This window comes from Marinobacter bryozoorum, assembly GCF_023156245.1.
Taxonomy (GTDB): domain Bacteria; phylum Pseudomonadota; class Gammaproteobacteria; order Pseudomonadales; family Oleiphilaceae; genus Marinobacter; species Marinobacter bryozoorum.
The window spans coordinates 56,005-99,934 of sequence record NZ_JAKZAH010000011.1 but is presented as its reverse complement, the minus strand read 5'-3'; the positions used below and the strand labels follow the sequence as shown (position 1 = coordinate 99,934).

Below are 43,930 nucleotides of genomic sequence, written 5' to 3'. Positions count from 1 at the left end.
AGAGTAGGTCATCGTCAGGCTCTTAATCCCAAAACCCCGACAGCGAAAGCTGCCGGGGTTTTTTTATGGGATTAAGAGCCTGACGATGACCTACGGGAGTGTGAGGCCCGGTGCCCGCAGGGCAGGCGACGCGCAGCGTTGCCAGGGACGAACGCCCGGAGCGTCTCGCGTAGGGCCGGGAATCGTCGCAGCCCAGAGGGCTGCCTGTACCAGGCACCTCCGATGTCCCATACAGCCCCATGCAACACGCCTAAGCAATGCAGGTCATCCCAGTGCGAAGCACTGGCCGGGACTGCACCGTCAGTCAAAACACCACAAAAAAGCCCCGACACTTCACAGCACCAGGGCTCCTCCTACCATCAAAGCGGTTTCAAACCAGGGCCATCCACGGCAACGTCCATAACCCGAAGCCAATCATTGAAGCGCCCGCAATCTGACGGAACCAACGGTTACTGCGCAGTCCCTGAATCCAGGTGGCCGCGAGCCCTGTTCCCAACATGGAAGGCAGCGTGCCCAGCCCGAAGAACAGCATGGTACCGGCGGCGGCCGTCGTCGTTGGCTGCAAGGCTGCCCAGCCCAGCGTGCTGTACACGAGCCCGCAGGGTAACCAGCCCCAGAGCCCTCCTAGCAAGAGCGCCTGGCCAGGGTTATGGACGGGCAGAAGCTTGCTGGTCAGTGGCTGAAGCCGGCGCCAAACAGGCCCTCCCACGCGTTCTACGTGGCGGATACCGTTCCACCACTGCCCCATGGATAGCCCCATCAGGATCAACAGTAGACCAGCCAGGGTGCGCAGTACCGGACCCAGGGCACTCCAGGCGCTGGTGGCGCTTACACTCAGCCAGGCGATCAGTGTGGCGATCAGAACATAGGAGGCAATTCGAGCACCGTTGAAGGCCAATAGCATGAGCGCCTGGCGTAACCGAAAGCCCTTTCCCACAGGCAGCGCCATGGACAGTGATGCACTGATGCCGCCGCACATGCCAAGGCAGTGGGTACTGCCCAACAACCCGATGACAAATGCTGCGGGGTAACTCAGGGCCAGGTCTTGCAAGTCAGGCTCCGCGGTTCCGCTTGTCGTTTCCGGGTTGTGCCTTGTCAGTGCTGGCACCGGAAGGCGAATCGTCTCTCTGGTGGGGCTGTTTGGCATCATCGGGAATCATATCCCGGTCATCGTCGTAAAGGATGCGGTGAGCAGGCCCTTCCAGGTCGTCATATTGACCGCTTTTCACGGCCCAGTTGAATACCAGTACCCCGATTGTCACCAGTATCAGTGTGATGGGGATCAGTATCAGCAGAATGTTCACAGCAGTCTCACCTTGTTTCTCAGCTTGTGGGAGCTTCTTTCTGCCCCCGGGACGTCATTTTTGGCTTCTCAGGCGGCTGCACCGGGCGCGTTTGGGTTTCGCGGCCGAGCCTGAGGGCGTTGAGAACAACCACCAGTGAGCTCAGGGACATGCCGATGGCAGCCAGCCAGGGCGGCACAAGGCCGGCTGCGGCCAGGGGTAATGCCAGCAAATTGTAGCCCAGGGCCCACATCATGTTCTGTCGGATAATACGCCGGGTCTCCCGGCTGGCGTCAATGGCTCTGACCAGCAGGTTCAGCTGTCCACCGAGCAGGATACCGTCGGCCTTCAGCTGAGTCAGGTCAGTGGCTGACCCCATGGCAACCGAGACTGAGGCGCCCGCCATGGAAGGAAGGTCATTAAGGCCATCCCCCACCATCATGATCTTGCGGCCCTGTTCAGAAAGTGCCTGCAGGTGTTTCAGTTTATCTTCAGGAGCGGCCCCACCAACGGCCTCATCAATACCCAGCTCCCTGGCCACGCGGGTGACGTGGTTTGAGCGATCGCCGCTGAGCATGATCGTCCGGATATCCCTGGCCTGCAGTGTCCGTATCGTATCCGCGGCGTCATCACGAACACGATCATCGATCATCAGCCTTGCCTGCACGATTCCATCAACGGCCAGCCAAAGGTCAATGCCCTGGCTATCATCTGGCGGAATCACCCTGGTGTCCGTGGAGGACTCAATGAACGCGCGGTGGCCGATCACCACGGGCTTGCCGCTCCAGGTGCCGGTCAGGCCCTGGCCCAGGTGATTCTTTACGTCCGCTACCGGGGCTGGGCGTGTAGTACGGAATACTTCCGCAATGGGGTGCTCAGAGTGCTGCTCAAGGCCTGCAGCGATAGCGAGGAGCTGTCCGCTGGACAGGTCCCCCAGTTGTAAAACGTCCAGCAGGTGCAGCCGTCCTTCGGTCAATGTGCCGGTCTTGTCAAAGACTACCGTGTCGATGTCACCGAGGGTTTCAAGGGTGTGGCCCCTTGTGGGCAGAAACCCCATTCTTCGAAGCGCGAGGGTAGCGCTTGTAAGGGCAGTGGGTGTGGCCAGGGACAATGCGCATGGGCAGGTTACCACCAACACGGACAGTGTTATGTCGAAGGCGTTATCGGCACCGGCGAGCCACCATCCGAACCAGACCAGGGGAGCGATGATGAGGACACGGCTGACGAACACACCGGCAATCCTGTCAGCCATGCGGGCAATGCGAGGCTTTTCAGACTGGACCCGGTCGAGTATACGGAGGATCCCTGAAAGCCGGGTGCGGCTGCCGGTTCGCAGGACTTCGACCTCCAGCGGACCTTCGCCGTTGATACTTCCGGCAAACACTTCATCTCCTGCACTATGGGACTCGGGCAGGTATTCACCCGTCAGGGCTGCTTCATTGAGCGTTGAATGGCCTGCGAGGATAACGCCATCCACTGCCAGCGTTTCACCAGGCTTGACGCGAATACGATCCCCGGCCCGGAGTTGGTGGGCCGCGACAACCTCTGATTCTTCTCCTCGCAACACGGTGGCAACCCGGGGCTGGTAGCTGCCCAGGGCTGCCCCGGTGAGACCCGCCCGATATCGGGCCCTGGCCTCGATGAATCGTCCGAGGGACAGGAAAAACGTGAACATGCAGACGGACTCGAAGTACACCTCGTCGCCCCCGAAAAAAGTCACCCAGGCGCTGGCTGTGTAAGCCAGGCCGATAGCTATGGCGACGGGCACGTCCATGGTCAGGTGCCTGGTTCGAACATCCCGAATGGCATTGCTGAAAAAAGGCCGCGCGCTGTAGAGCACGACCGGTGTCGCAACCAGCAGGCTGAACCAGCGAAACATCTGGGTGAATTCAGGGGTAACGTCACCGATCATTTCGAAGTACAGGGGGACCGCAAGCATCATGCTCTGCATGGTGCCGATGCCGGCGACGAGCAGGCGTATGATTGCCGTACGATTCTCCGCCTTCAGCGTCAGTTCCGCTTCGTCCGCATGGTATGGCGATGCCGTGTATCCGAGCTCATGGATAGCGATCAGCAGGTCGCTGAGCCGGGTCTCTTCCGACGACCAGACCAGCCTGGCGCGCTGGGTCGAATGATTGACCGTAAAGGACAGTACCCCGGGGAGGGCGGTGAGGTGTCGCTCAAGCAGCCAGATACAGGCGGCACATGTGATGCCACCGATCAGCAGCTGCGCTTCCTGGCCACCCTTGACTGGCGCAACAAAGGCCTCCTGGGCAACCGGGTGATCCAGCTCCCGGATCCGTTCGATGTCGGCCTGTGAGAGGGTGCGAGGCGTTACCGCAGGGGCGGTGCGGAACTGGTAGAAGCTGTCGAGCCCTTCGTTATGAATCGTCTCGAATACGGCACGGCAGCCATGACAGCAAAAGGCCCGCTCCGGTTGGTCCGGGTCGGGCACGATCGCCTGGTCGGGCCTTACTGGCTCACTGCAATGGAAACAGGGAAGTGTCTCAGCCACGTTCTGGATCGTTGGGCCGCATCACGATGCCGGAATCGGCCGGGAAGTGGCCTTCACCCTTGATGCGCCAGTCAGCCGAGGGTCCGCTGATATCCAGGTACCACCGGCCATCGATCTTGCCAGCTACCTGGCCGCGGTAATGCCCGTTGCCGGTGGCATTGAGCTGAATCACCCGGTCATGGTCTCCCATGGTGGGGTGGAACAACTGGAGTACCAGGTAGTCTGGCGCGACCTCTGAGCCGGTTTTGTCACTGAGAAGTGTGACGTCCAGGCTACGGCCGGTCTGCTGGATACGGGCCTCCAGGCCAAGCTCGGCGGCGAGGGCATCACGCGCCATGGACTGGTTAATACCAAGGCCTTCCTTGGAATAGTCGTCGACAACCATGGAGGTATAGGTGGTCATGGAAAGGGTGATGGCCACGATACAGTAGGTAATGGATGCCGCCGGGAACAACACCAGGAACCAGAACCAGGGTTGCCGGAACCAGGGGCGTGATGCTTCGTACTCTTCGAAATTAGCGGTCTCAGACATGTCAGGCTCTTTGAAAGGGTCAGTGCAGCCCACCGCAGTGGGCTGGCAGTAAGGGTTTAGCGGGGCCTTGGACCAACAAAACGGCTGTCAGTTTCATCCGTGATATCGCCGGCGTCGGTGGCCTGTATGCGGAACGTAATCGATGTATTGATATCGTCCAGTTCCTCCGGGTCAGCCTCTACGACGACCGGCACAGAACGAAGGTCCCCGGCTTCCACCAGGACCGGCTGGTCACCACGCAACAGGCGGGCAGACTGAATGCCCTCAACATTGATGCGGAACTCCCTGGGCACTTCCGCCATATTGTTGATCTTGAGCGTATAGGTGTTCTCGATCCAGCCGTTGCCGTTAAAGCTGAACAAGGCGCCTCGGTCACGGATGACATCCAGTTCCACTGGCACACGGGTTGCTATTGTAACAATGACTGCCCCGATCATGAGCATCAGCAATGCCCCGTATCCGAACGTGCGGGGGCGTAGCAGCTTGGATGGTCGACCTTCCAGCTCATTCTCGGTGGTGTAACGGATCAACCCCCTGGGGTATTCCATCTTGTCCATGACACTGTCACAGGCATCGATACACAGCGCACAGCCGATACATTCATACTGGAGACCATCACGGATATCGATGCCGGTAGGGCAGACTTGCACGCAAAGCCCGCAGTCAATGCAGTCACCAAGTCCCAGCTCCTCGGGGTTTGCTGTTTTCTTGCGGCTACCCCGGGGTTCACCCCGGTTGGGGTCGTAGGAAACCACACGGGTATTGCGATCGAACATGACCGACTGGAAACGGGCGTAGGGGCACATATAGAGGCAAACCTGCTCACGCATCCAGCCTGCGTTCAGGTAGGTGGCCACGGTGAAGAAGCCCACCCAGAAATAGGCCCAGCCATTCGCGCCAAGTGTGAACAAGTCCGCCAGCAGTTCCCGGATCGGATAGAAATAACCCACAAAGGTAATGCCCGTGGCCAGTGCGATCAGCAGCCAGGCCACATGCTTTGCAGATTTCCGGATCATTTTTTCGGGCGAGTTGGGCGCCTTGTCCAGTCTCATCCGCTTGGTGTGGCTGCCCTCGATGCGTTCCTCAACCCACATGAAGATGAAGGTCCATACCGTTTGCGGGCAGGTATAGCCGCACCACACCCGGCCAAACAGGGTGGTTATGAAGAACAGGCCGAAGGCACAGATAATCAGCATGGCCGCCAGCAGGAAGAAGTCCTGCGGGAAGAAAGTGAGGCCGTAAAGGTGGAATTCCCGGGCCGGCAAGTCGAAATGAATCAGTGGTTCGCCGTCCACTGTTATCCATACGAACAGGAAGTACATGCCCATCAGGGCCATGAGACTGAAGAAGCGGATACGCTGGAACAGGCCCTTGATTTCCCGCACATAGATTTTCTTGCGGCTGGCGTAGAGTTCGACGGTTTCCGGCTTTTTCTTGTTGTTTTTGTCGGAGGGGCCGTCAGTGTTCGGGTCAATCTGCTGGACCGGAATCTGACTGCTCATCATTACCTCCTGATGGTGACAGGCCAGCGTAATGCCAGAATGGTAAGACACTTCGGCCTGGCGATCTTTTCAAGCCTGGGTCCGCTGGGCAGGCCCAGGGTTGAAAAGACCGGGCGCCGCAATCAGCAGCGCCTGGTTATTACTTGTCAGTCGTTGGACAGGCTGTACACGTAACCTGCCAGAATGTGGATCTGGTCTTCGCTCAGACGGCCGCCCTGGGCCGGCATGACGTTCTGACGACCATAGAGAACGGTCTCTTCGATCCAGTCATAGGTGCTGCCGTAGAGCCACACGTTGTCCGTCAGGTCGGGCGCACCCAGTGCCTGGTTACCGGTACCGTCAGCGCCGTGACAGGCCACGCAGGCCTGGGCGTACACTTCGGCGCCGGCTTCTGCGGCTGCTTCATCCTGCGCGCGTCCGCTGAAATCCAGTACATAGTTTACCACCTGGTCTACCTGCTCAGCGGTCATGTTGGGCATGGTGCCCTTGGCAGGCATGTTGCCCTGACGACCGTTGTGCAGTGTTTGCAGGATCGTGTCCGGGTCGCCACCGTATAGCCAGGCGTCGTCGGTCAGGTTGGGGAAGCCGACTGAGCCACGACCAGCTGAGCCATGACATACGGCACAGTTGTTGGCAAACAATCGCTGGCCCATTTCCATGGCATCCTCGTTACCCGCCAGTTCGGGAATCGGCGTGCTGCCATACTGGGCGTAGATTTCGCCGTAGCGGGCCTCGGCCTGCTGCACTTCCTCTTCCCACTGCTTTTCCTGGGTCCAGCCCAGCAGGCCTTCCCAGTTACCCAGACCCGGGTAGAGTGCCAGGTAGATCAGGGAAAAGACGCAGGTACCCGCGAACAGGTAGAACCACCACTTGGGCAGCGGGTTGTCATACTCCTCGATACCGTCGAAGGAGTGGCCCATGGTCTTTTCGGTTTCAGTGTCGGTGGTCTGGCTCTTGCGGGTGGCAAACAGCAGCCACCAGCAGCCAAAAATGGTACCGAGCACGATCACACTGATCCAGATGCTCCAGAAGGTACTCATTGCTTTTTCTCCGTTTTGTCCTGTTTCAAAGTGCGCTCGGCAATCTCGTCGTCATCAAAGGGCAGGTGGGCCGCTTCATCGTTCTTCTTCTTCCGGTGCGAGCTGTATGCCCACCAGACGATGCCGAAGAAGGCAACCATGACCAGAATGGTCTGTATGCCCCTGAAGTCATTGATGTCCATAGAACTTACCGTTTCTCAGAGATCACGGTGCCCAGCTGCTGCAGGTAGGCCACCAGCGCGTCAATTTCGAACTGACCGCGGACGTCTTCCGCTGCGCCATCGATCTGCTCATCGCTATAAGGTACGCCCAGGGTCTGCAGTGTCTTCATCTTCTGGGCGGTCTTGGTGTGGTCAACCTTGTCCTCGAACAACCATGGGAATGCCGGCATGTTGGACTCGGGTACAACGCTACGCGGGTCGAACAGGTGCATACGCTGCCAGGCGTCGGAGTAACGACCACCCACACGGGCCAGGTCCGGGCCGGTGCGCTTGGAGCCCCACAGGAACGGGCGCTCGTAAACGAACTCGCCCGCAACGGAGTAATGGCCGTAACGCTCGGTTTCGGCGCGGAAAGGCCGGATCATCTGGGTATGGCAAACGTGGCAGCCCTCCCGGATATAGATATCGCGACCTTCCAGCTCCAACGGATCCAGTGGTTCAAGACCGGCCACTGGCTCGTTGGTTTCTTCGATAAAGAACAACGGGAGCACTTCAACCAGGAACCCGGTACTGATCACCAACAGGATCAGTACCGACATCAGGCCGAGGTTTTTCTCTACAATTTCGTGTTTCATTTTGGTAAAGGCTCCTGATCAGGCTGGCTGTGCCGCAACGTTGTCGGCGGCAACTGCGTCTTTCTGGCGAATGGTCATCCACACGTTCCAGGCCATGACAAGCATGCCCGCAAGGAAGATCACACCGCCGAGGAAGCGCACCAGGTAACCCGGCCAGGAAGCTTCCAGCGCCTGAACGAAGCTGTAGGTGAGCGTGCCGTCATCGTTAACTGCACGCCACATCAGGCCCTGCATGATGCCGTTGACCCACATGGCGACGATGTACAGTACTGTACCGACAGTCGCCAGCCAGAAGTGAACGTTGATCAGGCCAATGCTGTACATGGCCTTGATGCCCCACAGCTTGGGAATCAGGTGATAGATCGCACCGATACTGATCATGGCAACCCAGCCCAGAGCACCGGCATGCACGTGACCGATGGTCCAGTCGGTGTTGTGGGAGAGTGCGTTCACCGTCTTGATGGACATCATCGGCCCTTCAAAGGTGGACATGCCGTAGAACGACAGGGACACCACAAGGAACCGCAGGATCGGGTCGGTACGCAGTTTGTGCCAGGCACCAGACAGAGTCATCATGCCGTTGATCATGCCGCCCCAGGACGGTGCCAGCAGAATCAGGGACATCACCATACCGGCGGTCTGGGCCCAGTCTGGCAGTGCGGAGTAGTGCAGGTGGTGACCACCTGCCCATACGTAGGTGGCAATCAGTGCCCAGAAGTGAACGATGGACAGGCGGTAGGAGTAGACCGGGCGATCGGCCTGCTTGGGTACGAAGTAGTACATCATGCCGAGGAAGCCGGCAGTCAGGAAGAAGCCTACCGCATTGTGGCCCCACCACCACTGCATCATGGCATCGGTGACACCGGCATAGGCCGAGTAGGACTTGAACAGTGAGGCCGGCAGAGCGATGTTGTTGCCAATATGAAGGACGGCAATCGTAATAATGAAGGCACCGTAGAACCAGTTGGCCACATAGATGTGGGGCGCACTCCGCTTGACGACGGTGCCGAAGAAGACGATGGCGTAGCTCACCCAGACCACGGCGATCAGGATATCAATGGGCCATTCGAGTTCAGCGTATTCCTTGGTCGAGGTAAGGCCAAGCGGAAGGGTAATGACAGCGGAGATCAGTACTGCCTGCCATCCCCAGAAGGTAAAGGCTGCCATGCCGTCCGAGAACAGCCGCGCCTGACAGGTTCGCTGGACAACGTAATAGGACGTTGCGAACAGGGCACTACCACCAAAACCGAAGATAACGGCGTTGGTATGTAACGGCCGTAAACGACCGAAGTGGGTCCAGGGCAGGTCGAGGTTCAATTGCGGCCACACCAGCTGCGCTGCGATCAGCACACCCAGCGCCATGCCCACAATACCCCATACGACCGTCATGATGGCGAACTGCCTCACCACCTTGTAGTTGTATGTCAGGTTTGCATTCACTGTGCTCATAGCCTTACCAATGGATTCAAGGGTGGGAAAGAAAATCGGCGCAAGTATGGAGAATCGATGACCTGTTTGCAATGACTCAGGTCAACTCCATCCGTGACCGTAATGCCGCTGAAATCAGTGTGATGGCGAATCTGTTTGATCGTTTCATGGTGTACAATGGCCGGGGTTTTCCGATATTCGTCAATAAATACCGCAAGCTGGCGGCCATGGGGTGATTCGCGACCTTTTGACGCACCTTATAGGTGCCTCGATCCAAGTCTGGTTGACCCCCGTAGGCCTTGCAAGGTGGAGGACATGATCTACAGCACAACCCGGCCTGTTGCGGCCAACGCCCCATGCCTGGTGCTCGCCCACGGCGCGGGTGCGGGCAGCGACAGTGCGTTTATGGAACGGCTTGCCGATGGCCTGGGCCAGGAAGGGGTCAACGTATGGCGATTCGAATTTCCTTATATGCAGAGGCGCCGGCTTGATGGCCGCAAACGTCCACCGGACAGGCAGCCAGTGTTGCTATCCCACTTTGCGGCCGTCATCGATGAATGCCGTGCCGGTATGGGCCCGGAGCAGACCCTGGTCATTGGCGGGAAGTCCATGGGTGGTCGTATGGCCTCCTTGCTGGCCGCTTCTTCAGACCGCCCCCGAATACAGGGGGTCGCCTGTTTTGGTTACCCGTTCCACCCGCCGGGCAAACCTGATCGATGGCGGACCGATCACTTCGCAGAGATGTGCTGCCCAATGGCTGTGTTCCAGGGTACCCGTGACCCCTTCGGGAAGCCGGACGAACTGGCTGCGCGGGAGCCGTTACCGGACCATGTCCGGGTCAACTGGCTTGAAGGCGGAAACCATGATCTCCGGCCTTTAAAGAAGCAGGGCCTGAGCGAGGATGCATTGATCGACCAGGCGGCATTGATGGCAGCTGATTTTATCAGGTCACTTGGGTAGGCTGTGCGCTCAGCGCTGAACCGGGGCGTCGTTAAACAAAAGGCCATATCCGAGGTAGCCTTATGGAACTGCAACTGAACCAACTGCTCGCTTTTTGTCGTCCCGGCTTTGAGTCAGAGGCGGGGCGTGAGCTGACCGATGCCGCGGCGGCCCTTGGTGCCTGGGGCTATTTTACGCCCCGGCCCGGTGCCGGGTGGTTGAGCTTTACCCTGGCCGGCGGACTGGATGCCCCGGGATTGCTGGCGCAACTTCCCCTTGAAGCCATGGTTTTTGTCAGGGACTGGCAGCTGCTGCTTACCGAAGTGCCGTTACCGGACAAGGATCGGGTGGGCGCTGTGGTCGAAGCGCTGCGGGCCCTGGGTGGTCAAGTCACAGGGGAATGTTCCCGGGTCGATGTGAGAGTTGGTGAAAACAGTACTGATCCGGACCTGGGTCGCTTTGCCCGCAAATGGGTGGCGCCGCTGTCCCGGGCTTTGCGGGGTGCGGGGCTGCTTGGCGACGAAGAGGAAAGCCGGGCCAGTGACCGGCTGGAACTGTTCCTTCTGGACTTTACCTCGGCCTTTGTCGGTATCAGTCCGGGGAACAACCGGGCACGCTGGCCCATGGGCATTCCGCGCCTGAAATTGCCGGCTTCCGCGCCGAGCCGGTCTGCGCTCAAGCTGGAAGAGGCCTGGAAAGTCTTGTTACCGGCGGACCGCATACTGGATTACCTGGGTGGAGGAAAGTCCGCCGTGGACCTTGGTGCTGCCCCGGGAGGCTGGACCTGGCAGCTGGTACAGCAGGGTATGCGGGTGACCGCCGTGGACAACGGTCCTATGGACGATGACCTGATGGCCACCGGCATGGTGACCCACGTGCGGGCCGACGGTTATCTGTGGCGCCCGAAGCGATCAGTAGACTGGATGGTGTGTGACATTGTCGACAAGCCCCGGCGTACGGCCGCTATGGTCAGCGACTGGTTTAACGACCAGCTTTGTCGGTACAGCGTCTTCAACCTCAAGCTGCCCATGAAGAAGCGCTACGATGAGTGGTTGCTGTGCCGGGAATTGCTGGAAGCACGGCTGGCTGACGCGCCGTTCGGATTCCGCCTCAGGGCGCGGCAGCTTTACCATGACCGGGAAGAAATTACCTGCTTCCTTGAGCGGACCGACTGATCTGCCAGGGCGAATGTCAGCACTGGTGAAGAATGGTGATCTTCTCGTCCTGGTCCATCATGGGCTTCACGTCATTAAGCAGTTCCTGGCGATCCCGGGAGTGATACCAACGGTCCCAGTCGGCCTCGGAACGCCAGTTTGCCAGGGTAATCCGGTGATTGGGGTCGCGGGCGTTCACCAGGGTTTCGCCGGATACGAAGCCGGGCGCCGAGACTGCGCCCTGTAGTATCCTGCGGGAGCGTTCTTCATACGCGGACTCGAGGGACTCAGCGATATGACGTTCAATCAGGACTCGGATCATAGGCACCTCTCTGCGCCAGTCACTATACCGTCAGGTCGGCTTTCTAGTCTAAAATAGACCTGTATGACAGTAATTTAGCATCTGAACCGGGAAATTCCATCAGGTTTGTCCGGAAACCTGTCCGACGGCCGGAAACTCTGTCGGTGTGTACTGTGGGAGGTGATTATGGCGGAAACCCCAAACCAGGATGCCGAGCTTGATGCCCGCGGGCTGATGTGCCCGGAGCCGGTCATGATGCTGCATAACCGGATAGCCGACGTGCCGGTAGGTGGTGTGCTGCGGATGTTGGCTACAGACCCGTCGACAACCCGGGACATCCCCCGTTTCTGTCAGTTTTTGAGCCATGAGCTGCTCAGGCAGGAGCAGACCGGGGACGAGTACCATTTCTGGATTCGCCGGGGCGCCTGAGCAGCGCCCCGGGCTACGACGAGCCGGTCAGAGTAACGACTCGGCCTTGCCAAGGTGGTCCAGGAAGGCCGTCCTGTCCATTTCCCCCAGTACCCGAAGGTGCTGGGCTTCAGTGCCGGAAGGGTCATAGAACAGTATGGCCGGGGGGCCGAACAGGCCTAGTTCGTCCAGCAGGGCCTGTTGCTCCGGGGTGTTATCCGTCATGTCGATCTGCAGGAGGGTGTAAGGCTCCATGGCGGTGATGACCTCGGCCTGGCTGAATACCTCGCGCTCCATCACTTTGCAGGAAATGCACCAGTCCGCGTAGAAGTCCAGGATGACCGGTTGGCCCCGGTCCCCAGCCTGGGCGAGCCTGTCCCGGATACTCTCGGGCTCTTCCATCCGCTCGAAGGGAGCGTGGGCTGCTGAAGCTGTGTCAGCCCCGGTGCCGTTAGCGGCTATAAAGGGGGCCAGTGGGCGCAATGGATCCGAGGCGCCGGACAGCGCCCCTGCCAACAATGCAATCCCCCACGCAAACAGCACAAGCCCGGCACCTTTCCAGGTGCGCTGCCAGCCTGCCCGGGCCTGGTCAAAGGCACCCAGCTGCACGCCAGTGATCGCCGCCAGCACGCCCCACAGGGTCAATGCCAGCCAGGCCGGTACCATTCGCTCGAGCAGCCAGATGGCCACGGCGAGTAGCATGATCCCGTAGAACGCCTTGACCACGTTCATCCAGGCGCCGGTCCTGGGCAGCAGCTTGCGCCCGCCCACGGCTACGAGGATCAGCGGAACGCCCATGCCCAGCCCCAGTGCAAACAGGGCGACACCGCCCACGACCGCATCCTGGGTGGTGCTGATATACAGCAGGCTTCCGGCCAGTGGCGCTGACACACAGGGCGAAACCACCAGTGCAGACAAGGCTCCGATACCGAATACACTGGCTACCCGGCCACCACTGAGATTCTGGCTGGCCTGGTTTAGTCGGTTCTGGATGCCCTGGGGAAGTTGCAGGTCGAAGACATTGAACATGGCCAGGGCAAATACGGCGAAGAGCGCCGCAAAGGTCCCGAGGATCCAGGGGGACTGCAGGTGCGCCTGCAGGTTGAAACTGGCACCGAGCATGCCGGTGATGACACCGGCGGCAGCGTAGGTCAGTGCCATCCCGAGTACATAGCTGAAGGCCAGCACCAGCGCCTGGCCTGAGCTGCGGGTGTTGTGGCTGGATACCAGGGTTGAAATGATCGGAACCATGGGCAGCACGCAGGGCGTGAAGGTCAGCCCCAGCCCCAGGGCTAGGAAGACCAGCGCAATGATGGCCAGGGATTGTTCTGACAGGAAGCCCGCAAGGCCGCTGGCAGACTGCAGGTCTGCCGTGCTCTCTGCCCCCGGGGCGGTGGTCGGGCTGCCGGAATTGCCTGCCCGGATTGGTGCCGTGCCTGCGGCTTCGTTTGTACCGCTGGCGTAGTAAAGGACCTCTCGGGTCTGCGGTGGATAGCACAGGCCGGCCTCGGCACAGCCCTGATAGGTCACCTGAAGGGTGGCTTCCCGGGTTCCTTCCGGCAAGGCAAGGTCTATCTTTGCCTCGACCGGTTCATAGAAAACATTAACGGTGCCGAAGTAGGGGTCTTCGGTTTCCACGCCGGCCAGGGAAAACTCAGGGTCGGAGACGGTCACGCCTTCTGTTACGGCGGTAACCTCGATTCGCTCCTTGTAGAGATAGTGCTCCGGCGCGGTGTCCCACTTCAGTAAAACCCCACGGTCGGTGGTTGTCGAGCTGAAGGGCAGGGCTTCGTCTACCGGCAGGAAATCCTGGCCACCAAGGCTGTTACTGCCGAATGCTGCAAAGCTTTGGGTTCCGGGCAGCAGGAACAACAGGAGCAGGGCGAAACGGAATGCGGCGTGAACAGTGACGGGTCTCGGGGGCATGAACAAAGGCATCTTTCAGGTGAATTCAGGGGTTCCGGAAACGGATGAAGTGACTGGGGTCGTAGCGGAAAGTTCCCCTGATGATATGCTGCTGGAATTCCTTTTGGTAAAGCCGCACAATAACGGACCCATGAATAACCGTCCAGAAGACCTTGTCACACTGTTTAACGCCCTGTTCAGGGATGCCCTGGAAACCGAACTGGTTCGCGGTGGCGATGAGCCGGAGTACCTGCCGGCCGGCGTAGCTGGCCCCTGCGCACAGGTGATCTTCGCCCATGGTTACTTCGCCAGCGCACTTCATGAAATCAGTCACTGGTGCATCGCCGGGGCGCAGCGGCGTAAACTGCGAGACTACGGCTACTGGTACTGTCCGGATGGGCGCACGCCGGAGCAGCAAAAGGCCTTCGAACAAGTGGAGGTCAGGCCCCAGGCGCTGGAATGGCTGTTTTCAGTGGCCTGTAACAGCCGCTTCCATATCAGTGTGGATAACCTTGATGGTGGCGGTGCCATTGATGAGGCGGGTTTTCGGCGCCGGGTCTACGAGCAGGCCTGCTATTATCTGGATCACGGATTACCGCCAAGGGCGGAAACGTTTCTCAGCGCATTGACGGACCATTATGGTACCGGGCCGGAGGACTTTCTCCGGTGGCGCGAGCATTATCACTGTCTGGCGGGCACCATTGTGTCCGGGACAGGACAACATTTCACAACAGTAAGCGAAGCCTATGACGCAATCTCCTGAATCCGGCAATACAACCGAGCAAACCGAAACACAACCAGCACCAGCGAACGTCAAGCCGAGCGGTATCCGCTTTGCCGAACTGGGCCTCGACAAGCGCCTGCTGGATGCGATTGCCGGCATCGGGTTCGAATACTGCACGCCGATCCAGGCCGAGACGCTCCCCTACACCCTGGCTTGCCACGACCTGATCGGCCAGGCCCAGACCGGTACGGGCAAGACGGCGGCTTTCCTGATTACGGCGATCCAGACGTTGCTGGAAACCCCCGTTCCTGACAAGGAGCGCTTTGCCTCCGAGCCCCGTGTTCTTGCCCTGGCACCCACCAGGGAACTGGCCATGCAGATTGCCAAGGACGCCGAGGAGCTCTGTGCCCGGACCGGTCACCGCGTTGTGTCTGTGGTAGGCGGCATGAATTATGACAAGCAACGGGAAGTGCTGCAGAACGAGATTGTAGACATCCTGGTAGCAACTCCCGGCCGGTTGATCGATTTCCTCGGTTCGCAGGACGTGTTCCTCGACCAGGTTGACCTTTTGATCCTGGACGAGGCGGACCGCATGCTGGATATGGGGTTCATCCCGGATGTGAAGCGGATCATCCGTCGCTGCGCGCCCAAGGATGATCGTCAGACACTGCTGTTCAGCGCTACCTTCAACCAGGATGTGCTTAACCTGGCTTCCATGTGGACCCATGGCGCCGAGTTTATCGAGATCGAGCCCCAGCAGAAGACGGCGGAAAGGGTGAAGCAGACGGTCTACCTGGTGTCTGAGGACCAGAAACTGCCGGTACTGGTTAACTCCCTGAAGCAGCCCGGGGTGGACAAGGCGATCGTCTTTGCCAACCGCCGTGACCAGTGCCGTGACCTGGAAGAAGACCTGAAAAACCAGGACGTGACGGCAGCGCTCATGTCCGGTGAGATTCCCCAGAATAAACGGCTCAAGACCCTGGACCAGTTCAAGAAAGGTGAGATCCAGGTGCTTGTGGCTACCGACGTGGCAGGCCGTGGCATCCACGTGGAGGGGGTGACCCACGTGTTCAATTACAATCTGCCGGACAATGCGGAAGACTATGTGCACCGCATCGGCCGTACCGGGCGTGCTGGTGAACATGGCATTTCGATCAGCTTTGCCAGTGAGGATGATGCCTTTGCGTTGCCGGGTATTGAGACCTACATCAGCCAGAAACTGACCACATCCGTTCCGGAGGAAGAGCTTCTCCAGCCGCTGGAGAAACCCCTCATTCAGCGCCGCCGTGGCGGTCGTCGTTCCGGTGGTGGCCCCCGCAGTGGCGGCAACCGGGGCCGTACCGGGCAGGGTAGCCGCAGTCGCCCCCGCTCGTCCGGAAACCGGTAACGTCCGGCAGCCCATGCCTTCCCTGCGGATCGTTGCGGATGAGAATATCCCTCTGCTGGAGGCCTTCTGCGGTGACCTGGGTACCCTGACCCGGGTCAATGGCCGCAACCTGGGGCGCGATCAGTTGCTGGATGCCGACGTGCTGCTGGTGCGTTCGGTGACCCGGGTCGATCAGGGCCTGCTGGCGGACACTCCGGTAAGGTTCGTGGGTACCGCCACCATTGGGACGGATCATATCGACACCGACTGGCTGAAGGCCCGGGGAATTGCCTTTGCGTCTGCCCCCGGCTGCAATGCCAACAGCGTGGTCCAGTATGTACTCTCCGTTCTGTCCCTGTTCCTTCAGCGTAGTGAAAAGCGCACCCTGGATGGGCTTACGGTTGGCGTTATCGGAGCCGGCAATGTCGGCGGTACCCTGACAGAGGTTTTGGCCGCGCTTGGAATTACTGTCCGGGTCAGTGATCCACCCCTTGAGGCGTCGGGTGCAGAGCGGCCCTTTGCGTCCCTTGATGATGTCCTGGCGTGCGATGTCATTTCCCTTCACACGCCCCTGGTCGAGGTCGGTCTTCACCCCACCAGCCACCTCCTTGATCGTCAGCGGCTGGCCGGGCTGTGCGAGAACCAGTTACTGATCAACAGCGGTCGCGGGGCCGTGGTCGATAACCGTGCGTTGCTGGAGAGGCTTCAGCAGGCTGATGCTCCGCTGGTAGCCCTGGACGTCTGGGAAAACGAGCCCTCGCCACTGCCGGACTTGCTGGAACGCTGCTGGCTGGCAACCCCCCATATTGCCGGCTATAGCGTGGAAGGCAAGAGTCGTGGTACCGAAATGGTTGCCCAGGCGCTCCACCAATGGGCCGGGGTGCCCATGAGTGCCTCCCTCGACAACCTGCTACCGCCTCCGCCGGTTTCTGGCCTGGCACTGACGGCGCAATGTGGACCACTTGAAGCGCTGCACCGTGCCCTGATGACCTGTTACGATCCGAGAGATGATGACGCACGCCTGAGAAAGCTGTTTGCCGGAGCGGCTGCGGACACCCGGCCCTCCTTTGACCAGCTGCGTAGGGATTACCCCGTGCGCCGGGAGCCGGCCAGCATGGAGGTGCGCCTGGAGGGTCATCGAGAGACGGCCCGGTTATTATCCCGGGCCGGATTCAGGGTGACCGGTTAGCCGAGGTTTGCGTGTTGCAGTGCCTCGATACGTTGCTCGAGTGGCGGGTGGGTCATGAACAGCGCGCCCAGGCCGCCCCTGGCGCCCCGGTTAATGCCGAACGCCTGCAGGTTATCCGGCATCTGGTCGGGCATTTCGCTTTCCTGCCTTAGCCGCGCCAGGGCGTTGATCATGGCGCTGCGACCGGCCAGTTGAGCGCCGGCGATGTCAGCCCGGAACTCCCGGCGCCGGGAGAACCAGAACACGATGGTGCTGGCGAGGATGCCGAGTACGATTTCCGCCACGATACTGACAATCCAGAAGCCGGGACCGTGACCGTTTTCGTTGCGGAAGACCACCCGGTCCACTACTGAACCAATAACCCGGGCGGCAAAGATCACGAAGGTGTTGACCACACCCTGGATCAGCGTGAGGGTCACCATGTCACCATTCGCCACGTGGCCGATCTCATGGCCCAGCACGGCGCGTATTTCATCCTTGTTAAACCGGCTCAGCAGGCCTTCGCTGACGGCTACCAGCGAGGCGTTCTTGTTCCAGCCGGTGGCAAAGGCGTTGGACTGGCTGGCCGGGAAGATGGCCACCTCCGGCATGCCGATACCAGCCTTTTTTGCCAGCTCGGCGACGGTGTCCACCAACCACCGTTCCGCCGGGGTGCGTGGCGAATCGATCACCTTTGCCCCGGTGGTCTTCCTGGCGATGAACTTCGACATGAACAGCGAGATGAACGCGCCGGTAAAGCCGAACACCGCAGCGAAGGCCAGCAGGGAGCCGTAGTTGATCCCGTTCTGCGCCAGGTAACTGTCAACACCCAGTAGCGAGAGCGTGACACTCGCCACCAGGATCACCGCCAGGTTTGTTGCAAGAAACAGCAGAATTCTCATTTAGTGGCCTCTTCAGGAGTCAGGTTTCCTGCATACGGATATCGGTGCCGGCCGCGGGTATTTCAATTACCTTGCGCCGAATTAACGCGGATTTCCGTAGCGACCAGAGAGACCGCAGAAGCTGTGAGTCAGTTCCCCGCCGGGGCGAAAAAAGCGGCCTGCATGGCGCGGCTGAGGGTAGGGGAGTGCCCGCCCCGGATGGACTGGCGCAGCACATGGACCCAGGTCGAGCGATCCTGGCGTACCGATGCGGGCAGTGGTGCTTCCGGCTCTGGTACACCGGGTTCAGGCAGCAACAGTTCCCGGGCCAGGTCCAGCGGCGCTGGTGTATTCAGGCGGATGAAGGCTTTGCGAGTCAATACCGCCTGGTCCAGGGCCTCCTGGCGAATGGTATCCACGTATCGCAGCAGACCCTCCTCCTCCAGCCACAGCAGGGCGCCAAAGCAGGCCATATGGCGAGGGCGGTGGAGTCCGAATTCGTCCGGTTCATCCGGCCCTGCGATATCTTCCACGAACAGGTTGATCCTGCGGGGGAACACGCTATAGAGCTGAACCAGGGCGATGGCGGAATCCCGGTAGAATTCCTCAATGTGGATGTCGGCCATACTGTGATCCGTTGGCTTGTTGCGCCTTTTACACCCGCCAGCCAGAAAGGAAACGATCCAGTCGCCCCATGGCATCTTCAAGCGCGTCTACCCGGGGCAGGAATACCACCCGGAAATGCTGCCGGTCGTCAATATTGAAGCCCGAGCCCTGTACCAGCAGGATGCGCTCCTGCAGTAGCAGGTCCAGCACAAACTTCTCGTCGTCCTCAATCGGGTAGAGGTTCGGGTCCAGTTTGGGGAACAGGTACAGCGCGCCCTTGGGTTTCACGCAACTGACGCCGGGTATGTCATTCAGCAGGCGCCAGGCCGTCTCCCGCTGTTCGTACAGGCGCCCGCCCGGAGCCACCAGGTCATCAATGGACTGATATCCGCCAAGGGCAGTCTGTATGGCCAGCTGGGCCGGCACGTTGGCGCACAGCCGCATGGAGGCGAGCATGTCGATACCTTCGATCAGGTCTTTTGCCTTGTGCGTGGCGCCGCTGATAATCAGCCAGCCGGAACGGTAGCCCGCGGCCCGGTAATTCTTGGACAGGCCGTTGAAGGTAAAGAAGAGCACATCGTCAGCCAGTGACGCGGTGGACACATGTTCGACACCGTCGTAGAGAATCTTGTCATAGATCTCGTCGGACAGGATGATCAGGTTGTGCTGGCGGGCCAGCTCGATCACCTCTTCCAGCAACTCCGGCGGGTAGACGGCGCCCGTCGGGTTATTCGGGTTGATCAGTACGATGGCCTTGGTGCGGTTGGTGATCTTGCGCCGCATGTCGTCAAGGTCCGGGAACCAGTCCTGTTGCTCGTCGCACCGGTAGTGCACGGCCTTGCCGCTGGAAAGGGTGACGGCGGCTGTCCACAGGGGATAGTCGGGTGCCGGGACCAGGACCTCGTCGCCGGTGTTGAGCAAGGCCTGCATGGACATGACAATGAGTTCGCTGACGCCATTGCCGAGATAGATGTCATCGATATCGACCTTGTCGATGCCGCGTTCCTGGCAATAGTGCATTACCGCCTTGCGGGCCGAGAACAGGCCCTTGGATTCCACATAGCCCTGGGCCTGGTGCAGGTTGTAGATAACGTCCTGCTGGATTTCCTCGGGCACGTCCAGTTCAAAGGCCGCAGGGTTGCCGATATTGAGCTTGAGCACCCGGTGGCCTTCTTCCTCGAGACGACGCGCTTCCCGCAGTACCGGACCACGGATTTCATAGCAAACATTATCCAGTTTCGCGGACTTTCTGTAATTCTGCATAGAAGGCGTCTTCCCGATGGTGGTGCTGGTGCCAGCATATTCGGCACGTTAATAACAGAAACACCATTCTAGCGGAGCCGGGGACGAAAAAAACAGTCCGGACAAGGCGCAATTGTGATGAAAAATGGCAGGAGTCACGGACTCTTGCTGGCGGTAATTGAAAATTTCTTGCGGTTTATGGGTTGTGCGCAATATAATTTTGGAAACTATTTCCCGGAGTGAGCAATGTCTTCTGCGTCAATCTATGAGATCGAGGTAACCGATATTCAGGGTCAGGTTCGGCCCATGGCCGAGTATGCCGGCAAGGTGCTGCTGATCGTGAACACCGCATCAAAGTGCGGTTTTACCCCGCAATTCGGTGGACTGCAGAAGCTCTACGACGAGCTGAACCCCCAAGGCCTGGAAATCCTGGGGTTCCCCTGTAACCAGTTCATGAACCAGGATCCGGGGGAAGAAGCGCAGATCAGTGAGTTCTGCTCTCTCAATTATGGTGTCACGTTCCCCATGTTTGCCAAGCTGCAGGTCAACGGCCCGGCTACCCATCCGCTATTCGAGCTGCTCAAGGCGGAAGCTCCGGGTATGATGGGGTCGAAAAAGGTCAAGTGGAACTTTACCAAGTTCCTGGTGGGGCGTGATGGCAGGGTTATTCAGCGCTATGCCCCTGCGACCAGCCCTGAATCCATCCGTGCCGATATTCTGGAGTTGCTGTAAGTGAAGGAAGAAGCCTGCTCCCGAAGCAGTCAGGAGGCTGAAAACCTGCTGGCTCTGGATAACCAGGTCTGCTTCGCTCTCTACGCCGTAAACCGGGCGGTTACCGCCCGTTATCGACCGCTACTGGCAGAGCTGGACCTGACCTATCCTCAGTACCTGGTGATGCTGGTGCTCTGGGAGGCGGCCGCCGCTAACGAACGCATGCGGGTTTCTGCAATCGGGGAAAGGCTGCGGCTGGATTCGGGGACACTGACGCCGTTACTGCGTCGCCTGGAGCAGCGGGGACTGGTCTCTCGCCGACGCTCGGCGGAGGATGAGCGGGTGGTTACCGTCGCGCTCACCGGAGCAGGTGAAGCCATGCAGGAGCAGGCCAGGGAAGTGCCTGTGCGACTGCTGTGTGAACTGGGGGTCGATGCCGACCAGGCACGCCGTCTGCGGGCAGACCTGCGGCAGCTGCTTACTCGCCTGGAGTCGGTGGACTAGTTGGTCTCTGGCCGGTGCCGGTCCAGCGCCGAATTGCGTCGCCAAGGATCGTTCGATTGTAGGGCTTGGTGATGTAATCATCCATGCCCGCGGCCAGGCATTCCTCCCTGTCCCCGGCCATTACGTTGGCTGTTACGGCAATGACGGGTAACTGACTCCACTGGGGGTTCTGGCGAATGCGCCGGGTCGCCTCATAGCCATCCATGACCGGCATCTGGCAGTCCATAAACACCACGTCGTAGGATTTGAGGGCTAACGCCGCCAGCGCCCGTTCACCGTTTTCAGCGTGGTCTACCTCGTGCGCCATCTTCTGCAGCAGGCCGGAGGCAACGATCTGGTTTACCCGGTTATCTTCCACCAGCAGGATACGGCAGCGGCGCTGATCGGGCTCCTGCTCCGGGAGCTGGCTAGCCGAGGGATCGGTTTGCAGGTTCTGGTCCGCGGTCAAGGGCAGCTGTACGGTAAACCAGGTGCCCTCGCCGACCCGGGAATCCACCTTGATCTGCCCATGCATTCGTTCCACCAGTTGCTGGCACAGGGCAAGGCCCAGGCCGGTACCACCGTAGCGGCGAGCGGTGTCCGTGGCGGCCTGTGAGAACGGAGAGAAGATGCGATCCAGTTCGGCACGGGACATACCGATACCTGTGTCCCGCACGTCCAGTCGGATGCCCTGCGGGGTCTGGGCAACGCGTACGGAAATCGTGCCTTCGTCGGTAAACTTGATGGCATTGGACAGCAGGTTGTTTATGATCTGCCGCAGGCGGGTGGGATCGCCGATGAAGCGGGGGGCCAGCTCTGTTTCCATGTCCGTCACGAACGCCAGCCCCTTGCGGCGGGCCTGTTCGCCGTGGATGGTGGCGCATTCTGTGACCAGCGTTCGCAAGTCAAACGAAATCACTTCCAGGTCGAGCTTGCCCGCCTCTACCTTCGATATATCCAGGATGTCGTTCAGCAGGCTCAGCAGGCTTTCCCCGGCCCGGTGGGCAATTTCCAGCTGGTGGCGCCTGGCTGGATCCAGGTCACCCTCCTGGGCCAGTTCCAGCATACCCAGCACACCGTTCAGCGGCGTGCGGATCTCGTGGCTCATGCTGGCCAGGAAGCGCGCGCGGGTCTGGGCCCGTCGCACGGCGTCTTCCTTGGCCCGGATGAGGGCACGGTTACCCCGCTGGAGCGCCTCGTTTTTTTCGGATATCTCCCGGGTGCGATCCTCCACCTCACGTTCCAGCTTGCTGGAATAATCCTTCATCTGGCTTTCTACAACGCGCAGCTGACTCAGGGAAGCATCAACAGTCTCCAGGTGACGGTTGATGATGGCTACCATGGCGCCGATTTCATCTTCTTCGTGGGAGGGTGGTACCGGCAGCCGGGCCTTCTCGGGGTCGTAACGTACGTCCTGCAGGCTTTTGATTACCCTGAGCATGGGTTTGGTCAGCAGGAAATAGAACACCACCAGCAGCATGGCTGACAGTACCAGGCTTTTGAGCACCCCGCTGACCAGGATAAAGCTGGCCCTGGACAGGAACAGGTTGCCATAGTGGTTGGTGGAGATTGTGACGGCCAGGTTGCCAAGCTCAATGTCTTCCAGGTCGGCGACCTCCAGTTCGCTGCTGTAGCGACGGGAGTCGCCGAACAGCAGGTCGCTGATCCAGCGGTAGCGGGTATCAATACTGCCGCGGCTGGCGGCGGCGAGGGTGTGACCGTCGGTGTCGAGGATGCGGGCGTCGATTACCGCCGGATGTCGAAGCATGCCATTGAGCAGTTCGCCGGCGAGGCGGGTATCAATGTTGTAGGCGATCTGGGAAGCCGGGCTGTGGCTGATTTCCATCAGCGCGTTGATGTCCTGGTCCATGTAATCCCGGGTGCCATGGAACTCCATGGTGACCTGGATCAGGTTGAGCACCAGCCCGACACCCATGGCGAGCAAGACCGTATTACGGGTCAGTCGCCAGGAAAGCCGGTTCTTGAAAAGCTGTTTCACTCTGCTCCCTGCGTGTCTGGCTACGGTCAGTGGTCGTAGTCCGCCTTCTTCTTCCAGTCATCGTCATGGAGGAAGGTGTCCCATTGTTTGTCCAGCTGGCTCTGATGCTCTACCGAGTGGGGCTTCTCGCCGCTGGCCAGTTCCTGTTCCAGTTCATGGATACGCTCCTTGAAACCGGCCACGGCCCGGGCGGCCATGTCGTTGCCCTGGGACTTGCCCATTTCGGTGGCGGCCAGGTGATAGGCATGGATGGCCTTGCGCAACTGGCCCTGGCGAACATGGTCCCGTGCCTGGAAGACAAACAGGTCAGCATGGGTCTTGTGAATGGTAAACAAGACGTGACGGAGGTTGGCCCTGGCGGTAGCGGCGTTGATCTTGCCGGACTTGTGCAGTGATTCCACCAGCTTGAACAGATTCTGGAGCAGTTCCTTGACGTAATTGGACTTCTCCGGTGAATCGATAATCACCTTTGGCTGCTCATCGGTGCCGTCGATGACTTTCTGCTTGTTCTCGTTGACCTTCGCTAGCCATTCTTTCACCGGCAGCTCGGTCTGTTCCTGCTGCAGGTGCTGGCAGGCCTCCTCCATTCGGTGGAGCAGCAACAGTTTGAGATCACGGGTGAGATATTGGCCCGGAAGCTCGTCGTAAATACGGTAAGCCCGGTTGTAGGCATCCTCGAGGGCGGTGATACGTCGGGCCTTTTCAATGCGGGCCCGTTCCCGCATCTGGCTGAACACCACGATGATGATGGAAATAGCGACAACTGCTAACAACAGCAGGACAATGGTTACCGTATTCATGAATCGCCGGATGCGCTCCCTGATTATCGTTCTGATGCGGGGCTGGACAGGCACGGAAAAGCCCCGCAGCTGCCCGCTGAGCTCTCGCAAGTATCTGGCACACTAGCAGGAAAGTCTAACCCATTCCGTTCCAACTTGTTACAGATGGTAGAATGGCGTCATACCGCCTGATGTGATCTTGCCCGGAGGCACTTTCCACATGGATATTTCCCGTGTTGACCTGAACCTGCTTGTGTACCTGGATGTGCTGCTGCGGGAGAAAAACGTCACCAAGGCGGCCAACCACCTGGGTATTACCCAGCCAGCGATGAGTAATGGCCTGCGCCGGCTGCGGGACCTGTTCGGCGACCCTTTACTGGTCCGCACCAGCGAGGGCATGACGGCCACTGAGCGGGCGACGGAGCTGCAGCCGCTGGTTCGCAGTATCCTGTCGGACATCGAGCAGGCAGTACAGCAAAAAACACCGTTCTCGGCCACCGACAGCCAGCGGGTATTTCGCATCATGGCCAGTGACTACGCCGAATCCTGCCTTATGCCCCGGGTGCTGCGCCGGATCCGCCAGGAAGCGCCCAATGTGACCCTGGACGTATTGACGCCCAGTGATGTGAGCTTCCAGGACGTGGAGCAAGGGCGCCTGGACATGGCCATTAACCGGTTCGACAAGATTCCCCAGTCGTTCCACCAGAAAACCCTGTGGACCGAGTTCTTTGCCTGCCTGATGAATGCCCGTAACCCGATCCTCCAGGACCCGTTTACCCTGGACAGTTACCTTGAAGCCAGTCATATCTGGGTGAGCAAGACCGGCTTCGGGGTCGGCGTGGGGGTCAACCCGAAGGATGTTCAGCGTCTGGGCTGGGTGGACGAAGCGTTGGGTCTCATGGGTCGCAAGCGACGGATATCCGTGTTCACCCGGCACTACCAGGTTGCCATGTTGCTGGCGGAACAGCATGACCTGATCGCGACCCTGCCCAGCCGCGCCGCCTGGTTGCAGAAGGATAATCCGAACCTGGTGATCAAGGCACCGCCGTTCGACATTCCACCCTTTGAGCTGAAAATGGCCTGGAGCCCCCTGCTGCAGCACAATGCGGACCATCAGTGGCTGCGGCGGCTGATTGCCGATGTGGCCGAGGAGGTGGATGAAGAATTTGCCGAGTTTGGCCGTCAGTTTGAGGCCACAGAGCCGGATGGCCCTCACCGGTCAGAGCGGTAGTTCTCTCAGCTCAAGGGAGGGGCGGGCCGTATCCCACATGCGCTGGAAGCTTTCCCCCAGCAGTTTTACCCGGCCAGTATCCGCAAATCCGGCAAAGCCTTCCGGGCGGTCAAACCGGTGCCGGTAAAGCACCCCCTGGCGGTCGATCAGCACGAATGGATGTTCGGCCAGGGGATAGTCACCGTTCACCAGCCGCAGCGAAATGCTGCTGGGCAGTCGGCGCATAAGCTCCACGAGCTGATGGCGGCGTTTCACCAGCGGAGCGTCGTCGTGGACCAGTAGGCGAATTTCGCTGTTGCGATGGTGCCGGGCCAGGCCGGAAAACAGGTCCCGCAGGCGCTTGCGGTCATACAGCTCGTGGTCCAGCAGCCGGTCGTACAGCCAGACCCTTTGCCTGGCCTGGCTGATCAGGGTGTCCATTAACTGAGTCAGCTGAGAATCGTGCTCGATCAACCAGCTTTTCTCGTCGCGGCCCAGGATCAGGGGTTCCGGCGCTGCCTTTCCCTCGGAAAGAACGCTGACAGCCTCCAGCGGCGCCAGGCACCGCATACCGAAGTGCGGGATGCCGGCGTCATCGTAGGGCCCGGTGAAAACGTGGAAGCCGCTGCGCTGGTAGAAGGGCACTGCGTGTTCCTGCGCGGAAAGGTGAAGGTCCTGAACCTGTCCTGCCGCCGCTGCCATGATGTGACGTAGCATGGCTTCGCCAATGCCCTTGCCTCGGTGTTCAGGCAACACGGCCATGCGGCCGATGTGGGCTGTATCCTCCAGGGTGGTGAACATACGCCCGGTGGCTACCGGGGTATTGTCCGGTAATACCGCCAGGAAGTGGTCGGCGATTTCGTCTGTATCATCCCACTCCAGCTCAGCCGGGACCCTCTGCTCGTCAATAAACACCCGCTGGCGAATCTCCCGCAGGCTGCGGGGCGCCAGCTGCCAGCTGTATTTACGGATTCGCACACTCATTCGAAATAGACACTACCCTGGTTGTAAAGAACGGTCATCAGCTCTGCCAGCGCGGGGTCTTCGCACTGGCGCCGGAGTTCCGTCATATCGGGCCGGCTGTCACGGCAGAGCAGGGGCGCCAGTGAGCGGGCCTCGCCATTGAGCAGGTAGCGTTCGCCATCGACGAACAGTGCGGTCTGGTCACCCAGTTCGGTATACGCAAAGCGGGAGCCTTCGTTCCAGCGTAGCGAGCCACCATCGGCCAGTGCCTGGAGCAGGTCATCCGTCGATGCCGGTGGTTCCGCCGGAATCACGATGTCGCTGTTTTTCGGGCTGGTGCTGAACTGCCCGAACCACAGTGCCAACTGGCGGGAGTCAGAGATCCGTTGTTGCAGGATACCCTGAAGCTGCTGCAGGACGTCATGGCCAATGGCCCCCGGGTTAGCGGCTGGCTCCAGGTCCGGGTCCCGCAGGTGGCCCGAGACATCGGTTTCGGAACACAGGAAATCGGTAAAACTGGTGAGCACATCATCCACGGTAGGCGCCCGGAAGCCCACTGACAGGGTGATACAGTGATCCTCGGCAACGCCGTGGTGGCCGATGGCCGGAGGCAGGTAGAGCATATCGCCGGGTTCCAGCAATACCTCCTCTTCCGGTTCCCAGTCCTTGAGTATACGTAGCGGTGTGCCATCAACCCTGGGCGAGTGTTCGCTGCAGGCGCCGCCGAATTTCCAGCGCCGGTGGCCTTCGGCCTGCAACAGGAATACGTCGTACTGGTCGAAATGAGGCCCAACGCTGCCACCGGGAGGTGCGTAGCTGGCCATGATGTCATCCAGCCGCCAGTTGGGTACGAAGCGAAAGTGGTCCAGCAGGTCAGCGACTTCCGGAACCCAGTGGTCCAGCCCCTGCACCAGCAGCGTCCAGTTGCCAGCTGGCGGCGAGGTAAAACGGTCGGTACCGAAAGGTCCGTTGTGCAGCTGCCACGGATGGCCGTTCTCTTCTTCGACCACGATGCGGGACTCCACGGATTCTTCGCAGGCCAGCCCCGCCAGCTCGTCGGCGCTGACCGGGCTTTGAAAGCCGGGGAAAGCCTGGCGGATGACCAGGGGCTTTTTCTGCCAGTAATCCCTCAGAAAAGTCTCGGCGGACAGACCACCGGGGAGCTGCGTAGGTACGGTCATGATCCGATCTTGCCTGCCTGGCCTGCCGCGTTACCGGTATAATCTGATGGCGACAGGGCCATCAGCTCGTCCTTTGCTGCCTGGGGAATGTCCAGGCCTTGCACGAAGTCGCGGATCAGTTCGGGGCTCATATCCTTACCCCGGGTGAGCTCTTTGAGCTTCTCGTAGGGCTTTTCAATGTTGTAGCGGCGCATCACGGTTTGAATGGGTTCGGCCAGTACCTCCCAGGCATTGTCCAGGTCTGCAGCCAGCCTTGCCGGGTTTACTTCCAGCTTGCCAAGGCCTTTGAGTGTGGCTTCGTAGGCGATCAGGCTATGAGCGAAGCCGACGCCCAGGTTGCGCAGTACGGTGGAGTCGGTCAGGTCACGCTGCCAGCGGGAGACAGGCAGTTTGCTGCCCAGATGGGCCATGATGGCATTGGCGATACCCAGGTTGCCCTCGGAGTTTTCGAAATCGATCGGATTGACCTTGTGTGGCATGGTGGACGAGCCAATTTCGCCGGCCACGGTCTTCTGCTTGAAGTAACCCAGGGAGATATACCCCCAGAGGTCACGGTCAAGGTCGATCAGGATGGTGTTGAAGCGACCCACGGCATCGAACAGCTCGGCAATATAGTCGTGGGGTTCAATCTGGGTGGTATAGGGGTTCCAACTCAGCCCCAGGCCTTCCACAAAGTGCTTCGCGTTGGCGGCCCAGTCGACGGAGGGGTAGGCAGACAGGTGGGCGTTGTAGTTGCCTACAGCGCCATTGATCTTGCCCAGCAGCTCAACGTTACGGACCTGGTCCAGCTGGCGGTTGAGACGGTGTACGACGTTGGCGAGCTCCTTGCCGACGGTGGTCGGTGAGGCGGTCTGGCCGTGGGTACGGGACAGCATGGGCTGCTCAGCATGTTCCCGGGCCAGCTCGGTGAGCCGTTCGATGACCCGGCTCATGGCCGGCAGCAGGCCGTCATTGAGGCCTTCACGCAGCATCAGTGCATGGGACAGGTTGTTGATGTCTTCGGAAGTGCAGGCGAAGTGGACAAACTCGGTGATGGCGTGCAATTCGTCGATGGGGGCAATCTTGTCCTTGATGAAGTACTCCACCGCCTTGACGTCGTGGTTGGTGGTGCGCTCGATGGACTTGATGGCTTCGGCGTCTTCGAGGCTGAAATTTTCCACCAACTGGTCGAGGGCATCATTGGCACCGGCGCTCAGGGTGGGTACCTCGGTAATACCGGGGTGAGCCGCCAGTTGCTGCAGCCAGCGCACTTCCACCTTGACCCGGTTGCGGATCAGCCCGTACTCGCTGAAGATTTCCCGGAATACCGTAACTTTGTTGCCATAACGGCCGTCCACCGGAGAAATGGCGGTCAGGCTGGTCAGTTCCATCAGATTTAACCTCATCAGAGTCAGGGCAGGGCCGGGAAGGTGCGGGTTGCCAGCGCCGGAGGCGCCGGGGTGCTAGGTTGCAGCCGGTCGTCCTGCAGGTGAATACGTTGGTCGCTATGATACACCAGCGGGCGCACCAATTCAGCGCCCGCGTCATGGTCCGGTCAGCGTGGGGAATAGACGGACTGGTTGGCCTGCTCGGCCAGCGTACGGGCGGTGGCCGCCACCTTGCGCCGGCGAAGAATCAATTGCCAGCGGCGGCCGCCAGTCTGGCGCCAGAGAACGGCCGAGCGGATGCCGGCGAGTAGCAGGGCACGGACTTTCGCTGCATTTTCTTCCCGCTGCAGGACTGTCGGGTTGCCGGTGACCTGGATGCGCTGGCGAAAGGTGCTGATCGTGTCCTGGTAGACCGATGCCAGGTTGCCGACCAGGTTGCTGTGTACATAGCCAAAATGGTTGGCGGTATGGCGGGCCTGGTCAATACGCTGGCCGATCGCCTCGAGCATATCCGGCTTCCGGTTCAGGGTGGACTCCAGCTGGATCAGGTTAAGGCTGTAACGGAGAATGTCCATGTCCTGCTGGCGGGTCTGGTTGCTGAGGATCTTCGCCAGGGCATCCAGGCCTTCGCGCAGGTTCATCAGTTCACCACCGTACACGTCCAGCGTATTGTCCGGATTGGTAACGAACAGTGACTGCAGGGAGGTTTCCAGGGTCGATTCAGCACAGCTCCCCTGATGGGCGACCTGGCTCACCAGGGTGGCCGCCTGGAATACCCCTGCCAGCGCCAGGGTCTGGTCGGTGACGGAGGAGTTGCTCAAGACGCCTGCGCCTCCATGTCTGCCGGGGCTGCGGGCTCCTGCTCGCCATCACGCCAGGTGGTTTCGATAACGGCGCCGCCCAGGCAAGTATCGCCCTGATAGAAAACCACTGACTGGCCGGGAGTAACTGCACGCTGGGCGTTGTCGAAGACCACCCGGGTGCCCGCGGCCGTGACCGTCACTTCGCAATCCTGGTCTGGCTGGCGGTAGCGAGTCTTGGCCTTGCAGCGAAACTGCTGCGCCGGAGGCTCGCCGGCCACCCAGTCCACCGGCCCACTGAGCAGTCCCCGGGAGAACAGCAGCGGGTGTTGTTTGCCCTGAACGGCAATGAGCACGTTCCGCTTGAGGTCCTTTTCTGCCACGTACCAGGGCTCGTCTCCGAAGTTTGGCAGGCCGCCGATGCCCAGCCCCTGACGCTGGCCGATAGTATGGTACATCAGGCCCTGGTGCCGGCCGATGGCCTGGCCATCCGGGGTCTGGATTTCACCCGGCTGGGCCGGCAGATACTGCTTTAGGAAATCGCTGAACTTGCGCTCGCCGATAAAGCAGATACCGGTTGAATCCTTCTTGTCGTGGGTAACAAAGCCCTGCTCCTCGGCGATACGGCGGACCTCCGGCTTTTCCAGTTCGCCTACCGGGAACAGGGTGCGGGCAATGCGCTCGCCGGATACGGCATGGAGGAAATAGCTCTGGTCCTTGTTGTCGTCCAGCCCCTTGAGGAGCAGCGCACGACCAGGGTGCTCCGGGTCCGGCCGTTGGCGGGTGTAGTGGCCGGTTGCTATGTAGTCGGCACCGAGAGTAACCGCATAGTCGAGAAACGCCCGGAACTTGACCTCTTTATTGCACAGGATGTCCGGGTTTGGTGTGCGACCGGCGCTGTACTCGGAAAGGAAGTGCTCGAATACCCGGTCCCAGTACTCAGCCGCGAAACTGGCCGTATGCAGGGGGATACCAATGGCCTCGGCGACGGCCTGTGCGTCCGCCAGGTCGGTCATTGCGGTGCAGTATTCCGTACCGTCGTCTTCGTCCCAGTTTTTCATGAACAGGCCTTCCACCTGGTAGCCCTGGGATTTGAGCAACCAGGCGGCCACGGAGGAATCCACGCCGCCGGACATGCCGACAATGACACGGGTATGGTCAGGTTTTCTGGACGGGGTCTGGCTCATGGAATGACGAATACAGCTGCAGGTGAATGTCAGGGTGGCGATTGTACCACTGTTTGTAATCAGGGCGCGCCCGGCTCGACGATCACCTCCAGGGGGAAGCGCCGTCCCTTTCGGTAATCCAGTATGCAGTCAAGCACCATGGGACTTCGAAGCCGGTCGCCAAGGTCCCGGATCTGCTCCAGGGTCAGCCAGTGGGCTGCAATGATGCCTTCATCGAGCTGCTCACTGACCTGTTTCAGCGCCGTGGCAGCGAAACAGAAACGGAAATAGGTTCGCCCGTTGGCCGGGGCGATATACCGGTACATGCCCAGAAAGGCATGGGGCTCCACCTCCCAGCCGGTTTCTTCAAGGGCTTCACGGCGGGCGGCGTCGATGACCGTTTCTCCTTCCTCGATATGGCCGGCCGGCTGGTTGAATACAACCTTGCCCTCACTGTGCTCTTCGACCAGCAGGTAGCGACCCCGGGTATCCTCCACAATAACGGCGACGGTGGCATGGGGCTTCCAGGTCATGGGGTGTCCTTATCTCGGTTTGCGTTGGTGTCGGTGGCGAGAACTGTGACGCCCTTGCCCAGGTGGGCCAGGGCGTTTACCGGCCGCCGACACTGGCAGGTGAACGGTCTGAACCTGGTACTGGCCGGGTGCCAGACCATCTAGCGTCCACTCACCGATACGCCAGCGTACCAGGCGCAGTGTAGGAAAGCCGGTGGCGGCAGTCATCCGGCGTACCTGGCGATTGCGGCCTTCAGTCAGGGTGAGTTCGAGCCAGGAGGTGGGGATTGCGGCGCGCTCCCGGACGGGTGGATTCCGGGGCCAGAGGCTGGGCGCATCGATACGGCGGGCATCAGCGGGTCGGGTTGGTCCGTCCTTCAGCTCAAGACCCTGCCGAAGCCGGTGAAGCGCCTCGTCAGTCAGTTCGCCCTCCACCTGAACCAGGTAGGTTTTACTCATCTTCTGACGGGGGGAGGCAATACGGTGCTGCAGCGGGCCGTTGTCGGTCAGCAACACCAGCCCTTCCGAGTCATAGTCCAGTCGGCCGGCAGGGTAGACGCCGGGCTCCTTGACGTAGTCAGCCAGGGTGCTGCGCCCCTGTTCGTCACTGAACTGGCAGAGGGTATGGAAGGGCTTGTTCAGCAAGATCAGGGTAACCATCCCGACATGTTAACAGAGTCGTTAACACGCGGGGATGGCCCTGTTCATTGGTTGCAACGGGTTTTACAACTATCTAGCCGTTGACCATGCGAATCACATTGTTCCGCGGTTGCACCTGAGCCGCCTGCTCATCGGTCTCTGCTCCCTGGCTGGCCGCGGGTGACTCGGGGACGATATTGACGGCGTGAACGCCCTTGTCACTGGGTTTCTTGTCAAAGGTTACTGGTTGTCCGGCTTTCAGGGTTTTATACCCTTCCATCTGTACCGAGGAGAAATGTGCAAACAGGTCATCACTGCAGCCCTCTTCGATAATGAAGCCATAACCCTTGGCGTTATTGAACCATTTTACCTTGCCCCTAGGCATGATGAACTCCCTTGTCCGGTCATTATCTGTCGTAATCAACGGCGCCTTGAGGCCGCTTTTTTTACGGCGTTTTACACAATTTTACATTGCAGGATCCACTTTTGATCAATCGCCGGCGGGAGTCAATACCAAACTTGCGGAAATCATTGATCGTCCACATTACGTCATGTTCAGGTCGTTTCCGGGGGCAGCCGCAATGAGCAGTTTCAGGGACTTATTCTACCCGGGGGTATAACCGGGTATTTTTAGAAAGCAGTTGATCTAATCCCCCGCTGGACCCATATATCACGGCAGGGAGCTGGCCAGTTTGTCGATCGGCTTTCAGCGCGCGCTCCACACCGATCGGGGGTGGCGAATGGCACGGGGAGTCTGCGGTACGGACACTTCGTGTCGCGGCTGTTTTGGCGAGGGCCGAGAAGGTATCATGGCAGGCTGAACCCGCGGCGGGTTTTGCGGTCGAAGGTGTGGTTGTCGAAGAATTCTGCTCCATGCCCGGACGTCCTGCAGCCAGCCACTCAAGAAGGGCCAGGCAACTGCCGCCAGGCTTGAAAACCCGCCTGCGGACATCCATCTTATGTCACAGAAACCGACATCCGGTAAGAGAATCATGCGGACACTGAGAAATTCTCTACTAATATTGAGTCAGGGGGATCACGACGGCCAGGACAAACCCGGTCGGGAAGACGGCGTCAGTGTGGCGCCAGAGAAACCGGCCCTGAAGCGCCCGGCCCGATATCAGGTGCTACTCCTGAACGATGACTACACACCCATGGATTTTGTCGTGGATGTGTTGATGAAGTTCTTCGGAATGAACGAAGAAAAGGCGACGCAGGTGATGCTGCTCGTCCATACGCAGGGAAAGGCCGTATGTGGGGTGTATACCCGAGACATCGCGGAAACGAAGGCAGCGCAGGTGAATCAGTATTCCTCGGAGTGCGAACACCCGCTGCTATGCGAGATTCAACGTGCGGACTGAACGACCTAGGTGGGGTGGCCCATGCTGAGCAAAGATCTTGAAATTACGCTGAATGCCGCTTTCCGGAATGCCCGTGACAAGCGTCATGAGTTCATGACGGTTGAGCACCTGCTGCTGGCATTGCTGGATAACGACTCAGCGGTGGGCGTCCTCAAAGCCTGCGGGGCGGACCTGCAGCGACTCCAGGATGAGCTTACCGAGTTTGTCGATTCGACAACGCCGCTGATCCCCGGCAGTGACAGTGAGCGGGAAACCCAGCCGACCCTGGGTTTCCAGCGGGTCCTGCAGCGGGCGGTGTTCCATGTACAATCTTCCGGCAAGAAGGAGGTCACCGGGGCTAACGTACTGGTTGCCATTTTCAGTGAGCAGGAGAGCCAGGCGGTTTACCTGCTGAAAAAGCAGAACATCGCGCGGATTGACGTGGTGAACTTTGTTTCCCACGGGATTTCCCGGGTGCAGGGTGCTGAGGACCAGGAGGCACCGGATGCTGCGGCCCAGGAAGAGGCGGCTGAGGAGGGCTCATCCAATCGCCCGCTGGAAGCCTATGCCAGCAACCTCAACGAACAGGCGCGCCAGGGCCGTATCGACCCGTTGATTGGCCGTGAACACGAGGTCGAGCGGGTTGTGCAGATCCTCGTGCGCCGCCGCAAGAACAATCCGCTGCTGGTGGGTGAGGCCGGGGTGGGCAAGACTGCCATCGCCGAAGGCCTGGCAAAGCGTATCGTTGACGGCCAGGTGCCCGAAATCATTTCTGATGCCGTGGTTTACTCCCTGGATCTGGGCGCGCTGCTGGCGGGCACCAAGTACCGGGGGGATTTTGAAAAGCGTCTCAAGGGTCTGCTGGCGGAACTGAAGAAAGAGAAGCGGGCGATCCTGTTTATAGACGAGATCCACACCATTATCGGTGCCGGTTCCGCGTCGGGCGGTGTGATGGATGCATCCAACCTGCTCAAGCCCATGCTCGGCTCCGGGGAGATCCGTTGTATTGGCTCTACTACCTTCTCCGAGTTCCGTGGCATTTTCGAGAAAGACAGCGCACTCGCGCGGCGCTTCCAGAAGATTGATGTCAACGAGCCCAGTGTCGAGGACACCTACCAGATCCTGAAAGGGCTCAAGCCCCACTTCGAGAAGCACCACGACCTCAAGTACACGGACAAGGCGCTGAGGGTCGCGGCGGAGCTGGCGGACCGGTATATCTCCGACCGGCACCTGCCGGACAAGGCCATCGATGTGATCGACGAAGCGGGTGCACGTCAGCGATTGCTGCCGGAAGCCAAGCGTCGCAAGGTGATCGGTGTCTCCGCCATCGAAGACGTGGTGGCGACCATTGCCCGTATCCCGCCGAAGAGTGTCTCCAGCAGCGACAAGGACCTGCTGCGCAACATGGAGCGGGACCTGAAGATGACCGTGTTCGGCCAGGACACGGCCATCGAGTCGCTGTCCAACGCCATCAAGCTGGCACGGGCAGGACTGAAGGCGCCGGAGAAGCCGGAGGGTGCGTTCCTGTTTGCCGGTCCCACCGGTGTGGGTAAGACAGAGGTGACCCGTCAGCTGGCCAAGGTGCTGGGTATCGAGCTGGTTCGGTTCGACATGTCCGAGTACATGGAGCGTCACACCGTATCCAGGTTGATTGGCGCGCCCCCCGGCTATGTCGGCTTCGATCAGGGCGGTCTGCTCACCGAGGCGGTGAACAAACACCCCCACTGTGTGCTGTTGCTCGATGAGATCGAGAAGGCCCACCCGGAGGTGTTCAACCTGCTGTTGCAGGTCATGGACCACGGTACCCTGACCGATAACAATGGCCGGAAGGCGGACTTCCGCCATGTCATCCTGGTGATGACCACCAACGCCGGCGCGGAGGATATCAGCCGTCGCTCCATCGGCTTCCAGGAGCAGGATCACAGCACCGATGGCATGGAGGTGATCAACAAGATGTTTACGCCGGAGTTCCGCAACCGCCTGGATTCCATTATCCAGTTTGGTGGCCTGGCCCCGGAAATCATCACCCATGTGGTGGACAAGTTCCTTACCGAACTCCAGGCCCAGCTCGACGAGAAGCACGTGGTACTCCATGTGGACGACGAAGCCAAGCTCTGGCTGGCGGAGAAGGGCTATGATCCCACCATGGGGGCTCGCCCCATGGGACGTCTGATCCAGGACAAGATCAAGCGGCCGCTGGCCGAGCAGATACTGTTTGGCGCCTTGTCAGAAAATGGCGGCGAGGTGAACGTCCACCTCAAGGATGGGGAGCTGGTGTTCGAATACGAGAATGAACCGGCCGAAGCTGTGTAGCGGTCGCGAATCTGCCAGCCGCAACGAAGAAAGCCCCGCCAAGGCGGGGCTTTCTTTTTGCGCAGATGTCAGGCCGCAGTGTGCAGACCCGGCATGGCGGCAATCAACGGGCGCGGTAAACGATGCGGCCCTTGCTCAGGTCGTAGGGAGTCAGCTCGACCTTCACCTTGTCGCCAGTGAGGATGCGGATATAGTTCTTGCGCATCTTGCCGGAGATGTGGGCCGTAACAACGTGACCGTTGCTCAGCTCGACACGGAACATGGTATTCGGAAGGGTGTCTACAATAACGCCTTCCATTTCAATGACATCTGATTTCGCCATTCAGTAAGAACCTCGCTTGATTGGGTTTCCCTGATTCCGGAATGGCGCAATTCTGCCTCATTTGCGCGCCTTTGGCAAAAAATGCGGGTAATTTGCAGAAATGCAAGGGGCGAAGATGCCGTGCCGGGCAGGGTTTTATCGGTCCCGGGTGTTCGGGTCAAATGCCTGCCAGGTACCGTCCAGCAAGGCCTCTATGGGTCGGAAACGGGTTTTGTAGTTCATTTTACGGCTTTCGGAAATCCAGTACCCGAGATAGACCCAGGGCAGCCCCCGTTCACGGGCTTCCTGTACCTGCCAAAGGATCGCAAGGGTTCCCAGGCTACGATCGTCATAGTCGGGATGGAATATGGTATAGATTGCCGAGAGTCCATCATCCAGTACATCGACTACGGCCAACCCGATCAGCTCGTCATCCAGGGTGATTTCCAGGAACCAGCTATCGGTTGCGCCTTCAACAAGGAAGGACTGGAACTGATCGCGCGAGGGTGGGTACATGTCACCATCGGCGTGGCGTTCGTTAATATAGTGGGCGTAGAGCTGGTAATAGCGCTCGGAGAACCGGGCCGGAACCAGGCGGAAGGTGACGTCCTGGTTACGCTTCCAGACCCGGCGCTGGGAGCGGTCAGGGCGAAACGCGCGGGTATCCAGGCGCACAGGTACGCACGCGTTGCAGTGCTCGCAGTGGGGCCGGTAGTAATGTGACCCGCTGCGGCGAAAACCCAGCGCTGTCAGTTGGGAGTACAGGCGCTTGTCGACCCGGGCCCTCGGGTCCACGAACATGGTGGTGGCATCCCGGTCCGGCAGGTAACTACAGCTGTGAGCCGGTGTCGCGAAGAATACCAGCGTTCTCAGGCTGCTCATGCGGGAGTCTCCGGAGGTCTGCCTCGCCAGGTCCAGTCCAGTTGCCACTGCGCCTGTTGCGGAGGCCGGTCGATGTTTGCTTCCAGTATAGATAAGAAATCCGTGCGGGGGATAATACTGGCCCCCATGCGCACCAGGTGGGGGCTTTCTACCTGGCAGTCCATTATCTGGTAGCCCCCCTTTTGCAGCTGGCCACACAGGTGCACCAAGATGGTCTTGGAGGCGTTGGTTTCCAGGGAAAACATGGATTCACCGAAAAAGCAGCGGCCGATAGCGAGTCCATAGAGACCGCCCACCAGGTCCCCTCGACGGTTCCAGGCCTCTATGGAATGGGCATGGCCTTGCCGGTGCAGTTCGACATAGGCCTGCTCCATGTCATCGGTAATCCAGGTACCTTCCGGGCGGGTAGAGCCGCACAGGTGAACCACGCGTCGAAAGGCCAGGTCAGTGGTGATCCTGAACTGCTCCCGGTTCAGGGTGCGGCGCAGGCTTCGGGAGACATGGATTTCAGTGGGGAAAATGACACAGCGCGGATCGGGCGACCACCAGAGAATAGGCTGGTCGTCGCTGAACCATGGAAAGATCCCGTGGCGATAGGCATAGAGCAATCGGTCAGGCGACAGGTCGCCTCCCAGGGCGAGCAAGCCGTCGGGCTCTTCCAGGGCTTCGTCTGCCGGAGGGAACCACAGGTATTCCGGATCAAGCCAGGGCAGGGCGCTCATGGTATCCGCTTCCTGTTACACACCCCGGCCGGGCCGGGGTGGTCTGTTGTCTGGCATCAGCCTTGCTGGTCCAGGAACTTCTCGGCGTCCAGGGCCGCCATGCAGCCAAAACCGGCTGAGGTCACTGCCTGGCGGTATACGTGGTCTGCTACGTCACCCGCTGCAAAGACGCCGGGAACGCTGGCCTGGGTGGCCATGCCTTCAAGCCCGCTGCGGATGCGGATGTAACCGCCTTCCATTTCCAGCTGGCCTTCGAACAGGTCGGTGTTGGGGCGGTGACCAATAGCGATGAATACGCCGGCAAGATCCAGCTCACGGGTACTGTCATCCTCGGTACTGCGGATGCGCATGCCGGTCACGCCTGTGCCATCGCCGAGTACCTCGTCCAGCGTATGGTTCCAGACGATGTTGACGTTGCCGTTCTCGGCTTTTTCGAACAGCTTGTCCTGCAGGATCTTCTCGGCCCGCAACTGGTCACGACGATGAACCAGGGTTACCTCGTCGGCAATATTGGACAGGTACAGGGCTTCCTCAACGGCGGTGTTTCCACCCCCGATGACGGCGACCTTCTGCTTCTTGTAGAAAAAACCGTCACAGGTAGCACAGGCGGATACGCCCTGGCCCTTGAATTTCTCTTCCGACTCCAGGCCCAGGTACATGGCGGACGCACCGGTGGCAATAATCAGGGCATCACAGGTGTATTCGCCGCTGTCACCCTTGAGGCGGAATGGGCGGTTGCGAAGGTCGGCTTCATTGATGGTGTCGTAGACGATGCTGGTCTCGAAACGCTCGGCATGCTTCAGCATGCGCTGCATCAGCTCAGGACCCTGAACGCCGTCGTTATCTCCCGGCCAGTTATCCACATCGGTGGTGGTTGTCAGTTGGCCGCCTACCTCAATACCGGTAATCAGGGTCGGGTTAAGGTTGGCGCGGGCCGCGTAAACAGCGGCGGTGTAACCGGCGGGGCCGGAGCCGAGGATAATCAGTCGGGAATGTTTGCTGTCGGTCATTGCTCGTCTCTTGAAGTTCGGGGCAACGGTCGATGGCGTTGCCGGATTACCGTCATTATGAGTATCGGGGCGAATCGCTGTCTATCAAGGGAGCAGCTATACGGAAACGCCAGGTAGAATCAGTCGCATGGTTTGGCACAGGAGCATACCAAGTCCTTAACCGAACGCGAATTTGATTGCTGTAATTTCGGTTATTGAATGTCGCTATACGGCAAACTCAGGTGCGCCCGATTACGGGAACCTGTTCCAGGAGTTGCCGCACCCGCTGCTCACCTTTGCCGCTGTCGCCCTGCTCCAGGCGGTGGCCGGCAATGGCCGGCAAAACGGCCTGGACATCATCGGGCAGCACGTGATGGCGGCCTTGCATCAGGGCCCAGGCCCTGGCAGCCCGTGCCAGCCCAAGACCTGCCCTGGGGGAAAGGCCGTAGACCAGCCCTGGCATGCGGCGGCTGGCCTCAAGCAGGTTCTGGATATAATCCAGCAGCGCAGGGCTGGTGCTCACTCGCGCCACGCCCTGTTGCAGGGTTGCCAGGTCCTCCGGGGTGAACATGGTGCGCAGGCGCTCTGTCATCTGGCGGCGGTCTTCACCTTCGAGTAACTCGCGTTCGGCCTTCGGATCCGGGTAGCCCAGCCGCAGGCGCATCAGGAACCTGTCCAGTTGGGATTCTGGCAGGGGGTAGGTGCCGCCCTGTTCCACCGGGTTCTGGGTGGCAATCACGAAGAATGGCCAGGGCAGCGGACGGGTCTCCCCTTCGATGGAGACCTGCCTCTCCTCCATGGCTTCGAGCAGGGCACTCTGGGTTCTGGGTGAGGCCCGGTTGACCTCGTCGGCCAGGACCACCTGGGCGAAGATCGGTCCCTGATGGAACACCAGGGACCCGGCTTCCCGGTCGTACATGGAGAAGCCCAGGACATCCGCCGGCAACAGGTCATTGGTAAACTGGATGCGCTGATAGCTCAGCCCCATGACTTTCGCCAGGGCATGGGACATGGTGGTCTTGCCCATGCCCGGAATATCCTCGATCAACAGGTGTCCGCGCGCCAAAAGTCCGCACAGGGCCAGGCGAATCTGCGGCTCCTTGCCGAGGACGATATGATTGAGCTCGGTGACCGCGGCATCGATCAGTTTCTTCATGGGCTTCTCAGTGTTGTGGCTTCAGTCCCGGACCCGCTTGAGCAGATCGCCGTAGGCGTCGATCCGACGATCCCTGAAATACGGCCAGATACGCCGGATGGACTCGCTCCGCTGGCGATCGATATCCGCAAAGAGAATGGTTTCCTGCGCTTCATCGGCCCGTGCCAGGAATTCCCCCTGGGGGCCACAGATAAAGCTGTTACCCCAGAAGCGGATACCCGTTCCCTGGCCTGTCGGGTCCGCTTCGGTACCAATACGGTTGGGCGCGATAACCGGGAGGTTATTGGCGACGGCGTGGCCGCGCTGAACGGTTACCCAGGCGTCCAGCTGACGGGCCTGTTCGTCCGGCTCGTCAGTGGTGTCCCAGCCGATGGCTGTGGGATAGATGAGTATCTCTGCCCCGGCCAGGGCCATCAGGCGGGCAGCCTCCGGATACCACTGGTCCCAGCATACCAGGAGGCCAAGGCGGCCAACGGAGGTATCGATGGGTGTGAAGCCGCTTTGCCCTTCATTGAAGGTGGCGTCGCCCGGCGTAAAGTAGAACTTTTCGTAGAAACCCGGATCGTCCGGGATATGCATCTTGCGGTACAGGCCTGCAAGGGAACCGTCGGACTCCAGTACCACGGCGGTGTTGTGGTAAACGCCGTTCATTCGCCGCTCAAAGACCGAGCCCACCAGCACGATACCCAGTTCACGGGCCAGGCCTGCAAGGCGCTCGGTTGTGGGGCCGGGTATGGGCTCGGCCAGGTCAAACGTGGCCGTGTCCTCGGTCTGACAAAAATACAGGGTGGCGTGGAGCTCCTGCAGTATGACCAGCCGCGCACCCCCTGCCGCCGCTTCGCGGACCAGGCGTTCGGTGGTGGCTAGGCTGGCGTCCTTGTCGCTGGAACAGGCCTGCTGGATGGCTGCAACCCTGAGCTGTCCATGACTCATAGCTCAACGACTCCGGCGGGCAACTGCATGGTGACGCAATGCAGGCTGCCGTGTTGCTCGATCAGTGGGCGACAGGGGATCGGTATGATTTCACGGTCAGGGAAGATTTCCCGGAACGTGATCAGCGCCGCCTCGTCCTGGGGCACGTCATACACGGGCAACAGTACGGCATCATTGATGATCAGGAAGTTCGCATAGGTGGCCGGCAGCCGCTGGCCTTCGTCGTCGACTATGGCGTCTGGCCACGGCAGGGGGGTGAGCCGATAGGGCGTACCGTCGGTCTGGCGGAATTCCCGAAGCGCTTCTTCCATGGTGCTGAGGGCCGGGTAATGTTCATCCTCCGGGTCTTCGCAGCGCACGAAGCAGATGTGGTCCCGGCTGACGAAGCGGGCCAGGGTGTCGATATGGCTGTCGGTGTCGTCCCCGGCCAGGTAACCATGGTTCAGCCAGAGTACGCGTTCTGCGCCCAGCGTTTCTCCCAGCAGTGCTTCGATCGCCGCACGGTCGTAATCCGGGTTCCGGGTCGGGGTCATCAAGCATTCGCTGGTAACGAGCAGAGTACCCTCACCGTCGGACTCGATGGAGCCTCCCTCCAACACGAAGTCCACTTTATCCAGTGGTGTATCACCGAAGCAGCCCGCAGTGGCAAGGTGCTGGTTAAGGGCGTTGTCTTTCTCCCAGGGGAACTTTCCGCCCCAGGCATTGAAGCGAAAGTCCAGCAACCGGGTGCCTTCAGGCGTCGTGACAGAAATCGGGCCATGGTCCCTTGCCCAGGTGTCGTTCGCGGGTGCGGCAACGCAATGGGCTCGTCCGGGCAGGTTGTTGTCCCGGGCCCACTGGTTGAGCTCCCGGTCCAGTTGCTCGGCACGGAACACATGCTCGCAGCTGATGAGCAAGTGCTGGAAACGGAGGATCGCCCGGGCTATGGCCAGGAACACCGGTTCCACCCTGTCCATGCTATGGAACCAGTCGGTGCCGGGGTGGGGCCAGGTCAGCATGACGGCACTCTGGGGTGCCCATTCGGCAGGCATCGCGCGTGTCGAAGTCAAAATTACAACCATCCTGTCAGTGGTTCAGGGGCAGGAACCGCCAGCCGGCAGTTACCGCGGGGAAGGGCTGCATTCTACCGGTTTGAAGCAGGCCCGTCACAGCCCCGGCTCAGTGATTGTGTCGTGCGACGGCGTGAATTACGTGGCTGTATTCGAAATACACCACGAAATCGTCGTAGTGCCACTGGGAAATGGGCGGGTCGCCCACTGGTCCGGATGTGCTGACCGGGTCGCCGAACCGCTGCCTGACGCCTTCGCGGGACTGGCCGGTCTGGGGCAGGGCCAGGGTGCCCCGGTCTCCCTGGGACATTACTGGCACCTTGATCTGCTCGGCCTGGGCGGGCAAGGACAGAACCGCGCCCATGGCGGCAAGCACCAGGCTCGCAGCAAAGGCCGTGGATATCAGTTTGTTCATGGTCAGCTCTCCTGAAACTTCTGTAATTTCCGGGCCCATTATTGCGGCCGGGCATCGCCCTGTCTCTGGCGAATCTGCCACCGCATGACGTGTTTCGCAATCTGCTGGCGGTCGGCGTCGGATATGTCCGTGAAGGTGGTATGAATTTCCTCCAGATGCGCATCTTCGCTGGCTGTGGCGGGGGAAACCTCGACCACTTCGGCCCGGGCCTGTGGACGGTAGAGTTCCGGTGGCAGGGTCAGCCTCAAGGCAAGTGGCGTGCCGACAGCGAGCTCACCACGGGGTGCCAGAAAGCTTACGCCGCCTTCACTGAGGGTCACATTACGCCAGTGTTCCGGTTGCAACGGATTTTGCTCAAAGGCCATAATGCGCGCGAGCGTATCGACCTTGCCGTTCAGGGACTTGAGCAGGGCTGCCGTTAACCGGTCACGCTCTGCCAGCAGCGGAAGCTGATTGCGAAACTCCAGGTCCAGGCGTTTCAGTTCTGACTTCAGCCCGTCCAGGTGGTCTTCCTGGAAAGGATTTGTCGAGCCATGGCCCTCTGCCGCCAGCGGGTGGTACTCCAGGCCGATCCGGTCCTGGATACGAAAGAAATCGCGCCGGTCTGGGTTTTGCGGGTCCGGGTTCATCAGGGCTCCACAGCGGGTATTTGTTGTAAGGGCTGCCGTGCCGGGCAAACCTGGCGCCTTGCCAGCCTCGATCCGGAGCAGGGTTTCCGGCAGAATAGCCGTTTTTTGAACAGTTTAGCAGCTTCCCGGTGGCAAGGCAGTCGGGAGCATCCGATTCGACTTCCGGTAGTGACAGGCGACCTGTATGTTCCGACCCCTCTCGTTCTATATCGGCCTGCGATACACCGCAGCCAAGCGACGAAACCATTTCATCTCTTTTATTTCCCTGACCTCGATGATCGGCCTCATGCTGGGGGTTGCCGTGCTTATCATTGTGCTCTCGGTCATGAACGGGTTTGACCGGGAGCTCAAGGAAAAAGTGCTGGGCATGGTGCCCCACGCGGTCGTCAAGGGCGACCCCTACCTCGCCGACTGGGAATCCATTGACCAGAAGGTTGCCGAGCACCCCCGGGTACTGGCCGCCGCCCCCTTTATCGAGGGGCAGGGTATGGTGACCGGTGGTGGTAATGTTCGTGGAGTGCTGATCAAGGGAATCATTCCTGAGCAGGAGGATACCGTCTCCATTATCGCCAGTCAGATGATCGAGGGTAGCCTGGGCAGCCTTCAATCCGGGGATTTCGGTATCATCGTTGGCCAGCCGCTGGCGGCGAGCCTCCGTTTACAGGTGGGGGACAAACTGACGGTGGTGCTGCCGGAAGCGTCTGTCAGCCCTGCTGGTGTGATGCCAAGGCTGAAGCGCTTTACGGTCGCGGGTATCTTCAGTACCGGCGCCGAGCTGGATGGCAACTACACACTGATCCACATGGATGATGCCGGTAAGCTGATGCGAACCGGCGGCCTGGCAGAAGGTGTCCGCCTGCTGGTGGATGACCTGTTTGCTGCACCGGCGGTGGTGGAGGAAGCCGCCCTCAGTCTTGGCGGCCGGTATTATATCTCTGACTGGACGCGAACCCACGGCAGCCTGTTCAGTGCGATACAGATGGAGAAGACGATTATTGGCCTGCTGCTGATGTTTATTGTCGCGGTAGCGGCGTTCAACATTGTTTCTACGCTGGTGATGGTGGTTACGGACAAAACCGGTGATATCGCCATTCTGCGCACCATGGGGGCAACCCCGGGACGTATCATGCGCATTTTCATGATCCAGGGCGCGATTATCGGGGTGTTCGGGACCCTGGTGGGTACCGGGCTTGGCATTCTCGGTGCGCTGTATATCAGCGACCTGATCAGCGGACTGGAGAACCTGCTCAATCACCAGTTCCTCAACGCCGATGTCTATTTCATCAGTTACCTGCCGTCTGATCTGCAGTGGCCGGATGTGGCGATTATCAGCAGTGCCGGCCTCGCCATGAGCCTGCTTGCGACGATCTACCCGGCCTGGCGGGCATCCCGGGTCGATCCGGCGGAGGCCCTGCGCTATGAATAAGGACCATGTCATGGAAGCCGGCAAACCCCCGGTGATCGAGTGCCACAACCTGACCCGCACCTACAAAGAGGGGCCGGTCACACTGACCATATTTTCCGATATCTCCCTGACCGTGAGTGCCGGGGAAACCGTCGCTATCGTTGGCAGCAGTGGCGCTGGCAAGACGACCCTGCTG

The 43,930-nt window shown here is 60.0% G+C and carries 47 protein-coding genes (1 of these 47 cut by a window edge); 14 read left to right on the top strand and 33 right to left on the bottom strand.

The window, feature by feature from the left end:
* Positions 1-370: 370 nt before the first annotated feature.
* The 9 genes from MLC59_RS08705 to ccoN form a co-directional block, all read right to left on the bottom strand.
* The gene (locus MLC59_RS08705) at positions 371-1,051 is read right to left on the bottom strand and encodes a sulfite exporter TauE/SafE family protein (protein ID WP_248233419.1); all 681 of its coding nucleotides are present in this window, start codon (positions 1,049-1,051) and stop codon (positions 371-373) included.
* Position 1,052: 1 nt separating this feature from the next.
* Positions 1,053-1,304 carry a cbb3-type cytochrome oxidase assembly protein CcoS gene (gene ccoS / locus MLC59_RS08700; RefSeq protein ID WP_248233416.1) on the bottom strand — a complete coding sequence of 84 codons (252 nt, stop codon included), beginning with the start codon at positions 1,302-1,304 and terminating at the stop codon, positions 1,053-1,055.
* 19 nt (positions 1,305-1,323) lie between these two features.
* On the bottom strand, positions 1,324-3,798 hold the full coding sequence (locus MLC59_RS08695) for a heavy metal translocating P-type ATPase (RefSeq protein WP_345799759.1): 2,475 nt from the start codon (positions 3,796-3,798) through the stop codon (positions 1,324-1,326).
* Positions 3,791-4,330, bottom strand: coding sequence for a FixH family protein (locus MLC59_RS08690; protein ID WP_248233414.1), 540 nt, complete (start codon positions 4,328-4,330; stop codon positions 3,791-3,793). The genes MLC59_RS08695 and MLC59_RS08690 overlap by 8 nt, the downstream gene beginning before the upstream one ends.
* Before the next feature lie 56 nt (positions 4,331-4,386).
* Positions 4,387-5,832, bottom strand: coding sequence for a cytochrome c oxidase accessory protein CcoG (ccoG, locus tag MLC59_RS08685; protein WP_248233411.1), 1,446 nt, complete (start codon positions 5,830-5,832; stop codon positions 4,387-4,389).
* 146 nt (positions 5,833-5,978) lie between these two features.
* Positions 5,979-6,872 carry a cytochrome-c oxidase, cbb3-type subunit III gene (gene ccoP / locus MLC59_RS08680; protein ID WP_248233409.1) on the bottom strand — a complete coding sequence of 298 codons (894 nt, stop codon included), beginning with the start codon at positions 6,870-6,872 and terminating at the stop codon, positions 5,979-5,981.
* Positions 6,869-7,054, bottom strand: a complete 186-nt coding sequence (locus MLC59_RS08675) for a cbb3-type cytochrome oxidase subunit 3 (protein ID WP_248233407.1) — start codon at positions 7,052-7,054, stop codon at positions 6,869-6,871. Before MLC59_RS08675 ends, ccoP begins: the two co-directional genes overlap by 4 nt.
* A gap of 5 nt (positions 7,055-7,059) precedes the next feature.
* On the bottom strand, positions 7,060-7,668 hold the full coding sequence (gene ccoO, locus MLC59_RS08670) for a cytochrome-c oxidase, cbb3-type subunit II (protein ID WP_248233406.1): 609 nt from the start codon (positions 7,666-7,668) through the stop codon (positions 7,060-7,062).
* An 18-nt stretch (positions 7,669-7,686) separates the two neighbouring features.
* Entirely contained in the window at positions 7,687-9,117 is a 1,431-nt protein-coding gene (ccoN, locus tag MLC59_RS08665) for a cytochrome-c oxidase, cbb3-type subunit I (protein WP_248233404.1), read from the bottom strand.
* Between the two features lie 71 nt (positions 9,118-9,188).
* On the opposite strand from ccoN, the gene MLC59_RS08660 reads away from it, so the two are divergent.
* From MLC59_RS08660 to rlmM, 3 genes are all read left to right on the top strand, one after another.
* Entirely contained in the window at positions 9,189-9,332 is a 144-nt protein-coding gene (locus MLC59_RS08660; RefSeq protein WP_248233401.1) for a hypothetical protein, read from the top strand.
* Between the two features lie 79 nt (positions 9,333-9,411).
* Positions 9,412-10,056, top strand: a complete 645-nt coding sequence (locus tag MLC59_RS08655; RefSeq protein WP_248233399.1) for an alpha/beta fold hydrolase — start codon at positions 9,412-9,414, stop codon at positions 10,054-10,056.
* Between the two features lie 74 nt (positions 10,057-10,130).
* On the top strand, positions 10,131-11,210 hold the full coding sequence (rlmM, locus tag MLC59_RS08650; protein WP_248233431.1) for a 23S rRNA (cytidine(2498)-2'-O)-methyltransferase RlmM: 1,080 nt from the start codon (positions 10,131-10,133) through the stop codon (positions 11,208-11,210).
* Positions 11,211-11,226: 16 nt separating this feature from the next.
* Here the strand turns inward: rlmM and MLC59_RS08645 are convergent, their stop codons facing one another.
* Positions 11,227-11,511 (bottom strand): antibiotic biosynthesis monooxygenase family protein, encoded by a 285-nt coding sequence (locus MLC59_RS08645; RefSeq protein ID WP_248233395.1) that lies wholly within the window; start codon positions 11,509-11,511, stop codon positions 11,227-11,229.
* 165 nt (positions 11,512-11,676) lie between these two features.
* On the opposite strand from MLC59_RS08645, the gene tusA reads away from it, so the two are divergent.
* The gene (gene tusA, locus MLC59_RS08640; RefSeq protein ID WP_248233394.1) at positions 11,677-11,919 is read left to right on the top strand and encodes a sulfurtransferase TusA; all 243 of its coding nucleotides are present in this window, start codon (positions 11,677-11,679) and stop codon (positions 11,917-11,919) included.
* Between the two features lie 27 nt (positions 11,920-11,946).
* On the opposite strand, the gene dsbD is transcribed toward tusA, so the two are convergent.
* Positions 11,947-13,824 (bottom strand): protein-disulfide reductase DsbD, encoded by a 1,878-nt coding sequence (gene dsbD / locus MLC59_RS08635; protein WP_248233393.1) that lies wholly within the window; start codon positions 13,822-13,824, stop codon positions 11,947-11,949.
* A gap of 130 nt (positions 13,825-13,954) precedes the next feature.
* Between dsbD and MLC59_RS08630 the strand changes: the two genes are divergently transcribed.
* Genes MLC59_RS08630 through MLC59_RS08620 form a run of 3 tightly spaced genes read left to right on the top strand, consistent with a single transcriptional unit; the run spans position 13,955 to position 17,082 of the window.
* A complete protein-coding gene (locus MLC59_RS08630) occupies positions 13,955-14,566 on the top strand; it encodes an elongation factor P hydroxylase (RefSeq protein ID WP_248233391.1) in 612 nt (203 codons plus the stop codon).
* The gene (locus MLC59_RS08625) at positions 14,550-15,914 is read left to right on the top strand and encodes a DEAD/DEAH box helicase (RefSeq protein ID WP_248233389.1); all 1,365 of its coding nucleotides are present in this window, start codon (positions 14,550-14,552) and stop codon (positions 15,912-15,914) included. The genes MLC59_RS08630 and MLC59_RS08625 overlap by 17 nt, the downstream gene beginning before the upstream one ends.
* Positions 15,915-15,936: 22 nt before the next feature.
* Positions 15,937-17,082, top strand: coding sequence for a 4-phosphoerythronate dehydrogenase (locus MLC59_RS08620; RefSeq protein ID WP_248233429.1), 1,146 nt, complete (start codon positions 15,937-15,939; stop codon positions 17,080-17,082).
* Here MLC59_RS08620 and htpX read toward each other — a convergent pair.
* The 3 genes from htpX to MLC59_RS08605 all read right to left on the bottom strand — a co-directional run bounded on the left by htpX (position 17,079) and on the right by MLC59_RS08605 (position 19,811).
* Complete coding sequence (htpX, locus tag MLC59_RS08615) at positions 17,079-17,963, bottom strand: protease HtpX (protein ID WP_248233387.1); 885 nt, start codon at positions 17,961-17,963, stop codon at positions 17,079-17,081. The genes MLC59_RS08620 and htpX overlap by 4 nt on opposite strands.
* Before the next feature lie 128 nt (positions 17,964-18,091).
* Complete coding sequence (locus tag MLC59_RS08610) at positions 18,092-18,568, bottom strand: hypothetical protein (RefSeq protein ID WP_248233385.1); 477 nt, start codon at positions 18,566-18,568, stop codon at positions 18,092-18,094.
* A 28-nt stretch (positions 18,569-18,596) separates the two neighbouring features.
* Positions 18,597-19,811, bottom strand: a complete 1,215-nt coding sequence (locus MLC59_RS08605; RefSeq protein WP_248233384.1) for a pyridoxal phosphate-dependent aminotransferase — start codon at positions 19,809-19,811, stop codon at positions 18,597-18,599.
* A gap of 225 nt (positions 19,812-20,036) precedes the next feature.
* Between MLC59_RS08605 and MLC59_RS08600 the strand changes: the two genes are divergently transcribed.
* Both MLC59_RS08600 and MLC59_RS08595 read left to right on the top strand, forming a co-directional pair.
* Positions 20,037-20,522: a glutathione peroxidase gene (locus MLC59_RS08600; protein ID WP_248233382.1), complete on the top strand. Its 486-nt coding sequence runs from the start codon at positions 20,037-20,039 to the stop codon at positions 20,520-20,522.
* A complete protein-coding gene (locus tag MLC59_RS08595) occupies positions 20,523-21,005 on the top strand; it encodes a MarR family winged helix-turn-helix transcriptional regulator (protein ID WP_248233381.1) in 483 nt (160 codons plus the stop codon).
* Here MLC59_RS08595 and MLC59_RS08590 read toward each other — a convergent pair.
* Positions 20,980-22,983: an ATP-binding protein gene (locus MLC59_RS08590; protein WP_248233379.1), complete on the bottom strand. Its 2,004-nt coding sequence runs from the start codon at positions 22,981-22,983 to the stop codon at positions 20,980-20,982. The two genes, MLC59_RS08595 and MLC59_RS08590, sit on opposite strands and share 26 nt — an antisense overlap.
* 26 nt (positions 22,984-23,009) lie before the next feature.
* Positions 23,010-23,783, bottom strand: coding sequence for a hypothetical protein (locus MLC59_RS08585; RefSeq protein ID WP_248233378.1), 774 nt, complete (start codon positions 23,781-23,783; stop codon positions 23,010-23,012).
* A gap of 199 nt (positions 23,784-23,982) precedes the next feature.
* On the opposite strand from MLC59_RS08585, the gene MLC59_RS08580 reads away from it, so the two are divergent.
* The gene (locus MLC59_RS08580; protein ID WP_248233376.1) at positions 23,983-24,993 is read left to right on the top strand and encodes a LysR family transcriptional regulator; all 1,011 of its coding nucleotides are present in this window, start codon (positions 23,983-23,985) and stop codon (positions 24,991-24,993) included.
* Here MLC59_RS08580 and MLC59_RS08575 read toward each other — a convergent pair.
* From MLC59_RS08575 to MLC59_RS19915, 8 genes are all read right to left on the bottom strand, one after another.
* On the bottom strand, positions 24,982-25,956 hold the full coding sequence (locus tag MLC59_RS08575) for a GNAT family N-acetyltransferase (protein WP_248233374.1): 975 nt from the start codon (positions 25,954-25,956) through the stop codon (positions 24,982-24,984). The genes MLC59_RS08580 and MLC59_RS08575 overlap by 12 nt on opposite strands.
* Entirely contained in the window at positions 25,953-27,116 is a 1,164-nt protein-coding gene (locus tag MLC59_RS08570) for a ribosomal protein uL16 3-hydroxylase (protein WP_248233372.1), read from the bottom strand. The genes MLC59_RS08575 and MLC59_RS08570 overlap by 4 nt, the downstream gene beginning before the upstream one ends.
* A complete protein-coding gene (gene purB / locus MLC59_RS08565) occupies positions 27,113-28,486 on the bottom strand; it encodes an adenylosuccinate lyase (protein ID WP_248233370.1) in 1,374 nt (457 codons plus the stop codon). Before purB ends, MLC59_RS08570 begins: the two co-directional genes overlap by 4 nt.
* 164 nt (positions 28,487-28,650) lie before the next feature.
* Complete coding sequence (gene hflD / locus MLC59_RS08560) at positions 28,651-29,304, bottom strand: high frequency lysogenization protein HflD (RefSeq protein WP_248233368.1); 654 nt, start codon at positions 29,302-29,304, stop codon at positions 28,651-28,653.
* Complete coding sequence (gene mnmA, locus MLC59_RS08555; protein ID WP_248233366.1) at positions 29,301-30,470, bottom strand: tRNA 2-thiouridine(34) synthase MnmA; 1,170 nt, start codon at positions 30,468-30,470, stop codon at positions 29,301-29,303. Before mnmA ends, hflD begins: the two co-directional genes overlap by 4 nt.
* Before the next feature lie 59 nt (positions 30,471-30,529).
* The gene (locus MLC59_RS08550) at positions 30,530-30,982 is read right to left on the bottom strand and encodes an NUDIX hydrolase (protein ID WP_248233365.1); all 453 of its coding nucleotides are present in this window, start codon (positions 30,980-30,982) and stop codon (positions 30,530-30,532) included.
* Positions 30,983-30,991: 9 nt separating this feature from the next.
* Entirely contained in the window at positions 30,992-31,621 is a 630-nt protein-coding gene (locus MLC59_RS08545; RefSeq protein WP_248233362.1) for a pseudouridine synthase, read from the bottom strand.
* A 73-nt stretch (positions 31,622-31,694) separates the two neighbouring features.
* A complete protein-coding gene (locus MLC59_RS19915; RefSeq protein WP_282450901.1) occupies positions 31,695-31,985 on the bottom strand; it encodes a cold shock domain-containing protein in 291 nt (96 codons plus the stop codon).
* A gap of 607 nt (positions 31,986-32,592) precedes the next feature.
* Between MLC59_RS19915 and clpS the strand changes: the two genes are divergently transcribed.
* Together clpS and clpA are read left to right on the top strand one after the other, a co-directional pair.
* Positions 32,593-32,961, top strand: a complete 369-nt coding sequence (gene clpS, locus MLC59_RS08535) for an ATP-dependent Clp protease adapter ClpS (protein ID WP_248233361.1) — start codon at positions 32,593-32,595, stop codon at positions 32,959-32,961.
* Positions 32,962-32,982: 21 nt separating this feature from the next.
* Entirely contained in the window at positions 32,983-35,253 is a 2,271-nt protein-coding gene (clpA, locus tag MLC59_RS08530; protein WP_248233359.1) for an ATP-dependent Clp protease ATP-binding subunit ClpA, read from the top strand.
* A 103-nt stretch (positions 35,254-35,356) separates the two neighbouring features.
* On the opposite strand, the gene infA is transcribed toward clpA, so the two are convergent.
* From infA to MLC59_RS08485, 9 genes are all read right to left on the bottom strand, one after another.
* Positions 35,357-35,575 carry a translation initiation factor IF-1 gene (gene infA, locus MLC59_RS08525; protein WP_008938619.1) on the bottom strand — a complete coding sequence of 73 codons (219 nt, stop codon included), beginning with the start codon at positions 35,573-35,575 and terminating at the stop codon, positions 35,357-35,359.
* A 135-nt stretch (positions 35,576-35,710) separates the two neighbouring features.
* A complete protein-coding gene (locus tag MLC59_RS08520; protein ID WP_248233357.1) occupies positions 35,711-36,436 on the bottom strand; it encodes an arginyltransferase in 726 nt (241 codons plus the stop codon).
* Positions 36,433-37,158, bottom strand: coding sequence for a leucyl/phenylalanyl-tRNA--protein transferase (gene aat, locus MLC59_RS08515; RefSeq protein WP_248233355.1), 726 nt, complete (start codon positions 37,156-37,158; stop codon positions 36,433-36,435). The genes MLC59_RS08520 and aat overlap by 4 nt, the downstream gene beginning before the upstream one ends.
* Positions 37,159-37,214: 56 nt before the next feature.
* Positions 37,215-38,168: a thioredoxin-disulfide reductase gene (gene trxB, locus MLC59_RS08510; protein ID WP_248233354.1), complete on the bottom strand. Its 954-nt coding sequence runs from the start codon at positions 38,166-38,168 to the stop codon at positions 37,215-37,217.
* 217 nt (positions 38,169-38,385) lie between these two features.
* Complete coding sequence (locus MLC59_RS08505) at positions 38,386-39,303, bottom strand: AAA family ATPase (protein ID WP_248233352.1); 918 nt, start codon at positions 39,301-39,303, stop codon at positions 38,386-38,388.
* 21 nt (positions 39,304-39,324) lie between these two features.
* Positions 39,325-40,236 carry a carbon-nitrogen hydrolase gene (locus MLC59_RS08500; RefSeq protein WP_248233350.1) on the bottom strand — a complete coding sequence of 304 codons (912 nt, stop codon included), beginning with the start codon at positions 40,234-40,236 and terminating at the stop codon, positions 39,325-39,327.
* Positions 40,233-41,267 carry an agmatine deiminase family protein gene (locus MLC59_RS08495; protein WP_282450906.1) on the bottom strand — a complete coding sequence of 345 codons (1,035 nt, stop codon included), beginning with the start codon at positions 41,265-41,267 and terminating at the stop codon, positions 40,233-40,235. The genes MLC59_RS08500 and MLC59_RS08495 overlap by 4 nt, the downstream gene beginning before the upstream one ends.
* A 127-nt stretch (positions 41,268-41,394) precedes the next feature.
* Entirely contained in the window at positions 41,395-41,700 is a 306-nt protein-coding gene (locus MLC59_RS08490) for a hypothetical protein (protein ID WP_248233348.1), read from the bottom strand.
* 38 nt (positions 41,701-41,738) lie between these two features.
* Positions 41,739-42,329, bottom strand: a complete 591-nt coding sequence (locus tag MLC59_RS08485) for a PilZ domain-containing protein (protein ID WP_248233347.1) — start codon at positions 42,327-42,329, stop codon at positions 41,739-41,741.
* Between the two features lie 184 nt (positions 42,330-42,513).
* Here MLC59_RS08485 and MLC59_RS08480 point away from each other — a divergent pair, with 184 nt between their 5' ends.
* Positions 42,514-43,755, top strand: coding sequence for a lipoprotein-releasing ABC transporter permease subunit (locus MLC59_RS08480; RefSeq protein WP_248233345.1), 1,242 nt, complete (start codon positions 42,514-42,516; stop codon positions 43,753-43,755).
* Positions 43,748-43,930 carry the start of an ABC transporter ATP-binding protein gene (locus MLC59_RS08475; protein WP_248233343.1) on the top strand. It continues 540 nt past the right edge of the window, so only the first 183 of its 723 coding nucleotides appear in the window; it begins with the start codon at positions 43,748-43,750; the stop codon falls past the right edge of the window. The genes MLC59_RS08480 and MLC59_RS08475 overlap by 8 nt, the downstream gene beginning before the upstream one ends.

Bases quoted from the DNA above. Each gene is read 5' to 3' on its own strand.
- aat (WP_248233355.1), bottom strand. From the start codon at position 37,158: ATGAGCGCCCTGCCCTGGCTTGATCCGGAATACCTGTGGTTCCCTCCG.
- tusA (WP_248233394.1), top strand. From the start codon at position 11,677: ATGGCGGAAACCCCAAACCAGGATGCCGAGCTTGATGCCCGCGGGCTG.
- MLC59_RS08575 (WP_248233374.1), bottom strand. From the start codon at position 25,956: ATGAGTGTGCGAATCCGTAAATACAGCTGGCAGCTGGCGCCCCGCAGC.
- MLC59_RS08600 (WP_248233382.1), top strand. From the start codon at position 20,037: ATGTCTTCTGCGTCAATCTATGAGATCGAGGTAACCGATATTCAGGGT.
- MLC59_RS08625 (WP_248233389.1), top strand. From the start codon at position 14,550: ATGACGCAATCTCCTGAATCCGGCAATACAACCGAGCAAACCGAAACA.
- MLC59_RS08550 (WP_248233365.1), bottom strand. From the start codon at position 30,982: ATGACCTGGAAGCCCCATGCCACCGTCGCCGTTATTGTGGAGGATACC.
- ccoG (WP_248233411.1), bottom strand. From the start codon at position 5,832: ATGAGCAGTCAGATTCCGGTCCAGCAGATTGACCCGAACACTGACGGC.
- trxB (WP_248233354.1), bottom strand. From the start codon at position 38,168: ATGACCGACAGCAAACATTCCCGACTGATTATCCTCGGCTCCGGCCCC.
- MLC59_RS08485 (WP_248233347.1), bottom strand. From the start codon at position 42,329: ATGAACCCGGACCCGCAAAACCCAGACCGGCGCGATTTCTTTCGTATC.
- htpX (WP_248233387.1), bottom strand. From the start codon at position 17,963: ATGAGAATTCTGCTGTTTCTTGCAACAAACCTGGCGGTGATCCTGGTG.
- ccoO (WP_248233406.1), bottom strand. From the start codon at position 7,668: ATGAAACACGAAATTGTAGAGAAAAACCTCGGCCTGATGTCGGTACTG.
- MLC59_RS08545 (WP_248233362.1), bottom strand. From the start codon at position 31,621: ATGGTTACCCTGATCTTGCTGAACAAGCCCTTCCATACCCTCTGCCAG.
- MLC59_RS08605 (WP_248233384.1), bottom strand. From the start codon at position 19,811: ATGCAGAATTACAGAAAGTCCGCGAAACTGGATAATGTTTGCTATGAA.
- MLC59_RS08480 (WP_248233345.1), top strand. From the start codon at position 42,514: ATGTTCCGACCCCTCTCGTTCTATATCGGCCTGCGATACACCGCAGCC.
- dsbD (WP_248233393.1), bottom strand. From the start codon at position 13,824: ATGCCCCCGAGACCCGTCACTGTTCACGCCGCATTCCGTTTCGCCCTG.
- MLC59_RS08490 (WP_248233348.1), bottom strand. From the start codon at position 41,700: ATGAACAAACTGATATCCACGGCCTTTGCTGCGAGCCTGGTGCTTGCC.
- MLC59_RS08505 (WP_248233352.1), bottom strand. From the start codon at position 39,303: ATGAAGAAACTGATCGATGCCGCGGTCACCGAGCTCAATCATATCGTC.
- MLC59_RS08585 (WP_248233378.1), bottom strand. From the start codon at position 23,783: ATGAATACGGTAACCATTGTCCTGCTGTTGTTAGCAGTTGTCGCTATT.
- MLC59_RS08580 (WP_248233376.1), top strand. From the start codon at position 23,983: ATGGATATTTCCCGTGTTGACCTGAACCTGCTTGTGTACCTGGATGTG.
- ccoN (WP_248233404.1), bottom strand. From the start codon at position 9,117: ATGAGCACAGTGAATGCAAACCTGACATACAACTACAAGGTGGTGAGG.
- clpS (WP_248233361.1), top strand. From the start codon at position 32,593: ATGCGGACACTGAGAAATTCTCTACTAATATTGAGTCAGGGGGATCAC.
- infA (WP_008938619.1), bottom strand. From the start codon at position 35,575: ATGGCGAAATCAGATGTCATTGAAATGGAAGGCGTTATTGTAGACACC.
- MLC59_RS08500 (WP_248233350.1), bottom strand. From the start codon at position 40,236: ATGAGTCATGGACAGCTCAGGGTTGCAGCCATCCAGCAGGCCTGTTCC.
- MLC59_RS08690 (WP_248233414.1), bottom strand. From the start codon at position 4,330: ATGTCTGAGACCGCTAATTTCGAAGAGTACGAAGCATCACGCCCCTGG.
- clpA (WP_248233359.1), top strand. From the start codon at position 32,983: ATGCTGAGCAAAGATCTTGAAATTACGCTGAATGCCGCTTTCCGGAAT.
- mnmA (WP_248233366.1), bottom strand. From the start codon at position 30,470: ATGAGCCAGACCCCGTCCAGAAAACCTGACCATACCCGTGTCATTGTC.
- MLC59_RS08570 (WP_248233372.1), bottom strand. From the start codon at position 27,116: ATGACCGTACCTACGCAGCTCCCCGGTGGTCTGTCCGCCGAGACTTTT.
- MLC59_RS08520 (WP_248233357.1), bottom strand. From the start codon at position 36,436: ATGAGCAGCCTGAGAACGCTGGTATTCTTCGCGACACCGGCTCACAGC.
- MLC59_RS19915 (WP_282450901.1), bottom strand. From the start codon at position 31,985: ATGCCTAGGGGCAAGGTAAAATGGTTCAATAACGCCAAGGGTTATGGC.
- ccoP (WP_248233409.1), bottom strand. From the start codon at position 6,872: ATGAGTACCTTCTGGAGCATCTGGATCAGTGTGATCGTGCTCGGTACC.
- MLC59_RS08630 (WP_248233391.1), top strand. From the start codon at position 13,955: ATGAATAACCGTCCAGAAGACCTTGTCACACTGTTTAACGCCCTGTTC.
- MLC59_RS08495 (WP_282450906.1), bottom strand. From the start codon at position 41,267: ATGCCTGCCGAATGGGCACCCCAGAGTGCCGTCATGCTGACCTGGCCC.
- MLC59_RS08675 (WP_248233407.1), bottom strand. From the start codon at position 7,054: ATGGACATCAATGACTTCAGGGGCATACAGACCATTCTGGTCATGGTT.
- MLC59_RS08610 (WP_248233385.1), bottom strand. From the start codon at position 18,568: ATGGCCGACATCCACATTGAGGAATTCTACCGGGATTCCGCCATCGCC.
- purB (WP_248233370.1), bottom strand. From the start codon at position 28,486: ATGGAACTGACCAGCCTGACCGCCATTTCTCCGGTGGACGGCCGTTAT.
- MLC59_RS08655 (WP_248233399.1), top strand. From the start codon at position 9,412: ATGATCTACAGCACAACCCGGCCTGTTGCGGCCAACGCCCCATGCCTG.
- MLC59_RS08660 (WP_248233401.1), top strand. From the start codon at position 9,189: ATGACTCAGGTCAACTCCATCCGTGACCGTAATGCCGCTGAAATCAGT.
- MLC59_RS08645 (WP_248233395.1), bottom strand. From the start codon at position 11,511: ATGATCCGAGTCCTGATTGAACGTCATATCGCTGAGTCCCTCGAGTCC.